General features: G+C 44.5%; 62 protein-coding genes and 1 pseudogene (2 of these 63 running past the window's edge). 18 read left to right on the plus strand and 45 right to left on the minus strand.

Annotated elements, in window-relative coordinates; all coding sequences use genetic code 11:
• The 6 genes in view from KI362_RS14485 to KI362_RS14510 are tightly spaced (at most 44 nt apart) and all read right to left on the minus strand, a layout consistent with a single transcriptional unit that may run on beyond the window.
• Positions 1-787, minus strand: the start of a protein-coding gene (locus KI362_RS14485) for a type I restriction-modification system subunit M (protein ID WP_301628016.1). Its footprint begins 812 nt before the window's first position; only the first 787 of its 1599 coding nucleotides appear in the window; its start codon is at positions 785-787; its stop codon lies beyond the left edge, outside the window.
• Positions 788-823: 36 nt separating this feature from the next.
• Positions 824-1441: a protein adenylyltransferase Fic gene (gene fic, locus KI362_RS14490; protein WP_301628018.1), complete on the minus strand. Its 618-nt coding sequence runs from the start codon at positions 1439-1441 to the stop codon at positions 824-826.
• 15 nt (positions 1442-1456) lie between these two features.
• Positions 1457-2623: a restriction endonuclease subunit S gene (locus tag KI362_RS14495; RefSeq protein ID WP_301628020.1), complete on the minus strand. Its 1167-nt coding sequence runs from the start codon at positions 2621-2623 to the stop codon at positions 1457-1459.
• Positions 2620-3615: a RhuM family protein gene (gene rhuM, locus KI362_RS14500; protein ID WP_301628022.1), complete on the minus strand. Its 996-nt coding sequence runs from the start codon at positions 3613-3615 to the stop codon at positions 2620-2622. The genes KI362_RS14495 and rhuM overlap by 4 nt, the downstream gene beginning before the upstream one ends.
• A 44-nt stretch (positions 3616-3659) precedes the next feature.
• Complete coding sequence (locus KI362_RS14505) at positions 3660-6860, minus strand: type I restriction endonuclease subunit R (RefSeq protein WP_301628024.1); 3201 nt, start codon at positions 6858-6860, stop codon at positions 3660-3662.
• The gene (locus KI362_RS14510) at positions 6857-7432 is read right to left on the minus strand and encodes a restriction endonuclease subunit S (RefSeq protein ID WP_301628026.1); all 576 of its coding nucleotides are present in this window, start codon (positions 7430-7432) and stop codon (positions 6857-6859) included. The genes KI362_RS14505 and KI362_RS14510 overlap by 4 nt, the downstream gene beginning before the upstream one ends.
• Positions 7433-7643: 211 nt before the next feature.
• Here KI362_RS14510 and KI362_RS14515 point away from each other — a divergent pair, with 211 nt between their 5' ends.
• The gene (locus KI362_RS14515) at positions 7644-8000 is read left to right on the plus strand and encodes a putative zinc-binding protein (protein ID WP_301628028.1); all 357 of its coding nucleotides are present in this window, start codon (positions 7644-7646) and stop codon (positions 7998-8000) included.
• Positions 8001-8112: 112 nt separating this feature from the next.
• On the opposite strand, the gene KI362_RS14520 is transcribed toward KI362_RS14515, so the two are convergent.
• The 3 genes from KI362_RS14520 to KI362_RS14530 are packed head-to-tail and all read right to left on the minus strand — an operon-like array spanning position 8113 to position 10632.
• On the minus strand, positions 8113-8835 hold the full coding sequence (locus KI362_RS14520) for an ABC transporter permease (RefSeq protein ID WP_301628030.1): 723 nt from the start codon (positions 8833-8835) through the stop codon (positions 8113-8115).
• A gap of 23 nt (positions 8836-8858) precedes the next feature.
• A complete protein-coding gene (locus tag KI362_RS14525) occupies positions 8859-9635 on the minus strand; it encodes an ABC transporter ATP-binding protein (protein ID WP_301628031.1) in 777 nt (258 codons plus the stop codon).
• Positions 9616-10632, minus strand: coding sequence for an ABC transporter substrate-binding protein (locus KI362_RS14530; protein ID WP_301628033.1), 1017 nt, complete (start codon positions 10630-10632; stop codon positions 9616-9618). The genes KI362_RS14525 and KI362_RS14530 overlap by 20 nt, the downstream gene beginning before the upstream one ends.
• A gap of 324 nt (positions 10633-10956) precedes the next feature.
• Here KI362_RS14530 and KI362_RS14535 point away from each other — a divergent pair, with 324 nt between their 5' ends.
• Positions 10957-11490 (plus strand): helix-turn-helix domain-containing protein, encoded by a 534-nt coding sequence (locus KI362_RS14535; protein ID WP_301628035.1) that lies wholly within the window; start codon positions 10957-10959, stop codon positions 11488-11490.
• Positions 11480-12019: a hypothetical protein gene (locus tag KI362_RS14540; RefSeq protein ID WP_301628037.1), complete on the plus strand. Its 540-nt coding sequence runs from the start codon at positions 11480-11482 to the stop codon at positions 12017-12019. The genes KI362_RS14535 and KI362_RS14540 overlap by 11 nt, the downstream gene beginning before the upstream one ends.
• Positions 12020-12132: 113 nt before the next feature.
• Here KI362_RS14540 and KI362_RS14545 read toward each other — a convergent pair whose 3' ends face one another.
• Together KI362_RS14545 and KI362_RS14550 are read right to left on the minus strand one after the other, a co-directional pair.
• Positions 12133-12759: a type 1 glutamine amidotransferase family protein gene (locus KI362_RS14545; protein WP_301628039.1), complete on the minus strand. Its 627-nt coding sequence runs from the start codon at positions 12757-12759 to the stop codon at positions 12133-12135.
• Positions 12760-12957: 198 nt separating this feature from the next.
• Positions 12958-13524, minus strand: coding sequence for a TetR/AcrR family transcriptional regulator (locus tag KI362_RS14550; protein ID WP_044477218.1), 567 nt, complete (start codon positions 13522-13524; stop codon positions 12958-12960).
• Positions 13525-13673: 149 nt separating this feature from the next.
• Here KI362_RS14550 and KI362_RS14555 point away from each other — a divergent pair, with 149 nt between their 5' ends.
• Positions 13674-14621 carry a ketopantoate reductase family protein gene (locus KI362_RS14555; protein ID WP_301628041.1) on the plus strand — a complete coding sequence of 316 codons (948 nt, stop codon included), beginning with the start codon at positions 13674-13676 and terminating at the stop codon, positions 14619-14621.
• A gap of 66 nt (positions 14622-14687) precedes the next feature.
• Here KI362_RS14555 and KI362_RS14560 read toward each other — a convergent pair whose 3' ends face one another.
• Genes KI362_RS14560 through KI362_RS14575 form a run of 4 tightly spaced genes read right to left on the minus strand, consistent with a single transcriptional unit; the run spans position 14688 to position 19268 of the window.
• Positions 14688-15320, minus strand: a complete 633-nt coding sequence (locus KI362_RS14560) for a metallophosphoesterase family protein (protein WP_044479697.1) — start codon at positions 15318-15320, stop codon at positions 14688-14690.
• Positions 15313-16398: an ABC transporter ATP-binding protein gene (locus KI362_RS14565; protein WP_301628190.1), complete on the minus strand. Its 1086-nt coding sequence runs from the start codon at positions 16396-16398 to the stop codon at positions 15313-15315. The genes KI362_RS14560 and KI362_RS14565 overlap by 8 nt, the downstream gene beginning before the upstream one ends.
• A gap of 18 nt (positions 16399-16416) precedes the next feature.
• Positions 16417-18138, minus strand: a complete 1722-nt coding sequence (locus tag KI362_RS14570; protein WP_301628044.1) for an ABC transporter permease — start codon at positions 18136-18138, stop codon at positions 16417-16419.
• 11 nt (positions 18139-18149) lie between these two features.
• The gene (locus KI362_RS14575) at positions 18150-19268 is read right to left on the minus strand and encodes an extracellular solute-binding protein (protein ID WP_301628045.1); all 1119 of its coding nucleotides are present in this window, start codon (positions 19266-19268) and stop codon (positions 18150-18152) included.
• 190 nt (positions 19269-19458) lie between these two features.
• On the opposite strand from KI362_RS14575, the gene KI362_RS14580 reads away from it, so the two are divergent.
• The 3 genes from KI362_RS14580 to KI362_RS14590 are packed head-to-tail and all read left to right on the plus strand — an operon-like array spanning position 19459 to position 21057.
• Positions 19459-20361 (plus strand): LysR family transcriptional regulator, encoded by a 903-nt coding sequence (locus KI362_RS14580; protein ID WP_301628047.1) that lies wholly within the window; start codon positions 19459-19461, stop codon positions 20359-20361.
• 47 nt (positions 20362-20408) lie between these two features.
• Positions 20409-20861, plus strand: a complete 453-nt coding sequence (locus KI362_RS14585) for an alpha/beta hydrolase (RefSeq protein WP_301628049.1) — start codon at positions 20409-20411, stop codon at positions 20859-20861.
• 55 nt (positions 20862-20916) lie between these two features.
• A complete protein-coding gene (locus KI362_RS14590) occupies positions 20917-21057 on the plus strand; it encodes a hypothetical protein (protein ID WP_301628050.1) in 141 nt (46 codons plus the stop codon).
• Between the two features lie 11 nt (positions 21058-21068).
• On the opposite strand, the gene KI362_RS14595 is transcribed toward KI362_RS14590, so the two are convergent.
• A complete protein-coding gene (locus KI362_RS14595) occupies positions 21069-21956 on the minus strand; it encodes an AraC family transcriptional regulator (protein ID WP_301628052.1) in 888 nt (295 codons plus the stop codon).
• A 217-nt stretch (positions 21957-22173) separates the two neighbouring features.
• Between KI362_RS14595 and KI362_RS14600 the strand changes: the two genes are divergently transcribed.
• From KI362_RS14600 to KI362_RS14615, 4 genes are all read left to right on the plus strand, one after another.
• Positions 22174-22929, plus strand: coding sequence for an SDR family NAD(P)-dependent oxidoreductase (locus KI362_RS14600; protein ID WP_301628054.1), 756 nt, complete (start codon positions 22174-22176; stop codon positions 22927-22929).
• A gap of 443 nt (positions 22930-23372) precedes the next feature.
• Complete coding sequence (locus KI362_RS14605; protein ID WP_301628055.1) at positions 23373-23687, plus strand: PadR family transcriptional regulator; 315 nt, start codon at positions 23373-23375, stop codon at positions 23685-23687.
• A 10-nt stretch (positions 23688-23697) separates the two neighbouring features.
• Positions 23698-24345 carry a hypothetical protein gene (locus KI362_RS14610; protein WP_301628057.1) on the plus strand — a complete coding sequence of 216 codons (648 nt, stop codon included), beginning with the start codon at positions 23698-23700 and terminating at the stop codon, positions 24343-24345.
• Positions 24346-24349: 4 nt separating this feature from the next.
• Positions 24350-24970, plus strand: coding sequence for a DedA family protein (locus KI362_RS14615; RefSeq protein WP_301628059.1), 621 nt, complete (start codon positions 24350-24352; stop codon positions 24968-24970).
• A gap of 191 nt (positions 24971-25161) precedes the next feature.
• Here KI362_RS14615 and KI362_RS14620 read toward each other — a convergent pair whose 3' ends face one another.
• The 8 genes from KI362_RS14620 to KI362_RS14655 form a co-directional block, all read right to left on the minus strand.
• Positions 25162-26742 carry an endonuclease NucS domain-containing protein gene (locus KI362_RS14620; RefSeq protein ID WP_301628061.1) on the minus strand — a complete coding sequence of 527 codons (1581 nt, stop codon included), beginning with the start codon at positions 26740-26742 and terminating at the stop codon, positions 25162-25164.
• Between the two features lie 338 nt (positions 26743-27080).
• On the minus strand, positions 27081-27206 hold the full coding sequence (locus KI362_RS14625) for a helix-turn-helix domain-containing protein (RefSeq protein ID WP_301628193.1): 126 nt from the start codon (positions 27204-27206) through the stop codon (positions 27081-27083).
• 58 nt (positions 27207-27264) lie between these two features.
• Positions 27265-27420 carry a hypothetical protein gene (locus KI362_RS14630; protein WP_301628063.1) on the minus strand — a complete coding sequence of 52 codons (156 nt, stop codon included), beginning with the start codon at positions 27418-27420 and terminating at the stop codon, positions 27265-27267.
• Between the two features lie 247 nt (positions 27421-27667).
• Entirely contained in the window at positions 27668-27826 is a 159-nt protein-coding gene (locus KI362_RS14635; RefSeq protein WP_301628065.1) for a hypothetical protein, read from the minus strand.
• Between the two features lie 339 nt (positions 27827-28165).
• A complete protein-coding gene (locus tag KI362_RS14640; RefSeq protein ID WP_301628067.1) occupies positions 28166-29311 on the minus strand; it encodes a helix-turn-helix domain-containing protein in 1146 nt (381 codons plus the stop codon).
• Positions 29298-29951 carry a hypothetical protein gene (locus KI362_RS14645; RefSeq protein ID WP_301628069.1) on the minus strand — a complete coding sequence of 218 codons (654 nt, stop codon included), beginning with the start codon at positions 29949-29951 and terminating at the stop codon, positions 29298-29300. Before KI362_RS14645 ends, KI362_RS14640 begins: the two co-directional genes overlap by 14 nt.
• A 154-nt stretch (positions 29952-30105) precedes the next feature.
• A complete protein-coding gene (locus tag KI362_RS14650; protein WP_301628071.1) occupies positions 30106-30423 on the minus strand; it encodes a zinc ribbon domain-containing protein in 318 nt (105 codons plus the stop codon).
• 245 nt (positions 30424-30668) lie between these two features.
• Positions 30669-30950 (minus strand): terminase small subunit, encoded by a 282-nt coding sequence (locus tag KI362_RS14655; RefSeq protein WP_301628195.1) that lies wholly within the window; start codon positions 30948-30950, stop codon positions 30669-30671.
• Positions 30951-31308: 358 nt separating this feature from the next.
• Between KI362_RS14655 and KI362_RS14660 the strand changes: the two genes are divergently transcribed.
• Positions 31309-31722: a GIY-YIG nuclease family protein gene (locus tag KI362_RS14660; RefSeq protein WP_301628073.1), complete on the plus strand. Its 414-nt coding sequence runs from the start codon at positions 31309-31311 to the stop codon at positions 31720-31722.
• A 479-nt stretch (positions 31723-32201) separates the two neighbouring features.
• Here KI362_RS14660 and KI362_RS14665 read toward each other — a convergent pair whose 3' ends face one another.
• A complete protein-coding gene (locus tag KI362_RS14665) occupies positions 32202-32669 on the minus strand; it encodes an SLATT domain-containing protein (RefSeq protein WP_301628075.1) in 468 nt (155 codons plus the stop codon).
• Positions 32670-32982: 313 nt separating this feature from the next.
• Between KI362_RS14665 and KI362_RS14670 the strand changes: the two genes are divergently transcribed.
• A complete protein-coding gene (locus KI362_RS14670; protein ID WP_301628077.1) occupies positions 32983-33090 on the plus strand; it encodes a BRO family protein in 108 nt (35 codons plus the stop codon).
• A gap of 245 nt (positions 33091-33335) precedes the next feature.
• On the opposite strand, the gene KI362_RS14675 is transcribed toward KI362_RS14670, so the two are convergent.
• Positions 33336-33884: a hypothetical protein gene (locus KI362_RS14675; protein WP_301628078.1), complete on the minus strand. Its 549-nt coding sequence runs from the start codon at positions 33882-33884 to the stop codon at positions 33336-33338.
• A 201-nt stretch (positions 33885-34085) separates the two neighbouring features.
• Between KI362_RS14675 and KI362_RS14680 the strand changes: the two genes are divergently transcribed.
• Entirely contained in the window at positions 34086-34430 is a 345-nt protein-coding gene (locus KI362_RS14680) for a hypothetical protein (protein WP_301628104.1), read from the plus strand.
• A gap of 276 nt (positions 34431-34706) precedes the next feature.
• Here KI362_RS14680 and KI362_RS14685 read toward each other — a convergent pair whose 3' ends face one another.
• From KI362_RS14685 to KI362_RS14715, 7 genes are all read right to left on the minus strand, one after another.
• Positions 34707-35651, minus strand: a complete 945-nt coding sequence (locus KI362_RS14685; protein WP_301628106.1) for a restriction endonuclease subunit S — start codon at positions 35649-35651, stop codon at positions 34707-34709.
• Entirely contained in the window at positions 35648-37492 is a 1845-nt protein-coding gene (locus tag KI362_RS14690; protein WP_301628108.1) for an HsdM family class I SAM-dependent methyltransferase, read from the minus strand. The genes KI362_RS14685 and KI362_RS14690 overlap by 4 nt, the downstream gene beginning before the upstream one ends.
• Before the next feature lie 267 nt (positions 37493-37759).
• A complete protein-coding gene (locus tag KI362_RS14695) occupies positions 37760-38041 on the minus strand; it encodes a tyrosine-type recombinase/integrase (protein WP_306432843.1) in 282 nt (93 codons plus the stop codon).
• 92 nt (positions 38042-38133) lie between these two features.
• Positions 38134-39780, minus strand: a complete 1647-nt coding sequence (gene rlmD, locus KI362_RS14700) for a 23S rRNA (uracil(1939)-C(5))-methyltransferase RlmD (protein WP_301628110.1) — start codon at positions 39778-39780, stop codon at positions 38134-38136.
• Between the two features lie 513 nt (positions 39781-40293).
• Complete coding sequence (locus KI362_RS14705) at positions 40294-41175, minus strand: diacylglycerol kinase (RefSeq protein ID WP_044477207.1); 882 nt, start codon at positions 41173-41175, stop codon at positions 40294-40296.
• A 106-nt stretch (positions 41176-41281) separates the two neighbouring features.
• The gene (locus KI362_RS14710) at positions 41282-42094 is read right to left on the minus strand and encodes a sirohydrochlorin chelatase (RefSeq protein WP_301628112.1); all 813 of its coding nucleotides are present in this window, start codon (positions 42092-42094) and stop codon (positions 41282-41284) included.
• 263 nt (positions 42095-42357) lie between these two features.
• On the minus strand, positions 42358-42648 hold the full coding sequence (locus KI362_RS14715; RefSeq protein ID WP_044477206.1) for a YerC/YecD family TrpR-related protein: 291 nt from the start codon (positions 42646-42648) through the stop codon (positions 42358-42360).
• 256 nt (positions 42649-42904) lie between these two features.
• Between KI362_RS14715 and KI362_RS14720 the strand changes: the two genes are divergently transcribed.
• Complete coding sequence (locus KI362_RS14720; protein WP_301628115.1) at positions 42905-43447, plus strand: tyrosine protein kinase; 543 nt, start codon at positions 42905-42907, stop codon at positions 43445-43447.
• Between the two features lie 20 nt (positions 43448-43467).
• On the opposite strand, the gene corA is transcribed toward KI362_RS14720, so the two are convergent.
• The 7 genes from corA to KI362_RS14755 all read right to left on the minus strand — a co-directional run bounded on the left by corA (position 43468) and on the right by KI362_RS14755 (position 49936).
• A complete protein-coding gene (gene corA / locus KI362_RS14725; protein ID WP_301628117.1) occupies positions 43468-44427 on the minus strand; it encodes a magnesium/cobalt transporter CorA in 960 nt (319 codons plus the stop codon).
• Between the two features lie 299 nt (positions 44428-44726).
• Entirely contained in the window at positions 44727-45725 is a 999-nt protein-coding gene (locus tag KI362_RS14730; protein ID WP_044477203.1) for an inorganic phosphate transporter, read from the minus strand.
• Between the two features lie 82 nt (positions 45726-45807).
• Complete coding sequence (locus KI362_RS14735; protein WP_044477202.1) at positions 45808-46422, minus strand: DUF47 domain-containing protein; 615 nt, start codon at positions 46420-46422, stop codon at positions 45808-45810.
• A 191-nt stretch (positions 46423-46613) separates the two neighbouring features.
• The gene (locus tag KI362_RS14740; RefSeq protein WP_301628120.1) at positions 46614-47708 is read right to left on the minus strand and encodes a DUF3048 domain-containing protein; all 1095 of its coding nucleotides are present in this window, start codon (positions 47706-47708) and stop codon (positions 46614-46616) included.
• Between the two features lie 177 nt (positions 47709-47885).
• Entirely contained in the window at positions 47886-48677 is a 792-nt protein-coding gene (locus tag KI362_RS14745; protein ID WP_044477200.1) for a DODA-type extradiol aromatic ring-opening family dioxygenase, read from the minus strand.
• A gap of 123 nt (positions 48678-48800) precedes the next feature.
• A complete protein-coding gene (locus KI362_RS14750) occupies positions 48801-49628 on the minus strand; it encodes an alpha/beta hydrolase family protein (protein ID WP_301628122.1) in 828 nt (275 codons plus the stop codon).
• A 131-nt stretch (positions 49629-49759) separates the two neighbouring features.
• Positions 49760-49936 (minus strand): hypothetical protein, encoded by a 177-nt coding sequence (locus KI362_RS14755; RefSeq protein WP_301628124.1) that lies wholly within the window; start codon positions 49934-49936, stop codon positions 49760-49762.
• 283 nt (positions 49937-50219) lie between these two features.
• On the opposite strand from KI362_RS14755, the gene KI362_RS14760 reads away from it, so the two are divergent.
• The 3 genes and pseudogenes from KI362_RS14760 to KI362_RS14770 all read left to right on the plus strand — a co-directional run bounded on the left by KI362_RS14760 (position 50220) and on the right by KI362_RS14770 (position 53178).
• Entirely contained in the window at positions 50220-50510 is a 291-nt protein-coding gene (locus tag KI362_RS14760; RefSeq protein ID WP_301628126.1) for a transposase, read from the plus strand.
• A gap of 14 nt (positions 50511-50524) precedes the next feature.
• Positions 50525-51394: pseudogene (locus KI362_RS14765) on the plus strand (IS3 family transposase); the annotation flags it as partial.
• Positions 51395-52473: 1079 nt separating this feature from the next.
• Positions 52474-53178: a hypothetical protein gene (locus KI362_RS14770; RefSeq protein WP_044477198.1), complete on the plus strand. Its 705-nt coding sequence runs from the start codon at positions 52474-52476 to the stop codon at positions 53176-53178.
• A gap of 5 nt (positions 53179-53183) precedes the next feature.
• Here KI362_RS14770 and KI362_RS14775 read toward each other — a convergent pair whose 3' ends face one another.
• The 5 genes from KI362_RS14775 to KI362_RS14795 all read right to left on the minus strand — a co-directional run.
• A complete protein-coding gene (locus KI362_RS14775) occupies positions 53184-53945 on the minus strand; it encodes a hypothetical protein (protein WP_301628128.1) in 762 nt (253 codons plus the stop codon).
• The gene (locus KI362_RS14780) at positions 53942-54640 is read right to left on the minus strand and encodes an ABC transporter ATP-binding protein (RefSeq protein ID WP_301628129.1); all 699 of its coding nucleotides are present in this window, start codon (positions 54638-54640) and stop codon (positions 53942-53944) included. Before KI362_RS14780 ends, KI362_RS14775 begins: the two co-directional genes overlap by 4 nt.
• Positions 54641-54710: 70 nt before the next feature.
• Positions 54711-55094 carry a GntR family transcriptional regulator gene (locus tag KI362_RS14785; protein ID WP_044477194.1) on the minus strand — a complete coding sequence of 128 codons (384 nt, stop codon included), beginning with the start codon at positions 55092-55094 and terminating at the stop codon, positions 54711-54713.
• A gap of 144 nt (positions 55095-55238) precedes the next feature.
• Entirely contained in the window at positions 55239-56099 is an 861-nt protein-coding gene (locus KI362_RS14790; RefSeq protein WP_301628131.1) for a MurR/RpiR family transcriptional regulator, read from the minus strand.
• A 140-nt stretch (positions 56100-56239) separates the two neighbouring features.
• A protein-coding gene (locus tag KI362_RS14795; RefSeq protein ID WP_301628132.1) for a hypothetical protein crosses the window boundary here: on the minus strand, positions 56240-56798 show its 3' portion. It continues 164 nt past the right edge of the window; the window shows 559 of its 723 coding nt (coding positions 165-723); its start codon lies off the right edge, out of view; its stop codon occupies positions 56240-56242.

A 56798-nucleotide genomic window follows, 5' to 3' on the forward strand; every position in this document is an offset into this window, starting at 1 on the left:
CTTGACCAAAAAATTTAATCGCCCCTGGCTTATCTCCACCAGGCAACTCCCCTTGAACGGTTAACAGCAATGAGCCAGATCCACAAGTCGGGTCATACACTGCAAAAGTCTTATCCGATTCTTCTACTCCATTCGTAACGATTTTAGCCAGAATTTTAGAAACTTCATGCGGTGTGTAGAACTCTCCGCCTTTTTTACCAGCACTTGCTGCAAACTGACCGATTAAGTATTCATAGATCGCGCCAAGAATATCCTGGCCATCTTCACCTTTGTAATCAACACTGTCAACCAGCTTTACAATCCGGTTAAGTGATTTCGCTCGTTCATTTGTCGAAGAACCCAGACGAGAGTCTCCAAGGTTGATGTCGTTAAACACACCACGAAAGTCATTCACGGCTTCTTTGTTTAACTCGGCATTCTTATTGAAATTGTCAAAGATCGTTTGATAATCACTGGGAATAACCGCGCTATTGTCAATCTTATCGACTAAGGATGCCCAAGTATCAAGCGGTGCAATGGCATAGCCTAAACTTGAGGAAATGTCCTCTAGGTAATCATTCAAATCGTCACCGTTCGCTTGCTCTACATAGGCTTTATTGATCGATTCGCCAGCTTCAACATCAAGAACATTACTTTCAACTAAGTACTGTTCTTGATGTTCAGACAGATAACGATAAAACATAAAGGCCAAAATGTAGTTCTTGTATTCTGCGGCATCCATACTTCCACGAAGCTCATTAGCCATCGCCCACAGTTTTGTTGTAATAGTTTGTAGTTTATTGCTCATATTGTTGTAATCCTCCTAGATATACAATCGCCAGATTTACTGCTCGTTTGTGAGATTTTCCGTCTTATATACATTGTAACCCTCGTAATGATAGCTTGCGTCGATGCCTTTCATATAAACTTCACGGTCATTGATCTGATCTGTAAGCGCTGCTTTAAGAAGCAGCTTGATTTCAACATCCTTCACGGGGCTTCTTTCCATGGCAAGCATATAATCTTCTTTGTCGACCTTGCTCCAATCGACAACTTGCCTCAGTTCCTTTTTTAATATGGTATCAAGCCAGATCCTCATGCTTCTTCCATTACCTTCTCTGAAGGGGTGAGCCACATTCATCTCAACATATTTTTCTATGATTTCGTCAAAAGTGGATTGCGGCATTTTTGCAATATTATCAAGTGCAGCTTCAAGGTACATAACGGGTACGAAACGAAAGCTGCTCTTTGCAATATTTACATCACGCACTTTTCCGGCGAATTCATAAATGTTTTCGAACAGAAACTTGTGAAATTCGGATAATGACTTAAATGTTCCGATCTCAACTGTATCTAACAAACCGGTTTCAAACATCTCAAGAGCTTTTTGCTTGCTGACTTTTTCCTCCACACGAGCAAGTTCCGAAGAATTGTTAATCCCGAACTTGTTTTCTAAAGCCATAACTTGTTCCTCCTATCAAACAAACATTTGTTGTAGAAGTGCCTTCTTCTGTTCTTGCAAGTGTTCCAGCTTACGCTGATGAAGGGTGATGAGGTGGTCGAGGCTGTCGAAGAGCAGTGAAATATGCTTCTGTTCTGCGACAGACGGAATGCTGGTTGTGGTATCATGCACGTCATTTCGATTCAAAGTTGGGACACCACTACCAGTACCATAACGTTTCAAATCCAATTTCTGATACAAAAAATAAATAAATTTCGCATCATTACCTTTGAAGTCAGTAACCCACAAAGCCGTGTTATGCGGCCAATAATCAACCTCCACAAATGTTAGATTTCCTATTGTGCCAGAACGACCAGTCACAACACCAGGGGCTTTTACCTTGTACTTTGAATGATACGCACCTATTCCGTTAGACATAATAACTGGGTAAGAGCCCGCTTCAATTTCACTAACAGGTAAGTCGAATCCACGCTGCAAGGGCGCTATATCTATAACCTTACGCTGTTCCCAAGCGTCAGTGAATCCGGGGAATCGAATTTCAGGAAAATCTTCGTCATCTTTCGGAAACATTTTTTGAAGCAAGCCAGCCTTCAAATTTTTCACGTTGTTTAACTTACGCTGATGAAGGGTGATAAGGTCGTCCAATACGCGAAGAAATTCAGCTATTTTTATTTGCTCTTCGACTTTTGGAACCGTAACCTTTATATTCATAAATTCATCATAATTAATATTCAACAGGCCATCCATACGAGCACCAGATGATATTAGTTTTGCTAGTTCTCTATCAGGAATCTTGGTTGAAAACAAATATTCTATAAAGTCTGCTGATGTATCTTTGGTCGTCTTGAAGCTGTGGTAAACTCTAGGAACAAGCGCTTCTTCGTATGTTCTTAATACAAAAACTGCACCGTACTTAGCTAACTTTGAGTTGCCATGATTGTAAGAAAGCTCTCCTTTAGTTAGAAGTGTATAATTTTTTTGTTCACTTCCTGCTATGTTTCCAGAAAAACGCTCTCTTTGATCCAGCCAACCGTTTCCTGCTGAAATAGTAAGCGTTGGCAGGTCCATCCTTCCGTCATTTCCTCGGACTCTTTCAGTCAATTCCCCGAGCTTACGCTGTTCCCAAGCATCCGTGAACCCCGGAAACCTAATCTTTGGTACATTAACTTTGTCTTCGCTCATTTTTGCTCTCCCTGTATTTTCTTGATTTCTCTATCAAAATCGGATACTATTTTTTGATGCTTATTGAATTCTTTATACTCGCCAATTGCCTTCTTCTGAGCTTCACTTTGTGAAATGCGCCCATTTCCATCCAAGACTTCATAGCGATTGAATGCTAGAAATTCATCAATGCTTTTAGCAAAGTCCTGCATTCCTAATAAAACTTCATCTTCAAGTAGACGCTCTACATAGTCAAAGTAAGATGATACGTTACGCTCCAAACTGCGAATTTCTCTTTCCGATAAATAATTCTTTGCAACTAATACGTCCGATTGTAAAATACGGCCATCGGGCGAATTCTTCCAAGAAGTAAGCCCCATATATTCTTTGCCTTTATCCGCACTGTCATAAACAATTTCAGCAGCAGTTTTGCCTGTAATCGCATAATGAAACTTGTTTTGAACGGTAGCATAGAACTTCTTTGTGATCTCTGAGTTTCTATCGTAGTCGTATGAAATTTCCGCAAAGACATCTGATATTTGTTGCCATATCCGTCGTTCACTTGCTCGAATGGAACGAACAGTTTCAATCAGCTCGCGGAAGTAATCCTTGCCAAATACATTCTCCCCTTGTTTCATACGTTCAACATCAATCTTGAAGCCCTTTTGAATATAATCTTTCAAAACATCCGTTGCCCATATACGGAACTTAGTAGCTTTTTGGGAATTAACACGATAACCCACTGAAATAATTGCATCCAGGTTATAGTAGTTAATTTCCTTCTCAATCTCACCAACTGCCCCATTATTTACGACAGTTGCAATTTTTGCAACGCTCGTGCTTTCTTGTAGTTCTCCGCTTGCAAAGATATTCTTCAAGTGTCTTGAAATAGAGGATTTATCTGCATCAAATAACTGGGATAATACCTTCTGGGTTGCCCAAATCGTTTCATCTCGAACAAGCACTTCTACTTTCTCATCAGCATCATACATTAAAAACTGAATTTCGTTCATAATAACCTCCATTAGACAGACGTTATTGTACCGATTTGCCCCGTTTAGCTCTCCACCAATTCATCCGCCAGTTTGTAAATCGCATCGCGCAAACCGTTTCGATATTTCATTTTAGGCAAAGTTTGAACTCCCTCGTCAAGCGCAAGTGTCATATAGTTAGAGCTTGCTTGAGCGATGATATCACGGATTTGGCCGGTATCATCCAAATCTTGCATTCCGTAGCGATGGCGGCTGAACAACTCACGCATCCCGGCACTTGTGATAATTTCCGTGATCCCCCACTTCACACGGAAGTCAAGGAACAATCGCTCCAAGCTCACATTGTTGGCTTGCTGGATGATCTGTTCACTGTCCGTCAGTTTCACCGGATACTTGAAGTCCGAACCTGCAGGCGGAAAGTGACCTTTCATAATGGCGTCCGCTGCATTGATAATCTTAGTCGCATAGCTGCGGTCATCCAATCCATTCGCAAATTGGTTGATTTTCTCCTGCGTTTCTTTAGCTTCCTCCTTCTTACCTTCGTGAACCTGATTCAGTAATTGTTCTACGAGTTCTGTAAGATAATCATAGTCCACTTTAACATCCTTCACGTGAGTCATCCGCAGTTCGATTTGGTAAAGAGGGATCTTCCTCTCTTTGGCAATATGTGACTTAAGCTCATTGGTTAAGACGGTGGTCAACATCACTTCTTGCTCGGAAGTCATCCCTAACTTCTCTAGTAACTCATCTGGATCATCATAGTTAAATCCAACTTTTTCGCCATCCACTTCTTCAGGATCATATTGCTTTAATTTGGCCATGCCCCTGTTGTATTCATGAAGCAAATCAAGCATATCCTCCTTCTGTTTCTCAGAAGGCGGTAACTGTTGAAACTCCATCGTCATGCTGCTTAGTTTTTCAACAACTTGTTTCACTTCGTTAAACACATCTTCAAACGGTTGGGCAATGATCCCGTCTTTTTGATTAGAATCGCGTTGTTCATCATTAGACAAAACGGCAGAATCTTTATTGGCATACACAGCAAGCGCTTTATTCATCAATTTCTCGTTGTGTGCCGGCCAGCGGTAATTGACTATACGTCCCCATGGTTTCTCTTGCATATCCGCAATCCGGTTCGTTCGTGAATAAGCCTGGATTAACAAGGCACCCTTCAAGGTTCGATCCACATAAAGCGTGTTCAACTCAGGCGCATCAAATCCTGTTAATAATTGATCCACCACGATTACCAAGTCGAGGAACCTCCCATCGGAAGCAGATTTATTTAAGCGTGAAGTCACGTCCTGGGTGTAGCCCGAAACATCATCCATCCCGAAAGCTTTACTAAATTCAGCATTATAAGCCTGGATGGCCTCATACAAACCTTGATTTGTTGCAAGCATACTTTCATTATTCGATGAATTTTGACTGAACGTCACGGCAACTTTTAGAGTCTGACCGCCGTTCTTCTTATTTTCTTCGTTAACACGTTGAAACTCCTTAAAATACATCATCGCCATTGGTGTGCTTGCTTTCCCGCCGCCCACATGCGTCGTAAACAAAGCATTGTACTTGCCTTCATTCGAACGGTTGCGCCAATGTTTGAAAATATCCTCCACGACCAGTTTGACATGATCCGGATTCTCATCGTAGAAACTGGGTTCAACCGCATCATCCATATCTTCCTGGGAAAGATTGTTGATTTTCTCTTGAATTCGTTCTTCGGTCCATTTGGGATAACGTTCACGGTAAAACGCGGGAAGATAGACTTCTTTCATCTGCTTTTCATCGATCGTTGTCTCAAAATCAACCTTGAATCCTAAAACATTCCGGTCCGCAATCGCCTCACGAATGGTATAAGCATGTAATAGCGGGCCAAAAATGTCCTCTGTTCGAAGCCCCGTCGTTGTTTCATCAAACATCGGTGTCCCGGTATAACCAACCCAGGCAGACCTCTTAAAGGCTTTCTGGATATTTTTAAAGGAATCGCCGCCTGTTGAACGATGTGCTTCATCCACGATAAACACGATATTTTTGTCGGGTGCTTGAAACGATTTTCGTTTCACCAGCGTATCCAGCTTTTGAACGGAAGTCACAATGATACCATTGTCTTTACTTTTCAGCTTTCGACTCAAATCGGTTGTGTTATTGGTGTCTTGAACGCTGCCAAAGGTGTCTTCTGTCGCGTCCGGGTCATAGGCTTTGTAATTTTCGTTGGTTTGCTTGGTCAAGGCAATTCGATCCACTACAAAGACAACCTTATCCACTTTAGGCATCCGGCTTGCAAGCCAGGCCGTCTTGAAACTGGTAATCGTTTTACCGGACCCGGTGGTGTGCCAGATGTAGCCGATTTTATTTATGCCGAATTCAAAATCAGCACGTTTCAATTTCTCGATCACATTTTGTGTCGCGTACACCTGATAAGGACGCATCACTTTCAACGTATTTTTATTTCTTGTTCCGTCAAGGATCATATAGTTGGTAGCCATTTGATGCGCCATGGGAATGGAAAGCATGGAATCCGCAAATTCCTTCCAATTGCGAACAATGGTATTGTCACTCTTGCGTTGCCAGTTAAACGCGAAGTCCTTGTTAAACTTATCTGAGGTCGTATTTGCCATGTACTTCACATTATTCGGCGTGATGGCCACCAGAATTTGCAGTGTTGAGAAAATATCACGATACTGGTTTTCATCCGCATATTGTTTCATTTGATTGAGCGCCTCATCTACATTACGGGTATCACGTTTTTCTTCAATTTGAATAATGGGCAGACCATTAATCAGAAGCGTTGTGTCAAAATATCGAGTTTGTTTCCCAGTAATCACTGCCGACCGTTTAATTTGATTGACTACTTGATATACGGTATCTCCAGCCCCGATTTGCTTTTGATCAAATACTGTAAGGAACACGTGCCGCCCGTCATCCAAATCAATCTCAATTTGCGACACCCCGTTTAAACCGTACAGAAACTGCCCCGCTTCATAAGGCGTCTTAATATCCGAAATAATTTTCTTAACTTGATTAAATTCCACAACACTTAGGGGATGTTCAAGCGTGTTCTGGTTATGCTGTTCCAGGATCGCTTTGAAGTTTTCCCAGAGCTGTTCTGTCGTTTTAATGTGGGGTTCATATTTCCACAGCTTGGTTTTTACTATGTAATCAACATTTGATTCTTTAGCAACAAGTCCTTCAAGATGTTCTTGCTTGGTAATCGTACCACTCGTAAGGTATTGTATTAATTCGGTTTCAAATTGATTCTCGGTCATTTATGGCTCGCCCTCCTAAGCTTTTCTAATACTATGGTAGTTTCCAGATTCGACGCTCTATTTCTTAATGCCTCCAACCGTAATTGGTTAAAATAAAGCTCCCCGATCGTCCGCTGTTTGTATAGGGTAGGGAAATCCGGCAACTCCAGTTCTTTCAATTGCTTTAGCGTGTACTTTAGAACTTGAGAACCCTGCAGCCCCATCTGAAACTGTTTCTTGATAGATGGATCTTCATTAAGCAAGAAAACAAGATATTTTGAATCAACCTTGTTATCAGCCACTAACTTGACGTAGTTTTGCGTGTATAGATACCCCTGATGCTTCACACCAACGATTGTAGATTTTCCTGATATCAAACTAAAAACAACATCTCCTTGACATAGCGTATTGACCTTATCGTAGGTTCGTACTTTCTTACCGGCATTACCGTTAGAATCAAAACAAACCAAATCCTCTTCAAGATCGGGTTGTCCATAATAGGTATAAAGAGGTGCCTTATCATCAAACACTTCTTTAATCCTAAATTGCGGTGAACCACTCACAAACTCAACCATACCCTCTAATTTTCTCATATGAATTTGTGCCTTTCTTTAATTAAAATTTGTTATTATCGTTGATTACATTTTATCAGATTGATTTGAAAATACAAGATCTATTTATTAATTTATTAAAATTACATTTTTATATAAGGAGTTACTTTAGCAATAGTGACCCGACTCACTAACCAGCCCGTCGTCTCGGATTATACTGACAATTAATTTGTTAAATTGGGAGGGATAGCCCATGAAAAAAAATGATCTGCCTCTTGTCTACTCATGTTCCGGATGTTCCTCAGCTGCACAGACCGCTAACCAGGTAGCGATTAAAATGGATCGTGAAAAGATCGCCGAAATGTCCTGCATCGCAGGTGTCGGCGGTGATGTAAAACCGCTTGTCCGAACAGCGAAGTCGGGACGCGACATCATTGCTATCGACGGTTGCCCGTTGGCCTGCTGCAAGAGCTGTTTAGCCAGGCATGACGTCCAACCTAAGCATCATTTTGATTTATCGAAGTTCGATGTGCCCAAACATCTTGGAGAAGATCCTGACCCCCAGCTTGTCCAGAACGCCTATAATCAGATTCTTGAAGATATCAAGTAACAACGGATAACGCCCCAGGACGACTGATCGACTCAGAACATTAAAAAGAGCCCGAGGGCTCCTGTCATAACAGGATATCTCGGGCTCTTAAAATCACTTTATCGGGCAACATTTACCTCCGCCACTTCATAAACCGGTAGTCCAGCAGATCTACCAACAGGAACAACAGAAACCCGACCAAGCTGAACAGCAGAATACCGGCATACATTTGCGGATAATCCAGTCGGAGCCAGGCATCCATGATGAAGAAGCCCATGCCGTGCTCCGTTCCATAAATCTCTGTAAAGAACAGGACCGAAATCGCTGTTCCCAACGAGACACGAATCGTGCTTAAGATGACGGATAACGCACCCGGTAAAGTAACATGCCAGAACTTCTCGCCCTTGCCTGCCCCGATACTGGTTAGCACATCATAGGTGTTAGCCGGAATTGCCTTGATGCCATCCCGAACGGAAATGATAATCTGGAACAACAGAATCAGCATAATCATGAGAATCTTGGATGTCTCGCCAAGTCCGAAGAACAGCATCACAACGGGAAGCAAGGCGATCTTCGGCACCGGATACGTTAAATATACCACCGGGTCCAGAAGCTTGTTCCACAGCGCGGAACGCCCCATCAGCAGCCCGATAAGCAAGCCAAGAATCAACGCCAGCAGCACTCCGGCAAACACGCGCATCAAGCTGTAGCCAACATTCAGTACAAGCTCCCTTCCCCCAAGCTGGCCCATCGCCAGATAGACCCCGAGCGGGCTTGGCAGCATAGGGTGATTAACCAGTACGTACGCCACGTACCAGATGAGATTCATCCCCAGGAATACAAGCAACAATCTCAAGATGTAGTTAAGCCTCCGCGAATTCACCATTTCTCCTGCATAACCTTTCTAACCTTCTTGATTTGGGCAAAAAAAGCATCGCTGGCCCGCTTCTCCTCCAGCTTCAGCGCAAATACTTCCTCGTTGTCAATAACCTCAGCAGGATCGTTCTTGCTTGAAGGAAGCACGATCATTTTCTGTCCTAGCAAAATGGCCTCGTCCACATCATGCGTCACGAACAGCGCCGTAGCCGGATTGGCCTGCCAATGCTCCAGGAACAGCTGTTGCAGCGTCTCCCTTGTGATGGCATCCAGCGCCGAGAACGGCTCGTCCAGCAAAAGCATGGACGGGGCAATAGCGAAGGCCCGCGCAATGGCAACCCGCTGCTGCTGCCCCCCGCTAAGTGACAGCGGATACCGCTCCGCCAGCTCCGCAATGCCCATGGCTGTCAGCCATTGGTCTATTTGCGCTTCCCGAGCCTGCTTGCTCTGTTCCCTGGGATGCGCGATGCTCATCGCTACGCGAATATTGCCCTTAACAGTCTTCCAAGGCAGAAGACCGTAATTCTGGGGCACCAGGCCCATCAGCACCTTCTGTTCACGCAAAGAGCTTCCATTGAACAGCAGTTCGCCCCGATATTCCGGCATTAGACCGGTGATGGCGCGGAGCAACGTAGATTTCCCGCTCCCGGAGGGGCCGAGAATCGTATATATTCCATGCTCCGGCAGAGTGAAACTGACCTTCCCCAAAGCCAATTCCCCGCTTCTGTATTCCACCTCAAGCTCCTTGACACACAATCCGTTATTTCTTGAATTGGACATCAGAGATCACTTCTTCTGGGGCAATATCTTTGGTCAACAGCCCTTGTTCACGGGCCCAGGCGAAGGCCGCTTCCACTTCCTTCACATCCACCTGGTTTGCCGGAATGTAAGCAGGCACCTCAATTTGCTCCTTCAAGGTTTCGGGATAACCCACTTCTTCAATCACCAGATCAATGTAGTCCGCTTTGTCATGGGATTGCATATACGCTACTGCTTCATCGTAAGCAGCATACATGGCGCGAATCGCCTCGGCCTTGGCGTCGATCGCGCTCTGCGGGAAAGCCAGCACGAACGGATTGATATTGGCTTGGTGCGTCGAGCTAAGTATGCGCAAGCCTGCGGCTTGGCCCATCGTGACAAATGGCTCTGGCAGAATGGCCGCATCCGCTTTATTATTTTTCAACAGCTCCAGCCGGGTTGGAATTTGCGGCACCTCTGTGATCCGGATATCCTGCTCCGTCAGACCAGCCTGTTTCAGCATCATCGCAACGGTATATTGCGTTGAAGTATTCTTGGACAGGATCACCGTCTTCCCCTTCAGATCCTTCACATCCTGAATCTCGCTATTGCCGGTGAGCAGGTCAAATTCTCCAAAGGTCGTGCTGGTAATTTTCACATCCAGCCCGGCTTCATTATAGATAGAGATTGCAACCAGGTCGGCGCTAATCCCGTCCACCTTGCCTGCTTGAAAAGCAACATCCCGATCCTTGGCACTCTTGAACGTCTCAATGTCCAGAAGAACCCCGTGCTTCTGATCAAAGCCCTGCTCATGAGCAATGATAAATGGAATGGCATCTATGGACGGCAACAGGCCCAGCGTCAGTTCAGCTAATTCCTCTGCCTGATCATTCGCCGAACCCGCTGCCGCCGATGTGCCGCTTCCCTCACCCGTATTCGTAGTATTAGCCGCCCTGCTGCCGCAAGCCGCACCCACGATACTGACGATCAGCACCAGTGCCAGCAGCATGATAGTTCTTTTAGTAGTTTCAAGCTTCATTGTTGTCCATCTCCCTGTATGTTCTTTCTATAGTAGTAGGCATAGCCCTGTGCCGAACTGGCTTAAGTCTGTGCTACTGTCTCGGATTGCAACTTTATTCACAATGCATACGACAAGTAGTCATGTTCCTCCAGGCAGCCTCAAATAACTTCATATTACACCCATTATTGCATTTTGTATATTTTGATTTTTAAATAATGTCTGGAAAGAGCTTGAATAGTAAGGAAATGAACAAAAAAAACGACGCATGTGAGAAAAATACCCTTGATCAATTCCATTTTTGGTATCATAATCGAAGTTGGAATCAATCATGGAGGTGCAATTATGGATAATCATGGCGATATTTTGCTCAACCCTATTAGAATGCGTATTATTCAGCATATGGCCGACAAAAAAGGGAGAACCGTCGGGAGTCTTTCGGAGCTTATGAGCGATATTCCAAGGACTACATTATACAGACACATCAATATGTTGTTTGAACACGGTTACTTATTAGTAAGCAAAGAAACAAGAATACGAGGAACATACGAGCGTGAATATATACTTAATCTTGAAGCATTACAAGAAACTGCTGAGGAGGAATCGATTGAAAAAAATGTGAAGTTTTTTCTAATGAAATTATTATCCGATTTTGACCGTTACTTTAAAGACAGGGGGAATCCAATTAAAGACAGGCTTTTTCTATCCAGTAATACTCTTTTAATGTCTGATAATGAATATAACCAATTTATTGATGAAATTTTTGAGGTAGTAAATAAGCACTTAAATTTTGAACCTAACCAAGAACGTAAACAACGTACACTTTCAATTATCTCATCACCTAACTGGGAAAAGGGAGATCTAAACCATGAAGAGTAACGCACGAAAATGGTTAGGTTTAATTATAGCTATCCTTTGTTATTACATTGTTCATGAGGGAACACATGCGATTGCCGCGCTTTTTATGGGGGCTTATCAGAGGATAAAATTCATGTTCCCCGGAATGCAAATCATTGTTAATAAAGAGGCTATGTCCGATTTACAACTTGCTGTATTTTGTATCGCCGGGCCGCTTGCTACGCTGTTACTCGGATATGCACTTGTTTTGATGACAAAACGAATATTGAAATCCAATAACAAGGTTATCAAAGCCACCTTTTATTATATGACTTTAGGCATGCTTATCATTGACCCCATCTACTTGTCTGTCTTATGCGGATTTTTTGGCGGTGGTGATATGAACGGGATTATCTTGTTCGGCATACCGGAGGTGGTTGCTCGGTTGGCTTTTGGTGTGATTGGGGCAATCAACGTGTTTGTGTTTGTCAAGTATATCTACTTTGCATATAAAGCTGATTTTCAAAAAACGGATAGTCAACGAAGCCCATACAGCTCCCTAAGTAGGTAAGGAGACCTTGCGAACGGCAAGAGCCTCCTTAACTTGGACCTGAGCAATATTGTCACAACTCATTTCCGCACTATCAACATTAGGCACTCCACATGACTTATATCTCTATACGATCATTGGATTGAATTCATTAACTCGTAGAAATATTCAGGTTCATGAGTTTTATTAAGACGATACCAAGCGTCTAATGTTTTTGGAGAAAATACATCTAGCGCTTTTAAAACCTGAACAGAAAATTCTAATGGAGCTACTCCGGATGCGGTGATCAATTTCCCATCAGTGACAGCAGATTCCACTTTGTAATTTTCTTCACCCGTGTAGGAAGGGCAAATCATTTTAAGGTAGGCCAAATCATTGCTTGTGTGCCAACGGGACTCCAACAATCCTGCTTGAGCAAGTCCTATAGTAGCGCCGCAAATGGCTCCAACTACGATCCCTTCCTTTACACACTTCTCGGCCATTTTTAGTATGGGCACGTGGATAGCTTCTGTCCATGTATTTCCACCTGGTAAAATCAGTGCATCTACGCTGTTAATGCTGCACTCATCCACTTTCATGTCAGGCATTATTTTCAATCCGCCCATTGTAGTTACTGGAGTCTTTTCTATCCCAACGGTGACTATTTTTGCTGGAGCCACCCCCTGTCTGAAGTATCTTCCAGAGTTCAGTTCGGCGGCTAAATAACCGATTTCCCAGTCGGACATGGTATCAAACACATAAAGATATACGGTACGATTCATTTTCTAATTGCTCCTCAACAAATTTGGTAGGTAACAATCCTTATGATAAAACAACTTCACTGACAGCTGCTGTCAGTGAAGGATATTCGGAACATATGTATACAGTCTCCTGCAATGTATGCATAAATCATCCAACGCCTCTGCCCTGCCGCCAATTATAAAAGAAATGAGTCCGGCTTTTAATATTTTTTGGCGTAACTAACCCTCACCTTTGATTAAGATATGATACGGTTTTATCCCATTTGCGAATAGGCTATCGATCAGCTTGACCAATTCTTCCGACGATAAATCTTTGTCGTTGCGTATCCAAAGGCGAAACAAAGATATTAATGTTGATATGTAAAACTCAATCAGGTATGGCGCTAAGATATCATTTGTTGGAAGGTCCACAATCAATCTTTCAAAGGGAATTTCTCTTTTTAGGCGTTCAACAAAATGAACAGAACCATAGTCACCCAAAAGGGCTTTTAGGACTGAAATTTCTTCTGCATTTTCCAAACATTGAAGCGCATCTTGGAACGTATGCGTAGAAAGCTCCCTGTTTACCATTTCCTCGTTAATGGATTTCAAAACATCCTCTTCCACATAGTTCAGCAACTCATAAATATCTGTAAAGTATTGATAAAATGTACTGCGGTTATAGCCTGACTTGTTAGCAATCTCTTGAATCGATATTTTTTCAATGGGTTTTTGGCTATATAAATCACAGAACACATTTATAAATGTTTGCCTAGTTTTGTCCGTCATTTCAGGTTGCTTCTTCATGATTTACCCCCATTTCCAGTTCAAGCGATGATCCGACAGATATTAAAAATCTGATGGTTGATGGCCGTATAGTAAATGCATACAATATTATTATACAACACGTTGTCGGATTATCAACAAGGATGATCAACTATTTTAAGGGGGCTAACATGAGAATTTTATTCTTCGGTAGAGGTTTAATATCGACCCAATATGCCTGGGCTTTTGAACAGGCAGGGCATACAGTCGAGTTTTACGTTAGAAAAGGGAGAAAAGAAACCTTCGGAAGTAGTATAGAGCTTGAAATGTGGGATGCACGAAAAGGGAAAAAGCTCATCAAAGAAAGCTGGAACGTCAAGCTTCATGAGGAGATTCTTCCCAAGTATGATCTCATTATTGTGAGCGTCAACACGGAACAGCTTCCGGGAGCGGCACAATTCCTAGCAACTGCTGCAGGAGATACCCCTATCCTCATATTCAATAACATCTGGCAAGACTTGAAATCATCGATCGCACCCTTGTCTATGAACAATGTTGTCTTTGGCTTTCCCGGAGCAGGGGGAGGCATAGCGGACAATCGGCTTAGAGGCGGCTTTTTGAAAATGGTATTTCTGGAAAAACCACGGGTAGGCACTGAACATATTAACAACAAGGTCAGAGAACTATTTGAAAGTGCCCATTTTAAAATTAACTGGATCAAGGATATGCAAAACTGGCTATGGAATCACTTTGCCATGAATGCGGCTATGGAGACGGAGGTGATAAGACGGGGGAGCTTTCCAGCGGTTTTGAACCATCGCGACTCCTTTTCCAATGTTGGGTTGAATATGAGGGAACTGATCCCTGTACTGAAAGCAAGAGGTGCAAAGCCTGATGCCACTTCTCTCATGCTTACTAAAGTTCCTCCGGGACTTCTGGGCATCCTATTTAACAAGGTCATTTTTGCAAAAGGCAGCTTGCCGCGGCTTTTCATGGAACACAACAACAGCAAAGCAGGTTTTGCGGTACTTGAAGTTGTAAGGGAAGCCAAAAAGGCAGGCATTCCTTTGCCGCGTCTTACAGCGGCATTTGAAAATACGGAATATCATAAATCTATTGAAAATCCCTTATTGCCTTAACTTTACCTACAATGCGAATAGGAGCCGTGCTTCGTGTAGACCGAAGTGCGGCTCTAATATTTGCGATTATTCCAGGACAAATCTGGTCAATCCTACGTTGTATGGCGGTAAGACGGATACCGACCACTGCCATCCTTCCGTCAACTCGACCAGACTCAAAAAATAGCCATGGCCAGCTCCGGTGTCTATGCCGAGCTTGCCATCCCCAAACCACAAATGGTCTGGCTGCAGGCCAAAGCGGTAAGTAGATGTATGACCAAATACGACGGTTTTGCCCGGCAGGCCGGGAGCCTTGAAGAAGGGGTCGCGTATCTCTGTCAAATCCTCGGGAGTTTGCTCCTCTAGCGAAATGTCTGGACGCAAGCCCGCATGGACAAACAGAAAACGCTCATAATCTGCCCATAGCGGCATCCCGGCGATCAGCTCCTGGTAATAGGTTGACACCGATTTATGTTCATCGGTCTTGCTTGGCACTTGATTCAGCCACTTGCGCTCGTTATTTCCCTGAAGGGCGACTGCTCCATCTATACATAGCTTATGCACCAGATCCAAAGTGCCTACAGAATCCGGCCCTTTATTTACATAATCACCGAGCAGGAATAGCCGATCTGTCTGTGGATTATATCCTGCAAGGTTCAGCAGATATTCCAGCAAATGACCATAGCCGTGAATATCGGAGACAGCAAACAATTTACTCATCGCCTGCGACAGCGCGGGCTGCATACAGCATGACATTCTGCGCAGGAACCTGAATGGTCAACCGGGCGCCCGGCTCTACCCTCCTGTGATGAAATAAATGGAGGGATTGTCCATCATCAGTCTTCACAATGAATCTCCATCTTGTTCCTTCATAGATGGCCTGCAACACCTCTGTTTCAAATAAATTATCGTTAATCGCCGAGGGCTCCTGACAAACAGAAATGTTCTCTGGATGAAGCATCATGACTCCTTCTCCTGAATAAGCACCGGGAGTTATCTGCACTCCCTGAATCGGGGTGTCTGCTGCCAGTGTAGCCAGATTCCCTTGAGATGAAAATTGAACCCTTAAGCGGTTGTGATAACCCATCAGTTGCGCTACCCATGGGGTAGCCGGACGTTCGAATAACTCATCTGGCGTTCCGATTTGATCAATGCCGCCTTCCCGGAGCACCAGAATTCGATCGGCGATGGTGAATGCCTCCATGCGGTCATGGGTTACATAGAGAGTAGCAATAGACAGTTCTCTGAGCAGACTGGCCAGTTCCCCGCGCATATCGGTCCGCAGCTTGACGTCCAGATTGGACAACGGCTCATCCATTAACAGTAGCCGGGGGCCCGTCGCTAGCGCCCGTGCGATGCCTACACGCTGCTGTTGACCGCCGGATAGCTGGGCCGGCAGCCGTTCCAGCAGTCCGTCCAGCTTCAGTAGCGATTGCAAATGCTCCAGACGGCTCTGCATTTCGTTTTTATTCACTTTGCGCCGTTTCATGCCGTATTCAATATTTTGCCGCACGGACATATGTGGCCACAGGGCATAATCCTGGAATACCATATTAATGGGTCGATGTTCGGGAGGGATATAGCGCCCCTTTCCCTTTTCTACGGTAACCCCGTTTATTTCAATCTCACCATCATCAATCCGGGTCAATCCAGCTACAAGCTGGAGCAGCGTCGATTTCCCGCAGCCGGATGGGCCCAGTATGCAGATGTGTTCGCCTTCTTCGACCTCGAATGAAATGGGCTTTAGCACCTGCTGCGCACCATATGCTTTTGAAACGCCTTTCAGCTTTAAAATCATTCTCAAGTGATAACCCTCCTACACTAACTCTTGGTTGCGTTTTCCGTCCAAACGTCGAAATACCCATCTTCCAGTTGCTTGCAACGCCACAATCAGCAATACGACGACCAGGCAGCTGACTACAGTAGCAGCCGTTGCATACCCGTATCTGGAAAATTCAAAGGCACGATCAATGACTAGCGGCATTAGCGAATAATTCGCGGGTTTCAGCATGGAAGCCAGAGCCAGATCGAAGATACTTGTGCCGAACGAGGCCAGTGTGGCCATGAGCAGCGACTGACGTACGAGCGGCAGCACAATGTGCCGCATTCGATCAAACACACCCGCCCCCTGAATTGCCGCAGCCTTGAGCATGGTACCTGACAGTGCTCCGAACGAGCCCATCTGCACGCGCACTGCGTAGGGAATGGCGCCGGCAATGCCGGCAATGACCAGTAGTGCCGGTGTACCATACAAGTGAAGGCCTAGGGGCTCCAGCCACTTTTGATTCCAGATGAAGATATATCCTATCCCGAGTACAACCCCTGGAACAGCCAGTGAAATGACTGAAAACAATTGCAGTGCCGACTTGAAGCGGGATTCCGTGAAGCTCAATACATATGCAGTGACGAAGCCGATTAACATGCTGAATACCGCTGCTGCAGCTGCAATCGTTAACGAATGATAGAGTCCCTCCACATACTCAAGCAACCGATGATCACCAGCCGCGCTGGCGAACAGATTAGAGTAGTGCTCCAGGGTCAGATTTCCTGCGGTAAGTCCTTCTCCCATTTGTTTAAGCAAGGATACAACAGCGCTGGTCCCAATCGGGATGCCCAGGCAGATAAGCAGGAACCCGCCTATCACGATATTGTAGGCCCAGGCATGCCGGGGCTTCTCTCTTACCGTTCTAACGGCTTTGGCGTTCAGGAAGTCAAAGCGCGAGCGGCGTAAAGCGAAGAATAGCAACGCCATGGCAAGAGCGAGCAGAATAACAAGATAAAAGGCCAGCACTCCAGCCATATCAAAACGAACAGGCGATTGATAAATAGCCGAATAAATAGAGTAGGTCAACGTCGGGAATTTATAGACGGTCGCGAGAGCAGCAGGAAGACCGAAATCCCCAATGGTATCCATAAATACCAGCGTCCAGCCAGCAAGAAAAGAAGGCAGAGCCAGGGGGAAGTCGACGGTTCTCCAGACGGTAAAAGGCTTGGCGCCGTTCAGTCTGGCTGCTTGGCTAAATTGCCGGACATTCCATTCCGTGGCGGAGACAATCGCCAAATAGGCTAGTGGAAATTTGCTGAGCGCCATAACAAAGACAAGCCCGGATGGCTGGAAAATAAACGATGTGACCCAGGTCCAGCCAAGCCATTGATGGACAAGACCGTCGGCACTGGCGAACAGCACCCAACCTTGAGCAATCATAAACGATGGAGCAATCAGCAACAGCCAGGCTGCTGTGTCCAGAAGCCGACCAGCTGCGAAATTCCATCTGGCACGAACCGTGGCGAGAGCCCCGCCTATCATTGTTCCAAAGGTAGCGGAGCCTAAGGCCAGCAATACCGAGTTCCAGAGCGACTGCCGCCATAGTGGGCGGTGAAAAATTTCAGTTATGAGGCCGAATCCTCCATATTCCAACTTTCCAAAGAAAAAGCCAGGAAAAACGACATTAATGAGAACAGCCAGCAGTGGCAGAAAAATGAAAAGGAAGAGGAGGAACGTAACCGTGCCTCCCCAATGTGCTTCCGTGGATTTCATCTTAAGGGCTCCTATTTTACGTTTTGATCGGCGAACCAGGTTTTGATTTCAACTTCATGCTCTGCTGCCCACTCGGCTGATGGCAACAAGAACTTACCGTTTGGTTCACGCTCGGTTCGCCCTTCAACACCATTCACCAGCGGAGTGAAGAAGCTTTGTGTAGATTCGAGTTCGGTCAGCATCTTCTGGGTTTCCGGTTTAAGCATATATTCGACAAATGCCTTAGCTGCTGCTGGATTTTTGGTGTCCTTACTGATGGCAACAACGCGCAAGCTTCCCGGTGCGCCTTCCTCCGGCCAAATGACTTCAACCGGCTCGCCCGTCATTTTTAATTCATAAGCATTATGCTCCTGCAGGGCGGCTACCTGAATTTCTCCGCTGAGCAATGCCTTGCCAACCGGGCCATTCTTGGGATAAATGTGCAAGCCATCCTTAAAACGCTGAGCGTATTTGGCCTTTCCTTCCTCAACTCCCCATTTCTCGAACAAAGCAGATACGAGCGGATAAGCAGGCGCGGCGACTGCCGGATCGGCATGTCCAACCGGACCCTGGAAGGCAAAGAATTCGTCCCAGGTTTTAGGTGCTTGATCGGCAGTGACCAGCTTTGTGTTGTAGGCGATGACACCGGAGGCGTGCAGACCTATTGGAAAATAAGCGAGGTCGCTTGGAACGTACGAAGTGCCAAGCTCAGATAGATTGGCAAGATTATCCGGCTGCCAGCCTGTTAGCAGAAAGTCGCGGTCGGCCAAATTCCGCACGGAGCCGTGACCATCCATCATCAAGACATCCCATTGGGGGTTGCCTTGCTCAGCCTCAATTTTGGCCAATGCTTCGCCACCGCCGTAGTGAACGGCTTCTATTTTGTAGCCGGTCTCTTCAGCAAATTTGGGCGCAATGAAGTCAACAAAATCGTTGCCGTATAAATAAATCGTTTTGCCCGTGTCTTCAGAAGTCTCTGTGGACGGCTCTGTTGAGGTTGTTTCTTGTGGAGAATGATTAGCTGCTGACTGACCTGCGTTCTTATCGTTTCCATTCAAGTTACCGGAGTTACCCCCACAGGCCGAGAGCAGAAGAACGACGGATATGAGCACCGTCATTAAAAGACTTTTGTTCTTTCTGTTTGTTTTCATGTCACCCTCCAATTTGTGTATTAAATTTAATCCCTTTCGGTCTTTGATTACTTCTCTAGTCTATCCAGCTCGTATCATCCAAAAATTAACCCCACGTTAATATAAAGTTAAATAAAATCTATAAAATATAAATTAAGATTAATAATATCTATCTTTTGTTTCGAACAATCATCTATAGGGGGGAGCTCTTATGAACTTGCAGCAGTTGAGAGCCTTTGTGCTGGCCGTTGAGCTGCAAAAGCTGTATTTAGTGGCGCAAAAGCTAAACATTACACAACCAACGGTGACCTTCCATTTGAATAAGTTACAAGAAGAAGTTGGGGTATCCTTGTTCCATACAAAGTCGTACCACGTGATTAAATTGACGGAAGCAGGGAGAGCCTTCTATCATTATGCCGCTCAGATCAGTGCGTTATCTGCGGAAGCCGAGTCAGTAATGGCAGTGTATCAGGGAGTTCACGCGGGGAAGCTGGCGATTGGAAGTACGCATACACCTGCTACATACATGCTCCCACCACTACTGGAGCGGCTTAAACAAAGCAACCCTGGTCTATCCATTCTTCTCGACGTCAGACCTGCCCCTTTTATCCTGGAGAAAATCAAAAAATATGAGCTTGATCTGGGTATTATCTCGCAGACCTCCATTGAAGATCCTGATCTCATTGTGCTGCCACTGAAGAGGGATGATCTGGTTCTTATTTGTTATCCTGAGCATCCGCTTGCTGCAATTGGGGAGCCGTCGCCCGAGGATGTAGCTTCATACCCTTTCATCTCCCATGAAGAAGGCTCAATCAGCCGCAGACTCATTGACAGCTGGGCGGATCAACAGGGTATTTCGCTAAATATAACCATGGAGGTATCCAGCTCCGCAGCGCTTAAATCAGCCGTTGCGCATGGAATTGGTTTCAGTATGGTTGCCGAGGCAGGTATTGGGACGGAGCAAGCCGAAGGACATTTAATAGTCCGGAGGATTCCTGGCTGGGAGGAGAAGCGGTTCATCTATGCTGTGCGTCATCGGAATAAGCTCGCCAGCCCGGCGATGCGGATGTTCTGGAGAACTATGGAGGAGGAATGGGAGGATGAAAATAGCTGATCGGGGAGAAGAAAGCGATCTGCCTAATATGGGTATGACCGCGAATCGTGTACTCCAAAATGCTGGATCTTACCCCTGTATGGAGTTACGTTCCAGGCTTTGCGGATTACGAGAAGAAAAGCCGGCTCTGGGTCGAGGATACCCGTTTTGTGCTGGATTCCCTGGAGGCGGCGTCCTCGCCGATTCCCGCATGGCTTGCAGAGAAGATCGACATGAATCGTGCAGGCGTATTCGGCCATTCCTTTGGCGGCGCAACAGCGGCCCAAATGCTGGTAGAGGATTCACGCATCAAGGCTGCGCTGAATATGGACGGCATATTGTACGGCCAATCCATACCCGAGAACGGGTTCGATCTTCCATATATGCAGATGAATGCAAAGCAGAGCATAGACTACGAATGGTTCGAGCAATCGCTGGATCAGACCATTGCGTCCTCCGGCAGAACCCGAGCGCATTATGAGCAATTTTGGGCGGAATCCGACAGCAGACGCCAGCATTGATATCCAGGCGCTCGCAGACAAGCTGGGGGTTTCTATGAATTAACGTACGGCAGGCATGAACCCGGTAGCCAAGGCTGAAATAAGGGCCGTTCTGAACGGCCTTCTCGAAAAGGATTATTACGCTGTACGGGCCAAATGCTATACCTGGGAGGATTTGTACGCAGCCCCGTCGATGACGCGTGGAGTATATAAATAGATGCCCGCTATCTAGTCCCTCGTGCTTTCGATTCGTCTTAGGTTCTCAGTGTCCCGGGCTGGAGATGAACCGAAGAAGCGAGAGTACTCTCGATTAAACTGTGAGGGACTTTGATAACCAACTTGATATGCGGCGCTTGCTACTGGATAGCCCTCAAATGCTATGAGGTTTCTAGCCTCCAAAAGCCTTAATTGCTTTTGAAATTGAATTGGACTTAAACCCGTTGCCCTTTTGAACTGACGGTGAAAGGTATTTATAGCCATACCAGATTTTGAGGCCATCTCTCCAATGTCTATTGGCCTCATAAAATTACCGCGAAACCATTGAACAATATGGGACATTTTCGATAAATTACTTTCCCGCAGGCCAAATTGCCTCAGATACCACCCTTGTGGTCCCATCAGAACGCGATATAGGATTTCGCGCTCATAAGCTGGTGCAAGAGCTGGAATATCTCTTAATGTTTTCGATAATCGCATTAAGCGCAGCCATGCCTCCATAAATTCAATGTCCATTTCACAAGCTGTAAAATGCTCGGAGGCAGTCGGTAATAGATTTTCAGGAAGATCCCTTAATAAACTCTGAAGAACATTCTGATTCAACTTGAGACCAAGGGACATGTAAGGACGGCCATTACGATCCGGATGTACACTCCCCGTTGCAGGAACATGCACCGGTAACACGTAATATGACGGCCCTTCCAGATTAGTGCTACGCTCCCCGATTGAAAGAATCTTTGTTCCTTGAACCGTAAAACCAATCATCGGCTCGTAGAGTGCTGCGAGCTGATGAGCGGGAATGTCTCCCTTAATCATACTTAGCCCCGGTACTCCGGTTTCAATCTGTCGAGTGCCTGCGCCTTCCATTAGATCAATAATTTCATCAAGGACGTTTTTCATGCGCTTATTCTATCACATGCCTTCTTATCCCTCAATACAGCTCTAAGATACTTTGATATTTTTAGGCTATTTACGCAACAAATATAAAGGATAGTCTGGGTTCGTCGAAAAGTAAGGTGGTGTTTTTAGGCAATCAAAAGGCATTATTAGGTCTATATTTCTTCAATAGATACAACTAAAATTGAAGCCAGAACGAACACCAAATAAGGAGGATCTTATGAGAATTGCGATTGTAACAGGTGGAAGTAATGGTATTGGGAAAGCGACGGCGCTTGAGCTTGGCAAGCGCGGAATTAGCGTCATTCTCACATACAATTCCTATAAGGACCGGGCAGAAGCTGTCGTTAAGGAAATTGAGAAGAATAAAGGCGTTCGGGCATTCGCGCTGAAGCTGGATTTGACTCAAATATCAACATTCGAAAGTTTTGTTCTAGAAGTGAAAAAGAGCCTCCTGGACATTTGGAACAGAACGACTTTTGATTACTTAGTTAATAATGGCGGTGTCGGCGGGCCAATGATGTTCACTGAGATGAGCGATGAATACTTCGACAAGATTCTTAATACGAACTTCAAAGGACCGATTTTTTTAACAAAACAACTTGTCGAATTCATGGAGGATGCTGGAGCTATTGTAAATACCACGAGTTCATCCAGAAACCAGTCATTTCCAGGGTACTCCGTCTACGGCTCGTTAAAAGCAGCATTCTCAACCTGGACCCGTTACATCGCCAAGGAACTTGCACCTCGCCAAATTCGGGTCAACGCCATCTCGCCCGGTCCTACGCACAGCAATTTTGGCGATGGAGCATTCGATAAACATCCTGAATTCATTAAGCCGCTGGCTGAGCAATCTGTATTTGGCAGAATCGGCCAACCCGAAGATATGGCGAAGGTCATTGTGAATTTATTGTCCGATGATTTCGGCTGGGTTACAGCCCAGGACATTGAAGTATCTGGCGGACATTTGCTTTAGGAAAGCTATGTTCGCCATGTGAAAGGCCGGATAAAAAAGGGGCTCATCGTCATTTATCATGACTTAGGGCCCCTAATTTGGCGTGATTCTCGGGATTCGCCTACCTATTGCTCGGACCGTTCATCTCTAGTAGCTTCCCCTCTCGGAACTATGTTCCGTTCCTCCATTCGACCGCCATTGTTCGAAATGCACCGCGAAAGCCGGAGGCAATCGCTGTCACATCTCATGTTCGAACCATCAATATGACCGACTCCACATGTTTTAAGGCTCAGCTGATCTTCATCACAAGGTATAATGCGAGGCCTTGCTCTTAAGTTTGCTTAACAAAGTACATTGTAATGTAAAGTAAAGTGTGTTATTATATTTTCCAAGTGCTTAGCATTACATTTTTTTTGAATAAGTACTTTGTTATAAAAAGTAATAATGGAGAGGTGTTATCGCAGTTGAATACTGAAATGATGAAAGGAATGGTTGACTTATTGATATTATCCATTTTAAATGGGGCGGATAACTATGGCTACGAAATTTCACGGTCGATTAAACTAAAATCCCAAAATCAGTTCGATATTCCGGAGCCCACACTTTACTTGTCTTTGAAACGCTTGGAAAACAGAAGCATTCTACGTTCATACTGGGGTACAGAAAGTAATGGAGGCCGAAGAAAGTACTACTCGCTAACTGAAGAGGGGAAGGATCAACTCGAAACATTAACAAATGAATGGACCGAAATAAGAAGCTTGATTGATCGGTTTATTTAAGGAGGTACTTATGAAAGCACACCAAGATTCAATGTTTAACTTTCAACAACTGAACTATAAAATGTTAATCGCTGCTTCAATGCTGTTATTTGCAGTGATAGTCTATATTGACCGATCCTCGGTGAACGATAATCTGGTCATTGTCCAATCGGGCTACTGGACTTCCTTTGGCCTTGCCACCATATGGGGCATTATTAACTATATTTCTCATATCCAATATAACGTAACTTCTGCAATCCGGCATGGAGATATTGAAGAGTATGTGGACAAGATGAAACTTTCCATTGAAGAGGCGCAAGAGTTAAAAACATATCTGGCAGACTATGCTTCCGACTTGGTCATACAGCATCACCTGTCCGAGAAAGATGCACGGTCCCGCGCAATGAATGAATTTAACATCAAAGAAATCCATCAATTAATGAAAGATAAGAACTTGTTTACCTTTATGAAGCATACCTACTTACTTGGTTATGCAGCCGTTTTTGCTGCGCTGTTCCTGTTGCTTTCGGTCATTAGCAGCTACGTTGGTTGGTCAACCACAATGGTCAGCATTATTAGCATGTTGATCATTTACACGTTTGGTTTTATCGGAATGTTTATTCTGTATAAATTTCTAGATGCTATTTTTAGAAAGAAATTGTATGGAGATGAGGAGTAGTGTGATGGAAGAAATTATTTTGGAAGTTTTAAACGACTACGGATACTTTGGAATTTTCTTTTTAATCATGATTGAAAACCTTTTTCCGCCCATTCCGTCAGAAGTGATTTTAACCTTTGGTGGGTTTGTCACGACTCATTCAAGTTTATCCATCATTGGTGTCATTACATCAGCAACACTGGGTTCAGTAGCCGGTGCGATCATTCTGTATATGGTGGGAAGAATCTTTAACGCAGATCGAATTGAAAAATTTGTTTCCAAATGGAAAAAGTACTTAAGAATCTCACCAGAGGATATACAACGGGCTAACGCATGGTTTAGAAAAAACGAAAAATGGACTGTTTTCTATTGTCGATTTATACCTCTAATTCGAAGCCTGATATCATTGCCTGCGGGCATGGCCCGCATGAATCTCGCACCTTTTTTATTGCTAACTACACTCGGATCCTTAATTTGGAATGCTGTCTTAATCATCGTCGGTGCTTATGTCGGAGAATCTTGGACATCAATTGTTAAGTTTATGGATGTGTATTCCAACATCGCCTATGTCGGATTAGTCGTGTTATTCATTATATTTATTTATTGGTACTTTGGTATATACAAGAGAAAAAATCAGAAAACCTAATGACTCCATATCCAATAAAGAAGATGTCCCCCTTAGATTTACCTCTTTCTTAGTTATGAGCTAAGGGGGATGTCCGAATCACCGATACATTTATTCCTTGCGTACCATCAATATTACGCACTCCACATGAGTTGCGAAAATGAAAAGGATACATTATATTATTCAAAAATCTACAACAAATAAACTGGTGATCATTTTTTATAAATATCAGCCAAATTAGTATAGCGATCAAAAAAACTAATTAAATCAGCAACAAATTCTTGGTTTTGATTAAAAAATTCTGAAATGTCTTTTCCAATCTTACTAGAACCAAACTGGCTTTGTTCTTTTATTTTATTATTCTCTATTTTTACTTGGTGGGTTATATATCGTAAACCCAGTTCCTGCATGATTGAGGCATTCATTGCTTCTATACTGTGCATTGTCATATGCATTAAAATATTAAACTCATCCTTATAAAAAAATTTATTAACTATTTTCCTAAATTCCCCTTTATCACCACCCCAACATATTCCTCCCCTGTATATAATAGTAAGAGGGTTGTCATTATCGATAAAATCTACAACCATTTCATAATGTGGAAGAGTCCCTCCTTGAGTATGTATTGCTGTATATAGTATTTCTAAAATATTTGGAGGGTTATATATAAAAAGACTAATTAAAACATTTTCATTCTCATATTTGCTAATAATATTTCCAATGTCCTCGTCCCAAATTCTATTAAAAACTAAACAATATTTTAGACTGTCTTTTATTTCCTTAAGTTTAGCTTTGTGCTTAGTTTCGCAAACATCAAGAAACAAATGGCGATTACGCCCTGTCAGTCCCATAACTTCCTTTTTAATTTGCTCATCCTCGAGCCTTAAATCCTCTTTAATAAATCCAAATCTATGTATTCTGGTTATACTCCAATTTTCAAGTGAAGATGAAAATCCTTCCGGACTTCCATTTTCTATAAAATATCCTTTGCTTGTACGACTTTTTAAAATATCACTAACTATTTGAGATAATACCCCCGTTTCTAGGTAATACAATTCACTGTCATCTATCATATCTTCAGCATTCTCAATATACTCCCTTATTTCTTCAACACTCACACTCTCCTCATCATTTTCATCTAAGCTATTGAGTATTTCCCAATATCTTTCCTTTAAATAGCTTACAATGACTAAATAAATCGCATGTGGATTAGGATACTTTGAGGAATTAGTTTCCATCTCAATAAGTATGTAGTTATGAATTCCCCTTCTACTCATTACTATTTGTATCGTAGTAGTCAATTGTTCTAAAGTAACATGATCTTCACAAAAAAATCCAATATGATGTCTTGAAAAGTTACGTGGGTAAGGATTTTCTACTGGAACAATCTTAGTCTTTATAATAGGAATGTAATTAATATCCACATCAATTTTATAACCTTCAATAAAATAAGGTGTTTGAAGAATAAGCTCAGAAAATGGAATCAACAACTCTTCCCACTTTGTGGAAATAATAAGAACACGTATCTCACTATCTTTTATCTTGTAATTATGCTTCAATAACGCTACATATTTCATTATTTCGTGAATTGCTTGCCTAGCTGCTTGGTTTGACTTTTTAATTTCAATAACAACATAATTGTTGTAGTTATCTTTTGCCAAAATATCAATATAGCCTTTCGAACCATACTCATTTTCAAGCTTAAACTCTTTTTTAATTAACTTTAGGCGCTTATCAATAAACCCTAAATTCTCAGATAAATAATCTCGAATTTTTTCTTCTTCTCTTTTCAATAAATTCACCTCATTTGCAATGGAAATAGTTTTTTTATAAGAGGGAAAATTCAAGTTCGAAGGCCGATAAATTCCCCCCTCTATTTATCATTTCTCCCAAACTTACGACTCGATCCCTTCCTGGACAATCATTCTGCAAATAATTTATAAAACTGAGTATGTCGACCTGTTCAGTTATGAATATTTATATTTCTGATGATTAGGAACCATTGCAATCAAAAAGCCAAACATCACAACTCGTTCTTAAAATCATCTTACAGCTTATTTATATCAATGGTAAATGTGACTCACTACACACCTTTTAAATCACTTATCATGCTTTGTTCAAACTCAAGAACCTATTCTCGTTTGATTCTCCTTCGTCGTCCAAACTTATAGCTTTTCAATTTACCGGATTTCAATGCTTTAAAAATTGTCGATCTACTAACTTTGAAATATTCCGCAACATCATCAATTGATACCACTGGGTCCAATTCATCCAAATTAATGCACCACCCTTAAAGCTTGTAACCTTCATCTTCTCTATTTCTTCATTTCTTCCTCATTTAATTCAAATTCCCCATCATAATCATATATTGTTATGGTGTCGTCTATATAGTCTGTTGCTCTTAAGATATAGCCAATTTCATTAACAAGTGGGCAAACGAGCTCCCATCCTTCGGTGGATAGATCCTCCAATATTTCAACTAATTCTGAAGGTTCGTTTTCTCTTTACCATTCACCTGTATCAATTCTATAGCGTTTTCTCAGTATAAGTGTTGCGTGTTTTTTGTACCGTACATCAATAATGCGCTCAGTTTCGCTCAGTTCGTTCTCCCCTTGAGTAAATTAATTCTTGTACTGAAAAGTTCCGTTCTTGATAGCCCTAAGAATTGCCCTGGCACAAAGATGATGAATAAAATCCTGTATTTCCTGTGAGAATTGACTAATGTGCATAGGAGTCTTTATCTTTGGCTGTGTTTTTGTTGACTTGTTCATTCAGATCCCCCTTATTCTTAATCTCGCTAAGATACTTTGGCAACACTCGTCCTAAAGATTTGTACAAATTATTCATCGCTTGTTCTGATGGCTGAATATTTTTCATTTTAATCTTCCCTCCTTCATTATTAGTTCCACATTCTTACATATAAACCTTTTTGAATTGGAGGATAGACAGAGGATCGCCAGCCTTCTTGTAGAATTACTAATAGTGAAGGTGAATTATATATACATACATAAACAAAGCAATTCAAACCTGTAGACCTTTATCGTTAATCTCGGATGATGGATCTGAGTTAAGAAGGGTGCCTAGCTGAGAAATCCAGCGGAGTAGGGCTAAGATTAAAGCGCCTGGAGTGGTCACATGGATACATTTGGGCGATATTAAACATTCGACTACATAACAAAAACCCACCGACCGTATAGGTTAGTGGGCTTCATTGAATCAGGTTCTAAAGTTAAGTCTTATAACGTTGGAAGTATCTTGGACTTTTAAGTATCCCTCTTCAAGATTAGCGAAAGTTTCGATTTCCTCTCGCGGTAAACATATTTCACTAACTATGTCTTGCCTAGTCTTCACCTTGTGATCAACTAAAGCCATGATAGCTTGCTTCAACACTGATGGTTCCTCAAAAGGCAACACATCATCAAGGGGTTCTTTGGAAAGTTGATTGTTTTTAGCCAGTCTTTGTCTAATATTAATGTGTTGATATTCACTAATAATGTCCAACGACTTAGCCCTATACGCCATTGCTTGAATTGAAACCTTCCAACGTTTCTTTAATGTCGTAAGATGATCTATTGAAGTGGAAACAATCTCGGTACCGAAACTTGAAGCTGGCAACAAGAATGCTCCTGCAAAATAATGCGCTTCTCTTTCAATTTGCTTATAATTTTCTTTCTTATTGAATTCACTTTGTTTAATCTTTGAGTGCAGTACGAGATGGCCTAATTCGTGTGCAATATCAAATCTAGAACGAACTGCAGTTTTATCATTACTAAGAAGTATATAAGGGTTTCCTCCTTCTTCCCATTTAGAACAAGCATCGATTTTATATGAAGAGGCAGGAGCCCTACCAACAATGATACCTGACTTTTCCAACAAAAGAACGACATCGCTGATTGGACCATTTCCCAAGTTCCACATTTTTCTAACATCGGAAGCCATTCTTTCTATTTCTTCGAAATCTATAGGTATATACGTGTCCCTAGTAATAAATTGAGGGGTGTTAATTTTTGGAAATTCTAAATATTGTTCAAGATACTTGTGTATTTCTTTTATCCATCTAATTTTGTGAAAATGAACCTTTTTAGATTTTTGGGTAGCCATTGCCATGCTTCTAAAGTAAACAACACTTTCTTGACTATCCGCTTGTTTTTTATAGAAATATGTAACCGGTACAGCTAATGCATTTGAAAGTCTCTCAAGAACGTCGAATCCCGGTACACTTCGTCTCTTTTCATATTTGGAAATTGCTTGATGCGATGTTTGAATAGCATCAGCAAGTTCAGCTAATGTAAGTCCTCTCGCTTCCCGCGCTTCGATAAGACGTTCTGGGATGAACTTGGAAAAGCGGTCATTGGCCTCCAAGGATACCCACCTCTTTTGTGAAATTTCTGAACTCGATAAGAGTCTCCGCTGTTACAATCTCTTCTTTTTCTTCTTCATTGCCGCCAGCAATAATGTGCGGTTCTTTCAACAAATCGATTCTTTCTCTCCATAGATGAGGAAAGCCAATATTAACAAATTTAGGCGCATCCCCTCCACGACTATATGTTAGGAGAAGATAATGTTGAGCTTGAATAGATTCAATATCATCAATATCGGAAAAGAACATAGTCGCCTGGTTCGCCATTTGCAGCTTGTCTCTGAAATAAGCTGGACGCGCAATATCATAACGAGTTGCCACTTGACTGAGGGTCATTTTCATTTGATTATAAGCAAGAACTAAGTACTTATAACTATGATTGTGATTATACTCATAAGTATAAGTTAAAGGCAATTGGTTTAATTCAATATTTTTGTGGAAAAGGTAGGCAATTGCTAGGTTTCTTAAATAACCTTCATGGAGCATTCCTAAATCCCAATTCAAAATTGTAGTATGCCTAATAGCTTCTTTAGTCAAATCATACCCTTGCTCAACAACCGCACACATTTTCGAACGAATTGGAGCAGGTAATTGCTCGTTAATTATCTGCTTAGCATCAAATTGAATTATCCCAGTTCCCATTAACTCACCTCTTGACAAATCTTCGTTGCATCTATCTTACCAACAAATCTAAAATTTTGCAACCACTCAAAATCTGATACCCTCTTGTATAGGCTCAGTAATAACACAAACAAAAGAAGCCACAAGAGCTATTAACTCTCAGGGCTAAATGGGTTTAAAAAGTGTGCAACATTACTGCAGCATAACCAAAGACTCCGCTGAGAATGAAAAAAACCAGAGACACTATTAGGCCCAGAAAAGGTGCTTGGGTTCTTTGAATTCTATATTGCTGTCCACAGCCTGGACAAAACTCTGCCCTCTTCGAAATCATTCTCCCACAAACATCACATTCGGCCATGGGATCATCTTCATCATTATTACCGAAAGATCTGATCGATATTTTAAAATAGTCAACTGCAGCCATTCCGGAAATAATAAAGAACGCACCAAACAGAATTCTTATTATAATTCCGACTATAAGATCAGAATCCAATGTACATCTGCCCCTTGTATAGTCAATATGGGTATTATATATTGATTGGTACATTTTTCATATGCTTTTATCGCAGAGACACAGTAATCGTCAACAAAATAAGTCGGGTACTCATTGCACAATAATTAATTTATTTGCATTGATAATTGTCCTCTCTCAAAACAGCTGAAATTAAATTGTATGCAAATGATTAAATCTTATCAATTCTTATCATTATAACCCCTTTGTGTGCACTCTTTTTTTGTTCAATCTCCTACTTTTCTAGGCGAAAGAAATGTCGTAATGCCTGTCTTTGTCAACAGATATGACTCCGCAAATATCTCGTCACGAGTTTTTTGAATCTCGGCGGCAATCTTATCATTTCTTATCATCCTGTTCCCGTTTGCCATTGCCGATGCATAGTCACAATCATAAGCCTTTTGATAAGCTTTCGTAGCATTCCAACACTTAAGGTAATAGCCGATAAATAGCCTCTGCTTATCGGTTAAATCGCTGTTTTCCTGATCTTTGTTTTCCTCATATGATATTTGTCCTCAAGGTGGTGTACTGTACCGCCTTTGTCCGTTGCAACACCACGTTTGTCATTCGTTTCAACGTTGGGTTGCCAACCTCGCGATTATTACGACTTCTGATAGTAGCTTCAATGAAGCGCTTATGAGTTACTATAGATCTATTATCCCTGTTCCTTATAGTTTTTTTAAATTGTTCAGGTTCTAGCGTCTACGCGATATGTTCCTGCACTCTAGCACCCCTATTCACGAATTTCTGAAGACCTCTCCTTTTATTAAAAAACCAAATGTAGTAATTTATTTTTCCGATATCTACTAAATGTAGTGTTCAAGTAGTACAATTCTTCTATAACTATACATGTAAGGAGGTGATCACATGTACTTCAATTTTCCAAGCCTTTTCACAGATTGGTCGATTTCGTCCACTCCTGAAACTGGAGGAATTTACATGCTTTTAGGAAATCACTCTAATGGACAATATCCTGTTTTGTACGTCGGACAGTCAAACAATCTCAAGAGAAGGTTGAACGAACACTTCAATGAGTTAGAAACTCATTTTCGCGGAGAGATTATGAACTTCGTTTTCTTCATTGAACGAAATCAATCTAATCGCGATAATTCGGAGAAACTACTCATTGAAAAATACACGCCTAGGTTTAATAAACTACTAAAATCTCAAACCACAAACAGCATTGACCACCTAATCAAGATTATTGCGCAAAACATGGTCGAAAAAGAAAGAAAAGAACGGGAGCAGATAGATGAATTGCACCGCATTTTCTCTCGATAATTTATTGGATCGATCATTTGTAGATGGTCGATCTTTTTTATTCCGACACTTACTTGCGCGGTCGGCTTGAGCCCCTAACCACTATCTAACTGCTGAGAGCATGGAATAGGAGAAGCAACTGTAGTAGGTAGTGTAGTCGGCATTTCAAGGATATGATCAACGCCGTTTTTTTGAATTGATTTTTCATCCTTACCCGTAATACGATTGGGAGGAGTGCTTGTCTTGAGTCAAATTTGGTACGATAATCTTGTTTTGTGTTTTTTAAGCCTTTTTGGAATGTTACTTTTCTATTTATTTGAAAGACTAGCCAAAGCGATACATAAGAGTAGGGGCACTACTCCTAAATGGAGTTACGACGATCCCGAGTACCTTAGAAGCGGTATTTATATGCTTGGCGTGCTTATCATTTTCCTTATTGTCGAAGCTATCATCAAAGGTTAAGTTTGTTTTGGAAATAGAAAAAGCACTCCAAAGGATGCCTATTTTTCTGGTATATTCAATGCTTTATCCTCATTATCTTTAAAACTAATCACCTTTTGTGCATGGTCATACACAATTCCAAGGAATCTATTTGCAAAATTAGTAACTACTTGCCCATCACTATTCTCCCCATCAAGAGCATAAGTATATAAGTCAATTTCCCTATCTAGCAACGCTAAATCAAAGAATGTCTTTGTAAGATACTGAATCTGCTTTTCATAATTGAAAAACGTCCTTATCCCCCCTAATATAGTTACGGCAGCACTGATAAATAATATTATGTCGCCCATAACAGGAAGAGTAAGGGTTTTAAGACCTGCTAGAACAGTAACTACAGATGATAAAATAATACTTGCTATGTTTAAAATTTTTGATCGCTTTCGTACTGCATCAAGTTCCTTTCTGCACTCTTGAAGTTCATAACCCAATTGATTCTTTAACTCATTAAGCATAGTATTACTGTTCATCATACTTCCCCCTTATTGATAATATCGTCATTTTTAAGGGGGGAATTAAGTCCCAAACTCAGCAAAGCAAGCCAATATTAACTAAACACCGGCACCCGAAGGCACCGGAAAGAACAAGGAAGGGGGAGAAAACAATCCGAACGGCAGGATTTGAACCTGAACTACTTGCTCCCAAGGCAAGCGTGCTACCTACTATCGCTTGCCCAGATTTAACAGAAGCGCTTGGACCGATCGCCTAAAAAAAGTAAAACAACGTCTTCCAAAGGAGGTACATTCAAAGTACCTCGTCCCGACAGCTGGAGGCGTACAGTGAATGATTATTGTAAATGAATACGGCGTGTATGAAGCTGTATTTGAAAGCCGAAAGAAAGAGGCTAAAGAGTTTAAACGTTGGGTTTTCGAGATGCTTAAGTTTATTTAACGTCTAAAAAAATGACTATAAGTCGTCCCCACAACGGCGTTTGAATTTGAATAGATACCCTCAATTTGAGGGCTACTGATGACCACGTGAGCGCTACATCAAAAAGCCCAATACTGGAATATTGTCCGCTTCGTGGACAGAAATAAAGAAATGATGAGCAAATCCCTAGGAATAGACTCGTGAATTTCAAGGTTTGAGAAAGGACTCCCGAATTCTGGGGAGTCCCGATCATAATCACTAATCCTCTACTTCCAGTACATCCCCTTACGCTTCATCATGTCCTTTAGCTTTCGATTCAGTATGTCAGGCTCATCAAGTACATGGTTAGGCAGATCGATCCAGAAGTTCTTTTCGAATAGTCCCATGTCATCAATCAGGTAAAATGCTGCTGTAACAGCCTCATAAAGCGTTACCTTCTCTTTAGCAAGTTCGCGCATCATCTTCAAGTCTTCGACAGATATATCAACGCTGTCTTTGATCTTGCCGACTTCTCCGATTTTACCAATGCTATCAATATCCTGCATAGACATCTTTGCCGCTGCTGATGCAGCTCCACCATCTTGTAAAGATGAAGTGAACCCACTATTGCCCTTATAACCAAGCATTTGTGCGCCCATCTTCTTAATGTTTTCTGCAGTAAAGTCGCGCGTAAAGGCTCCCGCTTTATCAAATGTCTTTTCTACGCCGCTGGATAGTTTATTTGAGAACTTACTAAAGTCCACAGTGTTAAGATGTAGATTGACCTCGGACTCTAAACCGATAAATTTGCCTACAGCGTTAATAACTTTATTCACGCCATCCAGGCGCGTATTTACAGCCTTTATAAAACTATTTATAAAAGATTCGAGCCCTGTCAGTGACCATTTAAATAGTCAAGGAACCCAAGACTAGAAATTCTCAGCGCAAGATGGCTCTACCGGCCCCTGTGCTTGAGGAACTACGAGAATATTATACTTTCAGAGTTAAGGAACGGGATAAGCTAGGTGATGCCTGGAATGGTCGGGATCGAGAAGGACGAGAATGGAACTTCATCTTCTCACATGCTGATGGTACTCCATTTCACCACGAACGTCCTTACCTTTGATTCCGTCAATTCATCCAGAAAAACAACCTCAGATATATCCGCTTCCATGACCTACGCCATACCTCAGCGACACTACTCATTAATCAGGGCGTACCATGCCAAGATCATTTCTGAACGACTCGGCCATGGTAACATAACCACAACAATGAACTTCTATGGTCATGCTCTCCAATCTGCTGACCAGGCAGCAGCCGAAAAACTTGAATCTTTGTTTTCCTCTCGCAAAGAAAAGAACGACAAAAAGACGCTCGGCTGATTAGCTTAGAGCGTCTTCTTTTATGTCGAATTAACACCATTTGCTGGCGATTATTTTGATTTTTCACATCAAATTCACATCAATTATTCAATTTAGTCACTGTATTGATCGTTTATCTTATCCTGTATCACCATTTAAAACCTTGATATATAAGGGTTTGTAAACCTGTATCAATCCCTCACCAACAATACAACATTCTCGATATGTGTGGGTTGCGTAAAATGGACAACTTTGATGTGGCAGTATTCGCTTAAATAATTCGAAAGATTGGTTGGCTTATAACACAGGCAATAATATTGATTTTAGCTTATCACCTTTCGGTTTTCGACCATATGAGAACTTAAACCGATTAGCCGTTATCAGTGTTGCGTATGCTAATTTTTCTTCTAAAGACATGTCATGTTTAGGAATTAGGACAGCTACGTTGCTATTCGGTACAAAGGTTTCAATAGCAACGTAAGAATACGTATGACTCCCCGCACCATCGGTTGATATATATAATGCACCTGGTGGGAAGATTTTGTTTTTCGGTACAGTACGAATATCAACATAACCTGCGTAGCTTGTTGATTGCCATTTAGATGGTCTAATGTATGGAATCAGGTATGTGTTCGCTTTATCAGGCTGAACGACCACATTGCTTGAAGCTAAACCATTATGAATTTCGAAAATTTCTTCTAACATTTTGAAATTGACCTTGTCCTGATTTCGCAAGAGACTTCCAATTGGCAATGTTTCTGCGTGTAAGTCTTCAAATTCTTTTATTCCCATACTATGCTCAATACTGTAAATTAACATTTGAGCAGGGATTTCTGTAACGTCAGGAATTAATAAATCACTTAACGTTCGATTCGCCTGTCTTCCGTAGCTAAACTTAAACTTATTCATTAACAGTGCAGTGCAATAGTAAAGCAATACTTGTTGTGACATTTCTGTTTTCGGCTCTAAATAAAATAAATCTCTTCCCGAATAATAAGGACGTTCCTGTAAAAAGCTGGACATTACACTACTTCCGCCACCTGCAACAGATATAGTCATTGGTGGATTTGGAGTTACTCCCTTAATTTGTTCAACATAAGCTGTGATTCCATTGTTTTTTTCGCTCCGCGCTACATAAGGAATTGCATTTGGAGCATCCATCGGAACTTCTTCCAATTTATTCAAATCGAGATTTATTCCGTATTTTACATTAAATATATCCTTAACTCTCACTAACCTCATAAACCATTCTCCATTTTGAATGCCTGATATTCACGAACTGTTTTCTCAAATGCTTTCATATCCAATAAACTATAATCAGTTTCTAAATATGCCTCTGCTATCCATTCATCTTCGGGAGTAACTTTCCTATTCACGCTAAACTGTGTTATTTCTTTCCTATTTATAAACGCCGACAACCAATATTCCATTAAACCATTTTCACCGCTCCATTGCTTATTTACATCTGCGCGTCCATATTTTTTTGTTTTTACAAATCCGTCATTCCTCCAATATCCAAACCACGTTTCTTTATTCTTTGGATGGGGAACATGAGCAGTTATTACAATGCCGACAGTTACTACTGCTGTATCGCTATTGGCAAACAATTCCTCCGGTAAAGAGACAACAGCTTCAAGAGTATGATTTTTTAGTAATCTTTTCTTATATTCATAATTTGCACCAGTAGTATCCGTCACGACACTTGCAGGAACTAGCGCAATCACTGTTCCCTTTTCTTTTACCGCATCTAAATTCGAAAAAATGAACTCAAACTCAAATATGTCATCTTTATCCATCTTGAATGGAGGATTAAGAATGCCAACGTCTATTAAATTCTTGCCCTTAAGTTTAGTAGGAACTATATCAAATGTATCGCCCCAAATTATATTACTTCGACCATCTGAATGGATAATCATATTTGAAACCAACAATGCAACATTACTAGCTTCATATTCGATTCCATAAATTTGATTTTCACGTATTGCATTAAGTTTTGTTTCATCATCACCAGCATCGTTCATCATTTCGCCCATTGAAGCTACTAAAAAACCACCTGTACCCGCTGCATTATCAAGTACCGATGTATCTTTTCTTATATTAGCCATTTTAGCAAATAATTGTGCTATATGCATAGGCGTGAGGACAATACCTAGACCTTTATCTGTATTAGCATATCTTAAAAATTCAATATAAAACTGACTTAGTGTGTCGATAAATTTGTATTTATCTAAGAAAGTGTATACATTCTCCTTAATTGAATTAATGACCTCTGTTAATGCTAGTAAACCCTTTTTACTATCGGAGAATGTCTTATTCGTTTTTATAAAATCGAACGCGCCTAACACAACGTCAGTATTTTTATCTTTTTTAGGGTCTTCTCTAAGTTGAGTCGATATTCCGCCTAACAATGCTGTAATTAAGGCAGTAGCAGTCTTGTGGGTCGTATAAGAAATTCTGAAAGCATCATTCTGTAAAGCCACTAATATACCGGAAATAAGTAATGCTCGATAGGACTCTTTAATTTTCTTCTTGTGAAGGTCGGCATTCAACAACTTTGCATAACTTAGTAACTTGGAATAATCCCTATGAAATGCTTCATCTGACTCTAAAATCAACCGCAAATAATTCTCATAAGGCAATAAATTATCTGACCTTACTTCTTGAACTTCATCAGTTCCTTTCAATTGCCAAAATGCACTTACTTCATAATTGTCTTCTGCTCCACTCAACGCAATAGATAAAACATCAAATTCTTTCGAAACAAAAGAAGAGTACAACAATACTCCATCAACAGCGTAAGTAGAGTAATTATCTCTAGTCTTACTTTCGTGGTATTTAGTGTCGGATTTACATTCTACAAGGAATATAATGTCGGGATATCTATATGACCTTAATATAAAGTCCGGAACACCGTTTTTTGTGCCTTTTTTACTTGCATTTGATAGCAATTTCTTGACCTTTTCATTAGCTGTAGCATCCTTAAATTCAACAATAATTTCTTCGTTATCGAAGTAACCTTTTTCTTGTAGCAAATCTTTAAATAGCCATTCTGTTTCGGTTTCTGATTTCCTTTTATAAACCATAATTTGGACTCCTTGATTGTTTAATAATTCAGTGTTCTCTTTACACTACATTTGCTTCTCAACCTATTTATTATATAATACAAGTCCTAACTACCACTAGTGTACGTACATGCAATTTCAAAAAAATCTACACTCCGCTAGTATAGGTAAGCTCTGCCGCCGTAACAAAATGCCAATCGCTAGGCACTGGGTAGGGGCTATTACAAGCCCTTACAATCCCATAAAGCAAAGAAAAAGAGCCGCCCTATATGGGTGACCCTGCTTCTGTCACTCCTTATACAGCCCCTCAATGGCTCTTAGCTTGTCTTCTTCGGTTGGCTTGGAGTAACGCAGTATCATGTCAGCCGAACTATGACCGCTCAAAGATTGAATGACCGCTAAATCTTCATTAGCCCTGACAAGCCCCGTAATGAATGTATGACGCAATTGGTGGGCGTGTAGGTGATGTTGTTCTAAAATGTGCTGTACGCTCCTAACGCTTATACGCTTGTCTCTGTTACTTATAAAAAGCGCTTCCTCATCAAACGAGGAAATTCTGAGGGATATGATTCACAAGATGATTAACCGTGTAGACGTTCACGAGGACGGTTCAATCGAAATTAGTTACAACTTCCAAAACCCACTAAAACAAGGGGCGTAGCCTATTTAGGCTCGCCCCTCCATTCCATCAATATTACACACTCCACATGCACCGTATGCGGAAACATATCCACCGGAGTCACCTCGACGGTGGTGTATCCCCCATCCTCCAGCACCCTCAAATCCCGTGCCAAGGTGGCCGGATTACACGACACATACACAACCCGCTCAGGCTTCATCTCGAGAATGGTCTCCAGCAGGCGCGGGTCGCAGCCCTTGCGCGGCGGGTCGACGACGATCACGTCGGCTTCGATGCCTTGCTCCTTCCAGCGCGGAATCACGTCTTCAGAGGCGCCGACCTCGAACTTCACATGCTTCATCCCGTTCAACTCCGCATTGACACGAGCATCCTCGATCGCTTCCTTGACAATCTCGACGCCGTACACCTGCTCCGCATGCTGCGCCAGGAACAGCGAGATCGTACCGATCCCGCAGTAAGCGTCGATCACCGTCTCCTTGCCCGTCAATCCGGCATACTCCACTGTCTTTCGATAAAGAACCTCGGTCTGTACGGGATTCACCTGATAAAAGGAGCGGGCCGAGATTGCAAACTGCACATCTCCAATGTAATCGTAGATCACATCTCTTCCCCACAGAACAAACGTCTCGTCTCCGAAGATCACATTGGTCCGTTTGGTATTAATATTTTGACAGATGCTAGCCACATCCGGAAGACGATCCCGAATACTGCCGATCCAGGCATCCAGGTGCGGGATATCCCGTCCATTGGTTACGAGAACCAGCATCATTTCTCCCGTACGAAAAGCTTTCTTCACCACCACATGGCGCAGCAGCCCGCGTCCCGTCTCTTCGTTATAAGCAGAAATGCCCAGCTCACTGCCGAGCTGCTTCACCACGGCGACAGCGGCATCATTATCCTCATGCTGGATCAGACAAGTCTCCATATCCACGATCCGATGACTTCCCCGGGCATAAAATCCGCCCACAAGTCCGCCATCAGCTGCCCCAATCGGCACCTGGCCTTTGTTCCGATAGCGCCATGGCTCCGCCATCCCGAGCGTAGGCAGCACCCGGATGCCCTCACTAGAGCTGTCTGCTGTTGCTCCCGGCAAATCTCCCGAATTGAACCGGGAATGATCGGAGCCGTCCCAAGAACTTTCGGTCGCCTTTCCTGCTGTCGACACCTCATTCTCCTTTCCCACTGCCGACACCTCGCTCAACGCATGTTCTCCATCCGTCGTCGCATCCCTCAAGCCACTATCCTTCTGCTCTCCCGCGACACGCAGCTTGCCGATCCGCTCCAGCGCATCGACGACGTGCTGTCTTTTCCAGGCCAGCTGTCCTTCATAGCTGAGATGCTGAAGCTGACAGCCGCCGCACTGGTCATAAATCGCACAAGGAGCGGGTACGCGCTCAGGACTTGGTTCCACAATCTTAAGCAGCTTCGCATAGCCATACTGCTTCTTGGTCTTTAGCACCTTGGCCTGAATCACCTCACCGGGCAGCGCCGCCGGAACGAACAACGTATAGCCCTCCACACGACCCACGCCTTCTCCATCATGATTCATGCCGACCATTTCCAGTGTGACCACATCATTCTTAGCTACCGGAACACCTTCTAGCCGTTCGCTAGCCTGTCCCTTTTTGCCTCGCCCTTGCTGTCCTTGATTCCTCTGCTGTCGCTTCATCTCAGTGCCTCATTTCCAGAACATATTCCTGTAGTAGGTGTAATCTTAAAATCAGTGTCTAACGTGATGGGAGAGTTAGGAGCGTTCCCTTTGGTGAATGCCCATTAGAATGCCTGAAAACATTTGTACGTTTTTTCGCATAAGTTGTTCTTAAATTTATTGGAATCGATGCATGTTAGACGAAAAAACATACAAAAGCATAGTAAGGACATCCTCAAATCGAAAAGTTGTATGGTTTCTCCTATAAAACACTCGCCTTTACCTTGAAAAGACTACGCTTTATATGGAATATCCTACAAAACACCTTCAAATCTACCACCACTCCAGCAAGCAAGTTAAGTTCATCACGGGTCAAGCGCTGATTCCGGTGTTGAACCTGTACTTATCCTCAAAATAGCCTCATCCGCACAAAACCCCGCCGATCTCTGGCGGGGACTCACGAGCAAATTATAGCATCTCTTCACCTTAAAGCACAAAAAAGCACAAAATCACGAAATTATTAACCCGCTCCATTTAGGCAAAAATCTGCACATGCTGCGGCAGAATCTCGAACACGCCGGGCAGCTCGCCGCCGAGCTCACCATCGAGATTAAGCAGCACATGATTCGGAGAAATCACTTCCATCCTTGAGGTCTTCAGATAGACAACATGCGGATCATTGAAATGATCCCCTCGCAGGGCCATCGACACCAGACGAATGAACTCTGCCAGATTGCACTTTCTCACAGCGATCACATCCAGCATCCCGTCATCAATCTCCGCTCCAGGCGCCAGCTTCTCGAAGCCGCCGACAGAGTTGCTGTTTGCGATCAGGAACAACATGAACTCGCCTTCGATCGTATCGTGTCCGGCTGCTTCAATGACCAGATGCATCGGGCTCAAATTGACCATCTTCTCGACGCCCTTTACATAATAAGCAAGCTGTCCGATCATCGTCTTCAGCCGGCTGGGCACCTCATACGTCAGCTCCGTCAAGGAGCCGCCTCCGGCAATATTAATAAAATGCCTTCCGTTCACTTTGCCGATATCAATCGGCCGAGTCTGATTCTGAATAATCAGATCACAGTAATCCTCCCAGCGCTTCGGAATCTTCATCGCCCGTGCAAAATCGTTCGTCGTCCCGAGCGGAAAAATGCCTAGCGGGGGCAGATGGCTCTGTCCGGCCATTCCGTTAATGACTTCATTCAGCGTTCCGTCTCCGCCCGAAGCGATGATGATATCGTAGCCGCGCTCACAAGCCTCCGCTGCCTCGCGTGTCGCATCCCCTTCACCTGCTGTCGCATGGCAGGAAGTCTCAATCCCTGCCTTATCGAGCCGATCCAGGATGTCGGGAAGCAACCGCCGGATTTCTTCACGTCCGGAGGTTGGATTATAGATCAGCCTAGCTCTTTTCATCTCATCAACGCCACCTGTTATTCATTATCGTCCTTAGTACATCTTTATTCACTGCCAGGGTGTACTAAGCAACCCTATTAGAAGGTATTACCCGTTTGGACGCAATTTAGTTATTCACTGATCTCATTATATTCAATATTTGCGCATACATCCAGCGGGCGACCAGAGGATGCGGCAGCAACGGCTCCCCGGAATACCGGTATTGCAGGCCTTTAAGGCGCTCAGGAATGACCCTTTTTGTAAAATAACCCGCACTTAAAAATAAAGGAGCCACTATGACTCCGTCCCCCATCTCCTCGGTATACCGGCTGACCTGTGACCGCAGGCTATCCGGATTCAGCAGCGCATAATCGGCAGCCGCCAGGCCGCTGATCTCGCCGATCCGGGCCGACAAGGCAGCTATTCCTTCTTCCCATCGCTGCCTGAACCCGTCATGTCTGCTGCCATGGCCGACAAGAACAAGCGCCTCCCGTTCCGGCCGCTTCGATAATCCCTTCACCTTGTCCCACACAAGCTCGGCGATCAAAGGATCATCGTGTACAGGAACGCCAAGAAACACGCGTGCGGATATACGGAGGCGCTCCATATCGGTCTCCTTCTCCGGCGTGTTCTTTATGCCTAAAGCGTAGGTAATCTCATCTATATGCGTACTTCCAGAAGACACAAACAAGGGGATAACGATGATTTCCGTAATCCCCTGCGCTTCCAGTCGGTCGATTCCGTCCTGGATCAGCCTGCCCTCCTGGTTATCCAGGAATACAGCTTCCACGGATATCCCTTCAGGGAGTAATTCCATCAACTCGGAAACCGTGCCGTCGACCAGCTCCGCCCACCCCGGGTCAGGAGAACCATGGCTAATGATGAGCACACCTGGCTGAACCGATTTGTTCAAAGCAAGAGGCTCCTTCTTGTTTGTCATGATTGCATTCTATCCTTCCCGTTCATTGAGGCGAGCCCGACTCCCTAGTGTTCAAAAAGTCAGCTTTTCAGCACCGAGAAGGTTGCGAGAACCCGAAGAAGGAGGAACGGAGTGTAGGCAAAACCTACATGAGTAAAATGCTTCCAAAGGAAGCATACCTCGTAAGCATCCGCTTGGACTTCTAGGGTGAACGCAAGATTCGATGTCGAATCAACCTCTTGAACCACTTCGTGATCAAAAGATGACTTTTTGAACTACCTTTATTATCTGCCTAAGCGGTCCAAGGTCATCTTATAACCCTCATTGCCATAGTTCAGGCAACGCTTCACGCGGGATATCGTAGCCGTACTGGCTCCGGTCTCCGCTTCAATCTGGTTATAGGTATTCCCTTTGCCAAGCATTCGCGCTACTTCCAGACGCTGGGAGAGCGACTGAATTTCATTGACCGTGCACAAATCATCAAAAAAGATATAACATTCCTCGATGTCCTTCAATGTAAGAATTGCTTCGAATAATTGATCAATGCTTTTATCATTCAATTTCTTAAGCTGCACTGGATAATCATCCCCTACCATGACTTAAACACAATTCCATTGTACCCGAGTCAAGTCCCCCTTTTCAAGCATTAACGGTTTCACGCATTACAGAAAGAGTGCCCAAATCCGGCAAAAGCCTAATGAATCGGGACATTCGTCTATACGCATTCGCCCCTGGACACATACAGTATAGTAATCAATCGCCCAAGGAAGAGAAGGAATCTCACGCTGTTTGTGAACGATTCAGAATTATAGGAAAAGGATCGTGATATTCATGCCACATTATCAATCTCCCCATCCGCAACGCACGACCCGCAGCGCAGCTCCATCTGCATACCCGTACAGCCAATACCCGGGACTCGCTCCCCTGGAAGGAGCCGCAGAAGAGGTACTCCAAGCAGAAGCCTCCTCACTGGTGCCTTACAGTCCGCAAGCGGGAGGTGCGCTCGCACCGCTCGGCGGCGGAGCAGCCGATGCTGCTACAAAGAGCGGGGGGCTGTTAGGCAGTTTAGGTAATCTGGGCAATCTGGGGGACATCAAGGGTATCATTGACCGCATGGGCGGCCTTGACGGCATTCTCGAAACCGTCGGAAAGGTTCAGAAGATGATGCAGACTGTGCAGCAATTTGCCCCCATGGCCAAAATGTTCACCGCATTTCTTCCCGGAGCCGCCGCCAAGCTTCAAGCAGGGGCGACAGCGGCTGATAAGGTTTCCTACTACAAGCCTCCCCGGCGCAGACGCAACGGTCGACGAACCAACAAGAGAAGCGGGTCGGGCTCAGGGAGCCGCAGGAAGAACGTCAAACGCCGCCGTTAATGCCAACGGCGGCGTCTCTCTTATTTGAACCAGCCGCGCCTCAGAAACGCGAGAATCATCCAGACGGTCAGCACCAGCATCCCGCCCAGCACGGCGAAGTATCCGTATTTCCACCCTAGCTCCGGCATATTCACGAAGTTCATTCCATAGATGCCCGCAATCAGGGTCAACGGCATAAATACAGTAGTAATGACCGTCAAGGTCTTCATGATCCCGTTCATCCGGTTCGAATTAAGAGAGATATAGGAATCGCGCAGATCGGCGGTCATCTCCCGGTCGCTCTCGATCATCTCCGATAGCTTGAGCAAGTGATCGTACACATCCGCGAAGTGTGCCCGCGGCTCCTTCTCCCCTTGGATATGTTGTGAATTCAAGATTCGGTACAACATATCCCGCATGGGAACAATCGTCCGACGCAGCTTCAACAGCCTGCTCCGCAGCTCGAACACCTGATTCATCAATAACTCCACGGACTCCCTGCTGCCCCGGTTCTCCAGCTCGTCCAGCTCGTCCTCTAAGGCATATACACAAGGGAAATACTGATCCACTAATGCATCAATGATAAAATAAGCGGCCACGAACGGTCCTCTCGTCCAGGACGTGCGGCTCTGTGTCCTCTGCTGCAATCCCTCCCATACCGCATCAATCTCCGTAATCGGACGGTGATGGAAGGAGACCAGATAATTTGGGCCAATGAACAGGTTAACCTCTGCAGTTGCCAGCGTATCCGGGTCCAGCGCATGCAGCACCAGGAACTCGTATTCCTCATAATAATCGATCTTGGGACGTTGAAGCACATGAAGACAATCCTCTATAGCCAAAGGGTGAAAATGAAACCCGGTATCCAGCAGACAGCTCTCTTCCTCGGTCGGCTCGCTGAAATCAATCCAGCTCCATAAGTATTTGGCGTTCTGAATGTCTTCCAATGAAATTCCGGCATCGACCCGATGATCTTGTGTAATCCCCATTACTCGAATCATGAACGGCATTCCCCCTATAAGAGGTTGTTCAAAAAGTCCCCTTTTGATCACGAAGTGTTTCAAGAAGATCATTCGACGTCGAATCTTGCGTTCACCCTTGAAGTCCGGTACTCATGTAGGGTCTGCCTACATTCCGTTCCTCCTTCTTCGGATTCTCGCAACCTTCTCGGTGCTGAAAAGTTAACTTTTTGAACACGAACTTTAAGAAAAAAGTTGAACTAATGATATACGCTGAAGGCAACGTGCGCAGTGCGTTCACTGTACACGCTGCCTTTTCAACGCAGCTTCTTAGTTCAACTTTATATAAGACCGAATAACAATTTGTACAATACACCGGCTAGTACAGCTACGATCGGAATGGTGATTACCCAAGCAACCACGATCCGTCCGGCTACTCCCCATTTCACGGCAGAGAAGCGTTTCGCGGAGCCTACCCCCAGAATTGCCGATGTAATAGCATGCGTAGTGCTGACCGGCAAGTGAAGCAATGTCGCTCCGAAAATAACCGTCGCTCCGGTAAGATCGGCTGCAAAGCCGTTAATCGGTTCAATCTTGAAAATCTTTGTCCCCATCGTCTTGATGATCTTCCAGCCGCCGACCGAGGTCCCCAGCGCCATTGCAGTAGCTGCCGAGAGCTTAACCCACAGCGGCACCTCCATATCATCCTGGAACTTAGCCGTTACGAGCGCAAAGGTGATAATCCCCATCGCTTTCTGAGCGTCATTCGTACCATGGGTGAAGCTTTGGATTGCCGCCGTGAGGATTTGCATGCTGCGGAAGCCTTTATTCACCGTATGAGGGCTGCGTCTGGCGAAAATCCATTTCAGAAGCATCATAATAATATAACCTACAACAAATGCAATAATCGGAGAAAGTACCAGGCCTTCAATAATGGTAATGAATCCACTCCAGTTCAGCTTGTCCGATCCTGCGCCCACATACACCGCACCGGCAAGCGAGCCGATCAGTGCATGGGAAGAGGACGACGGAATTCCGAACCACCAGGTAACCAGATTCCAGATAATTGCCGACAACAACGTTGCAACCAAGATCTCGAGACCGTTATCGAGCTTCGCGGGGTCTGCCACACTGCCGCCAATCGTCTTGGCAACACCGGTAAACATGATGGCTCCCAGGAAGTTCATGCAGGCAGCAAGCATAATCGCTGTCCGCGGCTTTAAAGCCCGGGTGGATACCGATGTCGCAATCGCGTTGGCGGTATCGTGAAATCCGTTAATAAAGTCAAAAGCCAGCGCAAGAAAGATAACGATCAGAATAATTAGTGTACTTATATCCATAACTAGTCTGCACAGATGGGTCCTCTCTGTCTAAATCCGCGCAATTCCCAACCTCCCGTTGATCGATTCAATAGCTTAGGCATTACGAATTACGCATAATGATGGATTCAAGCATATTAGCAACATGCTCGCAGGCATCTGTCGTCGTCTCCAGGCGCTCATAAATTTCTTTCTTCTTGATCAGAACAATCGGATCTGTCACCTTGGCAAACAATTCATTGATACAAATCCGCAACAAATCATCGCCCTGGTTCTCCAGATCGTTAAGCCGAATCGTGTGCTCACGAATTGCCAGCAGCTTCTTCTCTGATAGCAGGTGGATAGCTTTTTGAATCTCGTAAGCCGAATTACGCAAAATTTCTGCAAAATGAGTGATATGCTCGTCCGGCTCGGACAGATGATACATGAAGAAGCGTGAAGTCGTTGCCTCCAGACCATCCACCACATCATCCAGTGTCGTCGTCAGGTTCATGATATCGTCACGCTCGATCGGTGTAATGAACGTCTTGTTCAGTTCAACGATGATCGTATGTGTATAGCTGTCGCATTGGGACTCGAATTCCTTCATTTTCTTGGCGAATTGGTCCACATTGTTGAATTCCGTTACTTGCTCAGCAAAATAATCCGCAGCATGCACGATAGCATCTGCCATGTTCTCTAAAGTTTGAAAAAAGATGTCCTTCTTCTTGACACGCATCTTGTTTCCCCTTTTCTTTAAATATACGATTTTACACTCCTATTACACTTTTAACACTGGCTTAACACGCCTTGAATATCTTATCACATCTCGTAAGAATGTAGGTAATAATGTCGCAAACATTTCAAACTCACAGCATAAATTTACCCAATCGGAACCAAAACTATCCTTGCATATACAATTTCAGACAATTACGGGCTCGTAATTTCCTCATTCACCTTCAAATGACTGTCGAAATCAGGACTGTTCGGGACAATATTGAAATAGGTCGTTCCAGGAATAAAAGGAACCTCCACATTATCCTTCACGAACCGGATCACATCATCGGCGCGCCGGATCCAATTGCCCCGAATCATTTTGCCCTGCTGGAACAACACGGCTTCTCCGCCCAGGTCCAGCTCAATCGATAATCTGCCGATATCATCCAATACCTTATGGTTTGCGCCCATGACAACAACGTTCGCTGCCGTCAGGGTCTCCTCGCTCTCCAGATCGACATGAGGGCTTCCGTTAATAAAGCGCTCGTATAGTCCGCTGGAGGCATTATATTGATATTGAACCTTATAGTTTTCTAATTGAAACTTAATCTCTAGCTTTTGAGCTGATTCTCCTTCAACCACCTCATCCGCACTCCGGAAGGTGTAGGAAGGGACGTCCGCATCCTCTAGAGCATAGCCTCGCTTATTTGCTCCTTCCAGCAAGGTCTCCACATTGGAATATAGATTGTGAGGCGCCTTGCGTGATTTGTCCCGCCAGAAAAAGGACCCTGCATTCGTAATCTCATCGAGATCCTCCTTATGCTGGCGTTGAAGAATAGCGTATGCGTCATTGCTCGCTCCGGCATGGACAAGAACGCCGTGATAGCTCTCCCCAAGATCAATCATATATGGACGTATACTCCGGATTGGGCCAATCTTGGCGCCATCCGCATGACTTTGAAAAATCGAGACTAACCGGGTAACTCCGCCTTCGGCCAATACCTCATAGACGATATCGGCTCCCAACAGACCGGATTGAGGTCTGGCTGCCGGCGCATTATTGACCATAATCGCCAAGGGCCGGCGAGTAACCGGTTCATCCATCGGCATGCCTGTGAGCGGCGCCGTGTAAAGCGGAACTGTCGGCGCTTCAGGTTCATCAGGCGTCGTAGGATCCTGCTCTGTAACAGGAGGCGAGTGCTCGTCCAGATCCGCAACCTCCTTGACCGTATTACATCCAGACAGCAGAATCAGGCATGCAGAGAGCAGCAATAAGAAGAAACTCAATTTAGGGTTAAATTTTGTCATATTTCCTCCGTCAAACTATTTGTAAATTCTATTATACGCTCTCGGCTATCCCTGAGAAAACCAAGAGTTGGCTTAAAATTAATAGAGTGTGTTCATCCAAAGGGGATTTGAACGCAAAAAAACGCCATGAGCCCAGAGACTATAGCGTCTCTGACCTCATGACGGCTGAATTAAAATCTAGGATTTGCTACCGAACATCCAGCAATTCAGGCTGAGATTGCCAAATTCATATTCCTGATGCAGCTTGCTGGCATTACGGTCATTGTCGGAAGCGCCCATCGCGTACAGCAGGGGGGCAAAGTGCTCCGGAGCATAGGAAGGAACCGCTTCGCGAGCATGGGGCGCACGCTTAACATATTCAAACAACTGACGCAGATCCCAATTTGCGAGTTGCTCTTCAATCCATTTATCGAAGTCGACCGCCCACGATGAAGGCGAGTCGCCGCTGCGCTCCAGCATTCGCAGATTGTGAACCAGTCCTCCGCTGCCGATCACCAGCACATTTTCCTCCCGAAGGGCCATAAGCATTTTGCCAATCGCATATTGCTCTGCAGGAGTGCGTCTGGCATCCACCGACAATGCCACAACCGGAACATCACATGCAGGGAACATCTCCCGAAGCACGATCCATGCCCCGTGATCAAGCCCTCTTCCCGTGATGGTCTTATAAGCCAGATTGCCGTCCTTGAACAGAGCTTCAATCCTTGCCGTCAGCTCAGGACTTCCTGGTGCAGGATAACTGATCTCGTACAGTTCATCCGGAAATCCGTAGAAATCATGAATAGTATCATGAACCTGATCGGAGGTCACGAATTGAATCGGGGAATCCCAATGTGCGGAGAACAGAACAATCGCTTTCGGTTTGGACAAGATCTCTTGTCCGAGCCTGCGTAAAAAAGCCGTGTATTCGTTGTTCTCGATCGCTAAAGTTGGAGCCCCATGGGCAATAAATAAAGCAGGCTGAGTCATTCTATCAACCTCCCGGGCATTCGCCAAAGGATATATTTCCATTTTATCCCGAAAGGAAGCGATTTACCACATTTGCGAAAAAAGATTGAAGATTTTCAGCCTGCTTTCAGCCTTTGAAACGGTTTAGATCATCCAATGCTGCCAATCGCTTTGGGTCGTCTGAAGGCGTCCTAGCCAGGATAAGGTCGTCTGCAACAGTTGTTTGCGCGATTCTCCGGATGAGAAGGTATGATTGGCCTGAAAAATAATCTCCTTATCACAGCTGCCCTCGCTCCGCATCCAGAACACCTTCTGATACAGAAATGCGTAGTCTGCCGGAATGTCATCATCGGAGGTTCCGTGAATTACGAGTACATCTCCCGTGAACTTCAGCGCTTCCTGAAGCGGCTGGAAGTTGCCCAAGGAATTAAAGAACACAGGCGTCAATTCATAGCCAAGATAATCCGCACTTCCCTGCCCGATGGCCTGGTCATAGACCTGGCGGCCGGTTATTTTCACGATATCCCCAAATGGATAGCCTACCGAAGCCCACAGCACCAGATTTTTCACCCGGCGATCACGGACAGCAGTCAGAAGTGCGATCATCCCGCCAAGACTGTGTCCCAGCAAGGTCACACGGGTTGGATCAATGTCCCCGATTCCCAGCGCATAATCAAGCACTGCGCGAGTCTGGGCAATCATGGAATCCACGCCCTCATCTCCATAGGTTCCGGTGCTCTCCCCGCAGCCCAGATAGTCGAAGCGGACGGCCAAATAGCCTTTGGCGGCAAGCTCTCTGGCAGTGTTCACGAACAACCGGTCAACCCCGATACGGCTCCCGACAAAGCCATGGCAGATCACGACGAGCGGGGAACGTCCCTTGCAACGCCCTTCCTGATTAGCTGTTGTCGGATAATGTATGCTTGCAGCCAACGATTCCTGTCCATACGGAATAATAATTTGACGCTCCATCCGATTCCGCCCCCATTCCTATACGAATTATCGAACCAATCATATTAATATTAATCCGATAAGTTTAATAAGATTTAATGTAATCTTATATTAGCATTGGAATCGAAACGGTGTCAATCTTATTCCACTCGCTATTCGTAGGCCTGTCTCAAATAAAAGCGAGTCATATCGTCATGCTCCATCTCAGATTCATTCGAGTCATAGCGCATCCCGATCACATCATCCTCTGAGGCCACTTCCTCCAGGCTTCCCCTTGAATGACTGTTCAATAAACAGCGGCGAGTCAACTCCGATTCATCATAATCCATTTCGGCTTCCCTCCAGAACTAATTTGCAGTAGTTTCGGCGTGAGGATAAGCCTTTTATACCTGTTCAAGAAAACGTCACATTAACAGAGCTATAAGTTGAACTCATCAGCAAAAAGAGCCGAATAAATGTTTGTGCGTCCGGGGGCAACGTGTGAAAGGTGCTTACGATCGCTGTTGCTCGCGGATTCCTTTGATTAAATAAAATGGAGTGCTACGATAAAAATGCAGTCGAAAAACACCCTCGTATGAAATAAAATGAAAGCTAATGAGGGGATGAGCGAGAATGAATCGGTACGACAAAACATTCAAAGAAGAAGCGGTAAGGTTAAGCGATGAGATCGGGCCCAAGAAAGCCGCCGAGCAGTTAGGCGTAGCCTACCACACCTTGCAGGACTGGAGGAAACGAAGAACCCTGCACGGTGATGGAGCGCATATCGGAAGTGGTCGCGATTATGCATCTACCAATAAGACTACGCGTGAAATCGAATTAGAAAGAGAAAACAGCGAGTTGCGTCGTGCGAATGAAATTCTCAAGGACGCACTTGGTTTTTTCGCAAAAGACCGGAAGCGGTAAAAGCATGCCAGCTCTATGGTTACATCCGTGAACGACGGGATCGATGGACCGTCAAGGAGATGTGCAAAGTACTTGCTGTCAGCGAATCAGGCTATTACCGCAGCCTGAAGCCCGCATCCAAACGAGAGCGGCAAGAACGCCTTCTGGTCAAAATCAAAGAAATCATCGAAGAATATGAAGACAACAGCAATTACGGTGCCCAGCGGATTAGGCTGGCTCTAGCGCAAAAAGAGATCGTGACCAGCTACAGCACCGTCTATCGCATCATGAAGAAGTACGGTCTGCTGAAGAAAGTGAGGCGTCATCCAAACGGCATTACACGTGAGGATGCGGCAGCTCAAAAGAGCGAGAACCTGATCCAGAGAGACTTCAGCGCCTCAGCCCCCAACCAGAAGTGGTTATCGGATATCACAGAAGTGCCTTGTTTAGACGGTAAGCTGTATGTGTCCGCCGTATTGGACTGTTTCAATGGAGAGATCATGGGTCTGGCCATGGATGACAACATGCGCAAGGAACTCTGCATCCAAGCTTTTGAGAACGCCTGCAAGGCCAAAAATGCTCGTAGAATGATTTATCACAGCGACCGGGGCAGCCAATTCACGAGCCAGGCATTCCGAGCGTGTCTGGCTAAACGAGATGCCGTTCAGAGCATGAGCGGCACAGGGCGCTGCTATGACAACGCAAGAATGGAAAGCTTCTTTGCTACGCTAAAGAAAGAAAAGCTATATAAGATCAAAACCGAGCAATATCCGATGGCCTATATTAAATCGGTCATCTTCCGATACATCATGGTCTATTACAACAGACAGAGGGTCTACACCTCTAATCCAGGGGGCTGGCCCCCAACTATTTATCGCGAAAGAATGCTGTCACAGGCAGCTTAATCATGGGGTTCTTCATGAGTGTGTTTTCAAACTGCACTTTTTTTGACAACTCCAAAATCTGAAATTGTAGGAATCCACTCACAAAGGCGAACACTCCGTTTCTTCAGCACCCTTCACACTTATGCCCTACCCTACACAGTCTCTTCAGTTCGGCTTTATAGGCGCTAAATTTTACTATAATAGCTCGCAAGGCAAAATTCAGTGCTCGATTGCATTTGAATTACTCGCACACATATAGCTCACACATATAACACATACATATAGCGCATGTACCAAAGCTAACCAATCAAAATGCAATCTGACAGCAAATTCAGAAAAATGCAAACCAAGTACGCATCACTCACCCATGCCGATATAGTGAAAAAAGTTACCTTAAATTCAGTGGAAATGATAGAAATGCGGATATAGTGAAATTTTTGTACTTAAAGTTGACTAAAACACGGGTTTGGCTAGTTACTTGCGATCTAAGGTAAGTTTTTTCACTAAATGTGGGTTCGTGCGTCGAATGGAGAATTTAAGGTAAATAAATTCACTAAAGCGTGACCGGAATGATTCTGATCAAGCAGATGGGTGATGTTCTAAAACGAGACTGAAATTCCGTTCGAACAAGCGAAGTTCCATACAATACTGGAAGCCTGAAGGATAATCGAAGTTCAATGCAAGGCGGAGTATCTTGAGGTCGGGGGCACAACTCAGAGCACTCAGTATCCTGCTTGCATGCCACAGGCAGCAAGCTTATTGCAATACCGCGTATGGCAACAGCCATGTGTAAACTGCGGTATCAGTTGAACTGCTCAGGCGAGTAGTCAGGGCAAAACTGTGAGGTGTTGTGAGTAAAAGCTTTCTGAAAAAAAGCTTCATCGGGAGCATAGGCTCGGAGCGTTCGCCTTTGTGAGCGTATTTCTCCCTCGTTAGAACTTAATTCCAATGAAAGAAATCCGTGAACAACAGCGATCGTAGCAACTCTTCATACGTTGCCCGCCTAACGAGCCTCTTAGAGATTTGCAGCTTTTTCCTCAGGTGAAGTATGATGACTGTAGTACCTACTTCATTTCTAGCTATTAAGGAGCGAACATCACTTGAACAAGAATATCAACAAGCCTGAGCTTCAGGCCATCAAGCTGCAAATGAATGATTCTCACCGCGCCTATTTCCAAGAGGTCTCGAAGCTTCTCTATAAAGCAACCGACGAATCAACCCGATTAACTGAAGCTCGGGCTGATCGTGCTCTGCTCCAACTTGCCAGACAAATCGTACGGCTTGAAGCTCAAGGACGTCCGGTAGAGCAGCTTCTGCAGGGTCCCCCGGCCGCATTCGCCGAACAGTTGGCGGATGATATCAGGATGCGCAGACCGCGCACCGCTCAAGAGAAGCTGCATTATTATGTACTGATCGCCTGGTCAGCTATAACCTGGGTGTTCTTTATCTATATGTTTCGAGGCTATTTCAGCTTATGGCTTGAAGGAACCGCCCCTGTATACGAAATCAGCACGACCCTTCTGCTGCTGATTGCCGCTCTGGCCGTGGCTTCGATCGAGCTAATGACCCGCTTTCTGGGAACAGACTCGCGGAATAGCAAAGAGGAGACGCCTGGCGCCCCCTCCCGCAGAAAACTTAGTCTGAAATCAATCGGAATGTACGTTGTCTTTGTTGTATTGGTAAGCGTCGGCGGCCTGATCCTGGATCGCATGCTTCCAGTCTTCCCGGTGACCCCGCTGCAGAGCCTGATCATTTTCGCCATTGGACTCGCCGGACAAATTGCACTCTTCCGAAGCTCCAAATAAGGAGATTAGATTTCGAGCTTTTTACGAATCGGCCATGCCATCAGCCAGAGCAACAGGGCGGCTGCAACAAGTTCAAACAGGAAGCTGCCTAGCCCTGTTCCCAAGGAACTGACCGAGACTGTATCTGGAACCGCTGATGAACCTGATTCGATCTGAACAATCCCGAAGTTAGCTGCACTGCCAGCTTGTTCAAATATCGTCTCACTGATCAAGCTGATCATATTCGTAATAATGATAAATACGATAATGCCGACCCAAACTCCCGCCTTCCCGCGAATGTTGACCATAGCCCCAAGCGTTATGGAGAAATAAACCAACAGCATAACGAAGAAGGTACCCCAGATTCCGCTGGCAACGGAAGTAATCACATCCCATGCCGTAGGCTGTATATTTCCAAGTTCCAGGAGGGCTGTGAACTCACTCCAGGGATTTAATAATAGCCCGTGAATTAACGCAATGACGAATACCGCCACCATAATAAGCGTACTGAACAACAAGGAGGACAGCACATGGTATATCGGATGAATGGGAACCAGTCTCCGTTGATAGGACCGGAGATTTTTAATATATGCCTTGGAGCCTGTGATGACCATTACGACCATAGCGCATACATACATCATCAGGCCTATTCCGATCACAATCATCGGTTCCCAGCCTCTGGATGTTCCCACCCAATGCAACAATAGTTGAGCTACGACCAGCACAGCAAGAACGCTATAGATTGTATTGGAATCCCTCTTCCAATCGTATTTTAACAGCTTCATCATTCGGCGAACACCTCCTTGAACAAATCCTCCACACTTTTTCCGTGCTTGCTCCGCAACTGCTCCACTTCATCCTGGAGAACAACCTTCCCCTGCTTCAGGAACAACACCTCATCAAAGATCCGTTCAATCTCACGTACCAAATGCGTGGAAATCACGATGCTGCTGTCCTCGTCATAGAACTCCAGAATCGCATCCAAAATACGGGTTCGTGCCACAGGGTCAACTCCTCCGATCGGCTCATCCAGCAAATACAATCTGGCTCTCCGGGACAAGGTCAGCGTAAGCTGCAGCCGCTCCTGCATTCCTTTCGATAGCGTGCTGACCCGGTCGCGATCTCTCAGATTCATGAATTCCAGCATCTGGCCTGCTTTGTTCTCATCAAAGTCAGGATAGAAGTCCCGCTGCATTTTAACCGCCTCATATACACGCATCCAGCTCTCCGTCAGCGGACGATCCGGCATAAACGCTACCTCAACCTTAGACTCCAGTCCTGCCGGTTTTCCCAGCACAGTAGCATTTCCTTCATAGGGAATCAAGCCTGCGGCAATTTTCATAAGTGTACTCTTACCGCTCCCGTTTGTACCCAGCAGCCCTACGATTTTACCTTTGCCAATAGATAACGAGACCTGATCCAGCGCTTTCTTCCCGGCATAATTTTTCGAAACACCTTGCAGGTGCAAAATTTGATCCTTCATTTTACGGTCCTCCTTCTATTCTTCACATGAAAATCCCGCTTCCTCGACCTCTTCCCTAAAATCATAACGGTCATTTGAGAGCTGGCGGATTTTTGTCGTCTACCGCTTCGGCAATGATCGCTGCAATATCTTTATTAGCAAACCCGAGCTCCTGCATCCCGGTAATAAACCGCTGGATCAAATCTCCGGCCATTTCCTTTTTGATCGCCATAATCTTAGCCTCCTCGCTGGTTACATATCGCCCTAGTCCTCGCCGCGTCTCTACGACCTCTTCCCGTTCCAGTTCCTGAAAGGTGCGCTGTACCGTATTCGGGTTAATCTGAAGCTCGGCCGCCAGTTCCCGGACGGAAGGAATTTTGTCTCCTGCCTTGAGCTTGCCCGTCACAATCTCCCGCTTGATATAATTCATGATCTGCAAGTAAATAGGCAGGTTATTGTCAAATTCGAGTGCCACATAATCTCCTCCCTTCAAACTGTATCTGTGTCATAGTTAAATAGTACACTAGTATTTTGTTGTTGTAAAGTGTTTGGATAAATAAAAAACGGCCCAAAAAGGCCGTTTAATGTCTGCTGGCTATTAAAGCCTTATTCAGACGACTTACAAATACTCGTTATTCCAAAATTGACTGCTCTCAATAATCGCCTCACTGCTAAGCTTGCGCTTCATATAGCGGCTATCCGACTTCACCAGAGCGGCGAATATCAGGTCGATCACGTACAGAAACGTAATATGCTCCGATAAAAAAGCACTGTTTCTCACCGACAGTTTATCCGAGGCGATGATTTTAATATCTGCATATTGAATAACCGAAGTGGAATTATAGCTGGTTAGTGTAATGACTGTAGCGTCGCTCTGGCTGGCCAGACTGAGGCTATCCACGATCTCCCGCACCAGACCGGAACGGGTAATCGCAATCACGACGTCTCCCCCGGTGCACATGGAGCCGGAGAGCTTCATATTGTAGGTATCGTTGTAGGCAAATGACTTAATGCCGATCAGATCCAGCTTCTGGCGCAGTTCCAGAGCTGCGAGCCAGGAGCTGAGAACCCCAAAAATATAGACGTTCTTAGCCTTGGCGATAGCCTGCGCCGCCTTGGCAATCTCCTCCGGGTCGATCAATGCTGCCGTGCTCGTGATCAGATCGTTATAATCGAAGGCCAACTCATCAGAAAAGGGGATGTCCTCCCGCCGTTTGGATTTGTGGTTCATGTTGCGGTAATGCGTATCCTGGGCGATCGCAATTTTGAAATCATTAAAGCCCTTAAAGCCGACCTTTTTACAGAACCGGTTAATGCTTGCTTCTGACACGCCGATTTCGGCCGCAATAGAAGTGATCGTATTCTGAATGATGTAATCCGGATTGTCCATGACGAAATTGGCAATCTCATTCTCACTGAATGTGAGCTTATCTTTACTAGATATAATTTTGGCGACAACCGCATTCGTTTGGCTGCTCATATGTACCCCCCGCGCAATACCATCTTCCATCCCCATAGTTTAACAAAATTCGGGTATAAATGATAGTCAAACGCCCCGCGGCGCAAGACATGCCGGGGGCAAGGAAGGAGAAGGAAGCGCCTAGCCGGATAAGAGTTCAATTACTGCTTCGCCAGTTCCGCCGTTTCCGCAGCTGCCAGAGCAGACTCCCATCCCGAGCGCCAGCTCCGCTCCAGGGCGGCATATTCATCTTCGGTCAACTGGCCGCTTTCTCTCATATAGAAGTAATCGAATAGATTCGGCAGCCAATCGACGCCTGTGAAACCCTTGCTAAAGGCATGAGCGGCGATTTCAGAGCAGCGGACGATCGTCGCGCTGCGGCGAAGCGGGCCGAAGGACAGCGTCGTTACAGGCGGCAGCAGCTCGTTCGTGAAGCCATGGCCGCTGTACTCCAGATAATGATAATATTCATGTGCCAGATGAATGTTGACCATATCATTGAACGACAGCGCCGCCTCTGGCAGATAGCGCTGACAGGCTTGCTCCAGCTCGCGCAGCGAGCTGCGGTAAACCGTAATCGCCCGTTCCTTGTCGGAAAATTCGATCTCCGCCCGGAACCGCACTTTTCCAAACGTGCTCTCCCCATCGGCGATCGTCACCGAGATGCCTGCCGCCCGGCACAGCTCGCGGATATCCTTCCCTTCCTTCCGCGCAGCAGCG

This window comes from Paenibacillus apis, assembly GCF_018333295.1.
Lineage (GTDB): Bacteria > Bacillota > Bacilli > Paenibacillales > Paenibacillaceae > Fontibacillus > Fontibacillus antibioticophila.

Bases quoted from the DNA above. Each gene is read 5' to 3' on its own strand.
- KI362_RS14690 (WP_301628108.1), bottom strand. From the start codon at position 37,492: ATGGTTTATAAAAGGAAATCAGAAACCGAAACAGAATGGCTATTTAAA.
- fic (WP_301628018.1), bottom strand. From the start codon at position 1,441: ATGGCTTTAGAAAACAAGTTCGGGATTAACAATTCTTCGGAACTTGCT.
- KI362_RS14580 (WP_301628047.1), top strand. From the start codon at position 19,459: ATGAACTTGCAGCAGTTGAGAGCCTTTGTGCTGGCCGTTGAGCTGCAA.
- KI362_RS14710 (WP_301628112.1), bottom strand. From the start codon at position 42,094: ATGACAAACAAGAAGGAGCCTCTTGCTTTGAACAAATCGGTTCAGCCA.
- KI362_RS14635 (WP_301628065.1), bottom strand. From the start codon at position 27,826: ATGAAAAATATTCAGCCATCAGAACAAGCGATGAATAATTTGTACAAA.
- KI362_RS14720 (WP_301628115.1), top strand. From the start codon at position 42,905: ATGCCACATTATCAATCTCCCCATCCGCAACGCACGACCCGCAGCGCA.
- KI362_RS14735 (WP_044477202.1), bottom strand. From the start codon at position 46,422: ATGCGTGTCAAGAAGAAGGACATCTTTTTTCAAACTTTAGAGAACATG.
- KI362_RS14525 (WP_301628031.1), bottom strand. From the start codon at position 9,635: ATGTCCAATTCAAGAAATAACGGATTGTGTGTCAAGGAGCTTGAGGTG.
- KI362_RS14565 (WP_301628190.1), bottom strand. From the start codon at position 16,398: ATGATTTTAAAGCTGAAAGGCGTTTCAAAAGCATATGGTGCGCAGCAG.
- KI362_RS14660 (WP_301628073.1), top strand. From the start codon at position 31,309: ATGTACTTCAATTTTCCAAGCCTTTTCACAGATTGGTCGATTTCGTCC.
- KI362_RS14575 (WP_301628045.1), bottom strand. From the start codon at position 19,268: ATGAAAACAAACAGAAAGAACAAAAGTCTTTTAATGACGGTGCTCATA.
- KI362_RS14670 (WP_301628077.1), top strand. From the start codon at position 32,983: ATGATTATTGTAAATGAATACGGCGTGTATGAAGCTGTATTTGAAAGC.
- KI362_RS14790 (WP_301628131.1), bottom strand. From the start codon at position 56,099: ATGAGCAGCCAAACGAATGCGGTTGTCGCCAAAATTATATCTAGTAAA.
- KI362_RS14750 (WP_301628122.1), bottom strand. From the start codon at position 49,628: ATGGAGCGTCAAATTATTATTCCGTATGGACAGGAATCGTTGGCTGCA.
- KI362_RS14615 (WP_301628059.1), top strand. From the start codon at position 24,350: ATGGAAGAAATTATTTTGGAAGTTTTAAACGACTACGGATACTTTGGA.
- KI362_RS14705 (WP_044477207.1), bottom strand. From the start codon at position 41,175: ATGAAAAGAGCTAGGCTGATCTATAATCCAACCTCCGGACGTGAAGAA.
- KI362_RS14730 (WP_044477203.1), bottom strand. From the start codon at position 45,725: ATGGATATAAGTACACTAATTATTCTGATCGTTATCTTTCTTGCGCTG.
- KI362_RS14685 (WP_301628106.1), bottom strand. From the start codon at position 35,651: ATGAGGTTAGTGAGAGTTAAGGATATATTTAATGTAAAATACGGAATA.
- KI362_RS14780 (WP_301628129.1), bottom strand. From the start codon at position 54,640: ATGAAGGATCAAATTTTGCACCTGCAAGGTGTTTCGAAAAATTATGCC.
- KI362_RS14745 (WP_044477200.1), bottom strand. From the start codon at position 48,677: ATGACTCAGCCTGCTTTATTTATTGCCCATGGGGCTCCAACTTTAGCG.
- KI362_RS14550 (WP_044477218.1), bottom strand. From the start codon at position 13,524: ATGAAGAAGCAACCTGAAATGACGGACAAAACTAGGCAAACATTTATA.
- KI362_RS14495 (WP_301628020.1), bottom strand. From the start codon at position 2,623: ATGAGCGAAGACAAAGTTAATGTACCAAAGATTAGGTTTCCGGGGTTC.
- KI362_RS14680 (WP_301628104.1), top strand. From the start codon at position 34,086: ATGGTCGGGATCGAGAAGGACGAGAATGGAACTTCATCTTCTCACATG.
- KI362_RS14540 (WP_301628037.1), top strand. From the start codon at position 11,480: ATGAAGAGTAACGCACGAAAATGGTTAGGTTTAATTATAGCTATCCTT.
- KI362_RS14665 (WP_301628075.1), bottom strand. From the start codon at position 32,669: ATGAACAGTAATACTATGCTTAATGAGTTAAAGAATCAATTGGGTTAT.
- rhuM (WP_301628022.1), bottom strand. From the start codon at position 3,615: ATGAACGAAATTCAGTTTTTAATGTATGATGCTGATGAGAAAGTAGAA.
- KI362_RS14545 (WP_301628039.1), bottom strand. From the start codon at position 12,759: ATGAATCGTACCGTATATCTTTATGTGTTTGATACCATGTCCGACTGG.
- corA (WP_301628117.1), bottom strand. From the start codon at position 44,427: ATGATTCGAGTAATGGGGATTACACAAGATCATCGGGTCGATGCCGGA.
- KI362_RS14530 (WP_301628033.1), bottom strand. From the start codon at position 10,632: ATGAAGCTTGAAACTACTAAAAGAACTATCATGCTGCTGGCACTGGTG.
- KI362_RS14555 (WP_301628041.1), top strand. From the start codon at position 13,674: ATGAGAATTTTATTCTTCGGTAGAGGTTTAATATCGACCCAATATGCC.
- KI362_RS14740 (WP_301628120.1), bottom strand. From the start codon at position 47,708: ATGACAAAATTTAACCCTAAATTGAGTTTCTTCTTATTGCTGCTCTCT.
- KI362_RS14600 (WP_301628054.1), top strand. From the start codon at position 22,174: ATGAGAATTGCGATTGTAACAGGTGGAAGTAATGGTATTGGGAAAGCG.
- KI362_RS14760 (WP_301628126.1), top strand. From the start codon at position 50,220: ATGAATCGGTACGACAAAACATTCAAAGAAGAAGCGGTAAGGTTAAGC.
- KI362_RS14570 (WP_301628044.1), bottom strand. From the start codon at position 18,138: ATGAAATCCACGGAAGCACATTGGGGAGGCACGGTTACGTTCCTCCTC.
- KI362_RS14535 (WP_301628035.1), top strand. From the start codon at position 10,957: ATGGATAATCATGGCGATATTTTGCTCAACCCTATTAGAATGCGTATT.
- KI362_RS14645 (WP_301628069.1), bottom strand. From the start codon at position 29,951: ATGGGAACTGGGATAATTCAATTTGATGCTAAGCAGATAATTAACGAG.
- KI362_RS14505 (WP_301628024.1), bottom strand. From the start codon at position 6,860: ATGACCGAGAATCAATTTGAAACCGAATTAATACAATACCTTACGAGT.
- KI362_RS14515 (WP_301628028.1), top strand. From the start codon at position 7,644: ATGAAAAAAAATGATCTGCCTCTTGTCTACTCATGTTCCGGATGTTCC.
- KI362_RS14775 (WP_301628128.1), bottom strand. From the start codon at position 53,945: ATGATGAAGCTGTTAAAATACGATTGGAAGAGGGATTCCAATACAATC.
- KI362_RS14560 (WP_044479697.1), bottom strand. From the start codon at position 15,320: ATGAGTAAATTGTTTGCTGTCTCCGATATTCACGGCTATGGTCATTTG.
- KI362_RS14590 (WP_301628050.1), top strand. From the start codon at position 20,917: ATGAACCCGGTAGCCAAGGCTGAAATAAGGGCCGTTCTGAACGGCCTT.
- KI362_RS14755 (WP_301628124.1), bottom strand. From the start codon at position 49,936: ATGGATTATGATGAATCGGAGTTGACTCGCCGCTGTTTATTGAACAGT.
- rlmD (WP_301628110.1), bottom strand. From the start codon at position 39,780: ATGAAGCGACAGCAGAGGAATCAAGGACAGCAAGGGCGAGGCAAAAAG.
- KI362_RS14610 (WP_301628057.1), top strand. From the start codon at position 23,698: ATGAAAGCACACCAAGATTCAATGTTTAACTTTCAACAACTGAACTAT.
- KI362_RS14510 (WP_301628026.1), bottom strand. From the start codon at position 7,432: ATGAGAAAATTAGAGGGTATGGTTGAGTTTGTGAGTGGTTCACCGCAA.
- KI362_RS14595 (WP_301628052.1), bottom strand. From the start codon at position 21,956: ATGAAAAACGTCCTTGATGAAATTATTGATCTAATGGAAGGCGCAGGC.